Origin of the sequence: Komagataeibacter xylinus (genome assembly GCF_004302915.1) — a bacterium.
In the GTDB taxonomy this organism is placed as follows: domain Bacteria; phylum Pseudomonadota; class Alphaproteobacteria; order Acetobacterales; family Acetobacteraceae; genus Komagataeibacter; species Komagataeibacter xylinus_C.
Genome location: NZ_QQBI01000001.1, coordinates 273,938 through 331,608, shown reverse-complemented (window position 1 = coordinate 331,608; position 57,671 = coordinate 273,938). Strand labels below are relative to the sequence as shown.

The 57,671-nt window shown below is 65.4% G+C and carries 48 protein-coding genes and 1 tRNA gene (1 of these 49 cut by a window edge); 31 read left to right on the top strand and 18 right to left on the bottom strand.

The window, feature by feature from the left end; translation table 11 throughout:
• A protein-coding gene (locus DV027_RS01480; RefSeq protein WP_130730183.1) for a zinc-dependent alcohol dehydrogenase crosses the window boundary here: on the top strand, positions 1 to 1,168 show its 3' portion. It extends 23 nt beyond the left edge of the window; 1,168 of the gene's 1,191 nt are visible here — the last part of the coding sequence; the start codon falls outside the window, past its left edge; the stop codon is at positions 1,166 to 1,168.
• Positions 1,169 to 1,702: 534 nt separating this feature from the next.
• Here the strand turns inward: DV027_RS01480 and DV027_RS01475 are convergent.
• From DV027_RS01475 to DV027_RS01450, 6 genes are all read right to left on the bottom strand, one after another.
• Positions 1,703 to 3,007 (bottom strand): MFS transporter, encoded by a 1,305-nt coding sequence (locus DV027_RS01475; RefSeq protein ID WP_130730259.1) that lies wholly within the window; start codon positions 3,005 to 3,007, stop codon positions 1,703 to 1,705.
• Positions 3,008 to 3,120: 113 nt separating this feature from the next.
• A complete protein-coding gene (locus DV027_RS01470; RefSeq protein WP_242621681.1) occupies positions 3,121 to 4,557 on the bottom strand; it encodes a carbohydrate porin in 1,437 nt (478 codons plus the stop codon).
• 484 nt (positions 4,558 to 5,041) lie between these two features.
• Positions 5,042 to 6,040 (bottom strand): signal recognition particle-docking protein FtsY, encoded by a 999-nt coding sequence (gene ftsY, locus DV027_RS01465; protein ID WP_130730181.1) that lies wholly within the window; start codon positions 6,038 to 6,040, stop codon positions 5,042 to 5,044.
• A gap of 1 nt (position 6,041) precedes the next feature.
• Positions 6,042 to 7,289: a tRNA (N(6)-L-threonylcarbamoyladenosine(37)-C(2))-methylthiotransferase MtaB gene (gene mtaB / locus DV027_RS01460; protein WP_130730180.1), complete on the bottom strand. Its 1,248-nt coding sequence runs from the start codon at positions 7,287 to 7,289 to the stop codon at positions 6,042 to 6,044.
• Positions 7,286 to 8,110, bottom strand: a complete 825-nt coding sequence (dapF, locus tag DV027_RS01455) for a diaminopimelate epimerase (protein ID WP_130730179.1) — start codon at positions 8,108 to 8,110, stop codon at positions 7,286 to 7,288. Before dapF ends, mtaB begins: the two co-directional genes overlap by 4 nt.
• Before the next feature lie 73 nt (positions 8,111 to 8,183).
• A complete protein-coding gene (locus DV027_RS01450; RefSeq protein WP_130730178.1) occupies positions 8,184 to 8,585 on the bottom strand; it encodes a VOC family protein in 402 nt (133 codons plus the stop codon).
• A gap of 86 nt (positions 8,586 to 8,671) precedes the next feature.
• On the opposite strand from DV027_RS01450, the gene DV027_RS01445 reads away from it, so the two are divergent.
• The 3 genes from DV027_RS01445 to DV027_RS01435 all read left to right on the top strand — a co-directional run bounded on the left by DV027_RS01445 (position 8,672) and on the right by DV027_RS01435 (position 11,825).
• Complete coding sequence (locus DV027_RS01445; RefSeq protein ID WP_130730177.1) at positions 8,672 to 9,316, top strand: class I SAM-dependent methyltransferase; 645 nt, start codon at positions 8,672 to 8,674, stop codon at positions 9,314 to 9,316.
• Positions 9,317 to 9,478: 162 nt separating this feature from the next.
• Positions 9,479 to 11,365 carry a hypothetical protein gene (locus DV027_RS01440; protein WP_130730176.1) on the top strand — a complete coding sequence of 629 codons (1,887 nt, stop codon included), beginning with the start codon at positions 9,479 to 9,481 and terminating at the stop codon, positions 11,363 to 11,365.
• A gap of 157 nt (positions 11,366 to 11,522) precedes the next feature.
• Positions 11,523 to 11,825 (top strand): hypothetical protein, encoded by a 303-nt coding sequence (locus DV027_RS01435; protein ID WP_130730258.1) that lies wholly within the window; start codon positions 11,523 to 11,525, stop codon positions 11,823 to 11,825.
• Between the two features lie 136 nt (positions 11,826 to 11,961).
• Here DV027_RS01435 and DV027_RS01430 read toward each other — a convergent pair whose 3' ends face one another.
• The 3 genes from DV027_RS01430 to DV027_RS01420 are packed head-to-tail and all read right to left on the bottom strand — an operon-like array spanning position 11,962 to position 16,162.
• Positions 11,962 to 13,185 carry a phosphoglycerate kinase gene (locus DV027_RS01430; RefSeq protein ID WP_130730175.1) on the bottom strand — a complete coding sequence of 408 codons (1,224 nt, stop codon included), beginning with the start codon at positions 13,183 to 13,185 and terminating at the stop codon, positions 11,962 to 11,964.
• Entirely contained in the window at positions 13,185 to 14,207 is a 1,023-nt protein-coding gene (gene gap, locus DV027_RS01425) for a type I glyceraldehyde-3-phosphate dehydrogenase (protein ID WP_130730174.1), read from the bottom strand. The genes DV027_RS01430 and gap overlap by 1 nt, the downstream gene beginning before the upstream one ends.
• 32 nt (positions 14,208 to 14,239) lie before the next feature.
• On the bottom strand, positions 14,240 to 16,162 hold the full coding sequence (locus DV027_RS01420) for a transketolase-like TK C-terminal-containing protein (RefSeq protein WP_130730173.1): 1,923 nt from the start codon (positions 16,160 to 16,162) through the stop codon (positions 14,240 to 14,242).
• Between the two features lie 134 nt (positions 16,163 to 16,296).
• On the opposite strand from DV027_RS01420, the gene DV027_RS01415 reads away from it, so the two are divergent.
• A complete protein-coding gene (locus DV027_RS01415) occupies positions 16,297 to 16,761 on the top strand; it encodes a hypothetical protein (protein ID WP_130730172.1) in 465 nt (154 codons plus the stop codon).
• 166 nt (positions 16,762 to 16,927) lie between these two features.
• The gene (gene hemA / locus DV027_RS01410) at positions 16,928 to 18,229 is read left to right on the top strand and encodes a 5-aminolevulinate synthase (protein ID WP_130730171.1); all 1,302 of its coding nucleotides are present in this window, start codon (positions 16,928 to 16,930) and stop codon (positions 18,227 to 18,229) included.
• A 101-nt stretch (positions 18,230 to 18,330) separates the two neighbouring features.
• Here hemA and DV027_RS01405 read toward each other — a convergent pair whose 3' ends face one another.
• Complete coding sequence (locus tag DV027_RS01405; RefSeq protein WP_130730170.1) at positions 18,331 to 19,119, bottom strand: DsbA family protein; 789 nt, start codon at positions 19,117 to 19,119, stop codon at positions 18,331 to 18,333.
• A gap of 248 nt (positions 19,120 to 19,367) precedes the next feature.
• Here DV027_RS01405 and DV027_RS01400 point away from each other — a divergent pair, with 248 nt between their 5' ends.
• From DV027_RS01400 to DV027_RS01390, 3 genes are all read left to right on the top strand, one after another.
• Entirely contained in the window at positions 19,368 to 20,789 is a 1,422-nt protein-coding gene (locus DV027_RS01400; protein WP_130730257.1) for a gamma-glutamyltransferase, read from the top strand.
• Between the two features lie 177 nt (positions 20,790 to 20,966).
• The gene (gene recA, locus DV027_RS01395) at positions 20,967 to 22,010 is read left to right on the top strand and encodes a recombinase RecA (RefSeq protein ID WP_078526443.1); all 1,044 of its coding nucleotides are present in this window, start codon (positions 20,967 to 20,969) and stop codon (positions 22,008 to 22,010) included.
• A gap of 106 nt (positions 22,011 to 22,116) precedes the next feature.
• A complete protein-coding gene (locus DV027_RS01390; RefSeq protein WP_242621680.1) occupies positions 22,117 to 22,494 on the top strand; it encodes a hypothetical protein in 378 nt (125 codons plus the stop codon).
• Between the two features lie 11 nt (positions 22,495 to 22,505).
• Here the strand turns inward: DV027_RS01390 and DV027_RS01385 are convergent, their stop codons facing one another.
• Entirely contained in the window at positions 22,506 to 23,831 is a 1,326-nt protein-coding gene (locus tag DV027_RS01385; protein WP_130730169.1) for a glycerate kinase type-2 family protein, read from the bottom strand.
• A gap of 292 nt (positions 23,832 to 24,123) precedes the next feature.
• Between DV027_RS01385 and coaA the strand changes: the two genes are divergently transcribed.
• On the top strand, positions 24,124 to 25,101 hold the full coding sequence (gene coaA, locus DV027_RS01380; RefSeq protein ID WP_130730255.1) for a type I pantothenate kinase: 978 nt from the start codon (positions 24,124 to 24,126) through the stop codon (positions 25,099 to 25,101).
• A gap of 188 nt (positions 25,102 to 25,289) precedes the next feature.
• On the opposite strand, the gene aldA is transcribed toward coaA, so the two are convergent.
• Together aldA and DV027_RS01370 are read right to left on the bottom strand one after the other, a co-directional pair.
• A complete protein-coding gene (gene aldA, locus DV027_RS01375) occupies positions 25,290 to 26,750 on the bottom strand; it encodes an aldehyde dehydrogenase (protein WP_130730168.1) in 1,461 nt (486 codons plus the stop codon).
• A gap of 111 nt (positions 26,751 to 26,861) precedes the next feature.
• A complete protein-coding gene (locus DV027_RS01370; RefSeq protein WP_061276070.1) occupies positions 26,862 to 27,428 on the bottom strand; it encodes a ferritin-like domain-containing protein in 567 nt (188 codons plus the stop codon).
• Positions 27,429 to 27,675: 247 nt separating this feature from the next.
• On the opposite strand from DV027_RS01370, the gene DV027_RS01365 reads away from it, so the two are divergent.
• Complete coding sequence (locus DV027_RS01365) at positions 27,676 to 28,350, top strand: GntR family transcriptional regulator (protein WP_130730167.1); 675 nt, start codon at positions 27,676 to 27,678, stop codon at positions 28,348 to 28,350.
• A gap of 24 nt (positions 28,351 to 28,374) precedes the next feature.
• Here DV027_RS01365 and minE read toward each other — a convergent pair whose 3' ends face one another.
• From minE to minC, 3 genes are all read right to left on the bottom strand, one after another.
• The gene (minE, locus tag DV027_RS01360; RefSeq protein WP_130730166.1) at positions 28,375 to 28,650 is read right to left on the bottom strand and encodes a cell division topological specificity factor MinE; all 276 of its coding nucleotides are present in this window, start codon (positions 28,648 to 28,650) and stop codon (positions 28,375 to 28,377) included.
• Positions 28,650 to 29,462, bottom strand: coding sequence for a septum site-determining protein MinD (minD, locus tag DV027_RS01355; RefSeq protein WP_130730165.1), 813 nt, complete (start codon positions 29,460 to 29,462; stop codon positions 28,650 to 28,652). Before minD ends, minE begins: the two co-directional genes overlap by 1 nt.
• A 112-nt stretch (positions 29,463 to 29,574) precedes the next feature.
• On the bottom strand, positions 29,575 to 30,309 hold the full coding sequence (gene minC / locus DV027_RS01350; protein WP_130730164.1) for a septum site-determining protein MinC: 735 nt from the start codon (positions 30,307 to 30,309) through the stop codon (positions 29,575 to 29,577).
• Positions 30,310 to 30,488: 179 nt separating this feature from the next.
• On the opposite strand from minC, the gene fzlA reads away from it, so the two are divergent.
• From fzlA to DV027_RS01315, 7 genes are all read left to right on the top strand, one after another.
• The gene (gene fzlA / locus DV027_RS01345) at positions 30,489 to 31,157 is read left to right on the top strand and encodes an FtsZ-binding protein FzlA (RefSeq protein WP_130730163.1); all 669 of its coding nucleotides are present in this window, start codon (positions 30,489 to 30,491) and stop codon (positions 31,155 to 31,157) included.
• A gap of 3 nt (positions 31,158 to 31,160) precedes the next feature.
• Entirely contained in the window at positions 31,161 to 32,393 is a 1,233-nt protein-coding gene (locus tag DV027_RS01340; protein WP_130730162.1) for a BaiN/RdsA family NAD(P)/FAD-dependent oxidoreductase, read from the top strand.
• A complete protein-coding gene (locus DV027_RS01335) occupies positions 32,394 to 33,770 on the top strand; it encodes an MBOAT family O-acyltransferase (RefSeq protein ID WP_130730161.1) in 1,377 nt (458 codons plus the stop codon). It abuts the gene before it with no gap.
• Between the two features lie 312 nt (positions 33,771 to 34,082).
• A complete protein-coding gene (locus DV027_RS01330; RefSeq protein ID WP_130730160.1) occupies positions 34,083 to 35,471 on the top strand; it encodes a replication-associated recombination protein A in 1,389 nt (462 codons plus the stop codon).
• Positions 35,468 to 36,445 (top strand): RluA family pseudouridine synthase, encoded by a 978-nt coding sequence (locus tag DV027_RS01325; protein ID WP_130730159.1) that lies wholly within the window; start codon positions 35,468 to 35,470, stop codon positions 36,443 to 36,445. Before DV027_RS01330 ends, DV027_RS01325 begins: the two co-directional genes overlap by 4 nt.
• Before the next feature lie 31 nt (positions 36,446 to 36,476).
• Positions 36,477 to 38,963 carry an AsmA family protein gene (locus DV027_RS01320; RefSeq protein ID WP_130730158.1) on the top strand — a complete coding sequence of 829 codons (2,487 nt, stop codon included), beginning with the start codon at positions 36,477 to 36,479 and terminating at the stop codon, positions 38,961 to 38,963.
• Entirely contained in the window at positions 38,960 to 39,721 is a 762-nt protein-coding gene (locus DV027_RS01315) for an ATP12 family chaperone protein (protein WP_130730157.1), read from the top strand. Before DV027_RS01320 ends, DV027_RS01315 begins: the two co-directional genes overlap by 4 nt.
• A gap of 286 nt (positions 39,722 to 40,007) precedes the next feature.
• Here DV027_RS01315 and ispF read toward each other — a convergent pair whose 3' ends face one another.
• Complete coding sequence (ispF, locus tag DV027_RS01310; protein ID WP_130730253.1) at positions 40,008 to 41,177, bottom strand: 2-C-methyl-D-erythritol 2,4-cyclodiphosphate synthase; 1,170 nt, start codon at positions 41,175 to 41,177, stop codon at positions 40,008 to 40,010.
• Positions 41,178 to 41,434: 257 nt separating this feature from the next.
• Between ispF and dusB the strand changes: the two genes are divergently transcribed.
• The 8 genes from dusB to DV027_RS01270 all read left to right on the top strand — a co-directional run bounded on the left by dusB (position 41,435) and on the right by DV027_RS01270 (position 51,557).
• Complete coding sequence (gene dusB, locus DV027_RS01305) at positions 41,435 to 42,496, top strand: tRNA dihydrouridine synthase DusB (RefSeq protein ID WP_130730156.1); 1,062 nt, start codon at positions 41,435 to 41,437, stop codon at positions 42,494 to 42,496.
• Positions 42,493 to 43,638, top strand: a complete 1,146-nt coding sequence (locus DV027_RS01300) for a two-component system sensor histidine kinase NtrB (protein WP_130730155.1) — start codon at positions 42,493 to 42,495, stop codon at positions 43,636 to 43,638. Before dusB ends, DV027_RS01300 begins: the two co-directional genes overlap by 4 nt.
• A gap of 31 nt (positions 43,639 to 43,669) precedes the next feature.
• Complete coding sequence (gene ntrC / locus DV027_RS01295) at positions 43,670 to 45,124, top strand: nitrogen regulation protein NR(I) (protein WP_130730154.1); 1,455 nt, start codon at positions 43,670 to 43,672, stop codon at positions 45,122 to 45,124.
• A gap of 50 nt (positions 45,125 to 45,174) precedes the next feature.
• Entirely contained in the window at positions 45,175 to 47,388 is a 2,214-nt protein-coding gene (locus tag DV027_RS01290) for a sensor histidine kinase NtrY-like (protein WP_242621690.1), read from the top strand.
• Positions 47,378 to 48,769 (top strand): nitrogen assimilation response regulator NtrX, encoded by a 1,392-nt coding sequence (ntrX, locus tag DV027_RS01285; protein WP_110566806.1) that lies wholly within the window; start codon positions 47,378 to 47,380, stop codon positions 48,767 to 48,769. The genes DV027_RS01290 and ntrX overlap by 11 nt, the downstream gene beginning before the upstream one ends.
• A gap of 127 nt (positions 48,770 to 48,896) precedes the next feature.
• Positions 48,897 to 49,175 carry an RNA chaperone Hfq gene (gene hfq, locus DV027_RS01280; RefSeq protein WP_078526480.1) on the top strand — a complete coding sequence of 93 codons (279 nt, stop codon included), beginning with the start codon at positions 48,897 to 48,899 and terminating at the stop codon, positions 49,173 to 49,175.
• Positions 49,172 to 50,482, top strand: a complete 1,311-nt coding sequence (gene hflX / locus DV027_RS01275; protein WP_130730152.1) for a GTPase HflX — start codon at positions 49,172 to 49,174, stop codon at positions 50,480 to 50,482. The genes hfq and hflX overlap by 4 nt, the downstream gene beginning before the upstream one ends.
• A 238-nt stretch (positions 50,483 to 50,720) precedes the next feature.
• Positions 50,721 to 51,557 carry an inositol monophosphatase family protein gene (locus tag DV027_RS01270; protein WP_130730151.1) on the top strand — a complete coding sequence of 279 codons (837 nt, stop codon included), beginning with the start codon at positions 50,721 to 50,723 and terminating at the stop codon, positions 51,555 to 51,557.
• Positions 51,558 to 51,648: 91 nt separating this feature from the next.
• Here the strand turns inward: DV027_RS01270 and mazG are convergent, their stop codons facing one another.
• A complete protein-coding gene (gene mazG / locus DV027_RS01265; RefSeq protein ID WP_130730150.1) occupies positions 51,649 to 52,443 on the bottom strand; it encodes a nucleoside triphosphate pyrophosphohydrolase in 795 nt (264 codons plus the stop codon).
• Positions 52,444 to 52,538: 95 nt separating this feature from the next.
• Between mazG and argC the strand changes: the two genes are divergently transcribed.
• The 5 genes from argC (at position 52,539) to DV027_RS01240 (ending at position 57,505) form a co-directional block, all read left to right on the top strand.
• On the top strand, positions 52,539 to 53,474 hold the full coding sequence (gene argC / locus DV027_RS01260; protein WP_130730149.1) for an N-acetyl-gamma-glutamyl-phosphate reductase: 936 nt from the start codon (positions 52,539 to 52,541) through the stop codon (positions 53,472 to 53,474).
• Between the two features lie 76 nt (positions 53,475 to 53,550).
• Positions 53,551 to 53,634 (top strand) — tRNA-Leu (locus DV027_RS01255).
• Between the two features lie 66 nt (positions 53,635 to 53,700).
• The gene (locus DV027_RS01250) at positions 53,701 to 54,873 is read left to right on the top strand and encodes a phosphoserine transaminase (protein ID WP_130730148.1); all 1,173 of its coding nucleotides are present in this window, start codon (positions 53,701 to 53,703) and stop codon (positions 54,871 to 54,873) included.
• 84 nt (positions 54,874 to 54,957) lie between these two features.
• Positions 54,958 to 56,118, top strand: a complete 1,161-nt coding sequence (locus DV027_RS01245; protein ID WP_130730147.1) for an ATP phosphoribosyltransferase regulatory subunit — start codon at positions 54,958 to 54,960, stop codon at positions 56,116 to 56,118.
• Between the two features lie 97 nt (positions 56,119 to 56,215).
• Positions 56,216 to 57,505, top strand: a complete 1,290-nt coding sequence (locus DV027_RS01240) for an adenylosuccinate synthase (protein ID WP_130730146.1) — start codon at positions 56,216 to 56,218, stop codon at positions 57,503 to 57,505.
• Positions 57,506 to 57,671 lie beyond the last annotated feature (166 nt).

Genomic DNA, 57,671 nt, shown 5'->3' with positions numbered 1-57,671 from the left:
AAAAGGCAAGATCACCTGCGAAAGCGTGCCTGATCCTGTCATTATGGATGGGCATGACGCCATCATCAAAGTAACGGCCTGCGCCATCTGTGGCTCCGACCTGCATCTGATGGATGGCATGATGCCCACCATGCAGTGTGGCGACATCCTTGGCCACGAAACCATGGGCGAGGTGGTGGAGGTGGGGCGCGACAACACCCGCCTTACGGTAGGTGACCGGGTTGTGGTGCCCTTTACCATCTCGTGCGGGGCGTGCCGTCAATGCAAATGGGGCAACTGGAGCTGCTGTGAGCGCACCAACCCCAATGGCCGCCAGCAGGCCGAGACATTTGGCTACCCGCTGGCGGGACTGTTTGGCTATTCGCACATCACGGGTGGTTTTCCCGGCGGGCAGGCGGAATACCTGCGGGTGCCGCATGCCGATATTGGCCCGATCATTGTGCCCGAAGGGCTGAGCGATGATCAGGTGCTTTTCCTGTCCGATATCTTCCCCACCGGCTATCAGGCCGCAGAATACTGCGACATTACGCCCGAGGCCGAAAAGACCATCGCCATATGGGGCTGCGGCCCGGTGGGGCAGATGGCGATCCGCTCATGCTTCCTGCTCGGGGCCAAGCGGGTTATCGCCATAGATGAAGTGCCCGAGCGGCTGGCCATGGCACGCGCTGCGGGCGCCGAGACAATCGATTTTGGCACCGAGAACATTCAGGAGACCCTCGTTGCCATGACCCACGGGCTGGGGCCGGATGCGGTGATCGAGGCGGTGGGCATGGAAGCCCATGGCGCGGATACCATGATGCAGAAGGTCGGCTCGGCCCTGCTCTCGGCCACCACGCTCGAGCGGCCCTTTGCGCTCAACCAGGCCATTCTGGGCTGCAGACCCGGCGGCATCGTGTCGATGCCCGGCGTTTACGCAGGTGCGCTCGGGCCGGTCATGATCGGGCTATTGATGAACAAGGGCCTGACCCTGCGCACGGGCCAGACCAATGCCCAGAAATACCTCCAGCCCCTGCTTGAGCGCATCCAGAACGGCGAGATCGACCCCTCCTTCGTCATCAGCCATCGCTCCGCCAACCTTGAGGAGGGGCCTGCGCTTTACGAGAAATTCCGCGACAAGAAGGATGACTGCATCAAGGTGGTGTTTTACCCGCATGGGGGCAGTCATTGAGGATGCCAGGTGGAATGGCAGAGGGCTGCTATCCGCGGATCACCACCGTAGTGTGGTCGTGAAATACAGGACGAAGCACATCGCATCGCATGGATCACGCCCAGCTTCCCTTTCGGCATCAAGCCTGCGACGGAAGCCGGCCTGACCTTCGGCAAGGAAGTCGAAAGGCTCCGGAAGGGATTCAGATTGCTCAAGCGAAATGCGGGCTGAATGCTCAGCCTGGTCCTGCCACGATAGACCGGAGGGCATGAACCTGCAGGGGTTTGTTTCAATGTAATGGAGTTCACAGATGGCATCAGGAAAGCGGAACTGTCATTGTCCGCCGATATTTGCCACGCTCGCGCGCTGCCTCCTCGATTATGAAAGGGATACCGGAAAGCGGCCAGGCCCATTCATTTCCGGAAATGTGCCGCACTGCGGCAAGGAGACACACACGGGCATGCCGCCGAGGCTCGTGCCACCTGTCTGTTTGCGCGCGCACCTGACCGGGCAGGCCTGATCAGGCCTCCTTCAGTTACAGCGCTGACATGATGGTCACGCCCTGCCGCGCCATGCCAGAAGGCACAGCGCCTGCATGCAGACTGCGCCCAGTGGCAGCCACACAAATCCTGCCATGATCCATGCGCACAGTCCCGGTGGCTGCGCAGCCCCACCCTCGATGTAATGGCCCTGTGACAGGAACTGCGCCAGAACGAATCCGGTCAGCCCCATTGCCAGTTTCGTGACCCATGTGTTGATCGAATACGCTAGGCCAGCTGCTCCGGTCGAGGTGCGCGGATCACCATTATCCACGGCTTCCGCCAGTAAGGTGTAATACAGCGGAGACATCACGCCCTGCGCCAGCGCCAGAAGTGCTACGGACAGCAAGAAACCAGCCATGGATGCACCCGCCGCAGCCATCATCAGGTAGGCCGCCCCCTGCACGCTCAGGCATATGATGCCGCTGCGGACGCTGCCCACGCGCCGGGCAAGCGGAAGGCAGGCGGGCACGCCTGCAAACAGCAGGACGGTGATGAAGGTAATGATATTGGCGCCCAGCTGCTCCGTGCCACCCAGAATGGTGCGGGCGTAATACAGTACAAACCCGAACAGGGCCGCCTGCCCCACGAAATAAAAGAATGCGAGCAGGTTGCTCAGCACCCAGTGCCGGTTTCCACAAAGATGGCGCAGCGTGACCATAAGGTTCTGCCGGACGGGTGCTGGTGGATGCCGCACGGTGCAGCCACGCGCCACGCACAGCCACAAAAAGCTGCCCAGAACCGACAGCGCCAGCACATAAACCGCCATGCCATAGCGGTGTTGCGCCGCACTCTCGCCCCCACCCAGCCATGTGATGGCAGGAATGGTCAGCAGCGCCACAAGCAGCGATCCGGCCTGACAACCCATCATGCGGAAGGCATTAAGGCCAACGCGCCCTGTAGCAGAGCGGCTTATCATGACGGCCAGCGCACCATAGGGCGTATTGATGCAGGAATAGATGGCGCCAAACACGATATAGGTTGCTCCAGCCCACATGACTTTCCCCATGGGGGAAAGTGGCAGGGCCAGAAAACACAGGAAGCCCGTCAGGCCAAAGGGAATGGCAAGGAAGCGGATCAGGCGCGGCACGATCAGACCGCCGATGCGGTCAACACCATAGCCGATGGCCGGATCGCAGAAGGCATCGACAACACGCGCCACCAGCAGTATCCACGATACGGCAGGCAGCGGCAGGCCATATATATCCGTATAATAATACATCAGGTAAGATGATGTCATGCCCCACATCATGTTGGAGGCAGCATCCCCACAGCCGTAGGCCATCTTTTCCTTTACGGAAAGCGCCTGCCTGTTTTCCATCATCCTGCTTTCCATGAAATGCCAGTTCAGGCGCACGCTATCATGTGGCTGTGAAACGACAAGGCGACGGAATGCCGGACCGCGCCCGTTTCCACCGTCTGGCCCGCGCGTCCTTACAGGTTGGCCGTCAACTGGATGCCAAGCACGGCGGCATCATGGAAGGTTGTGGTGGCGCCGGGGTGTTGCAGGTACTGGAAGTCAAACTGCATGGTGGTGGAATTGCGCAGCACGTGCGTGCTGTAGAACGCTTCGTACACATTTTCCCAGTGCTGCACGCCCCATACCGGCCCCCACTGGTTGCTCAGGTAGGGCAGGCCCAGCGCGCGTGATGATTCCTGCTGCAATGACAGCGTGCTGCTCATGTCCATGTGCTGGAACATGGCCCCGATCTGGTCCTGCCTGCGGTGCCACGGCGAGCCTGATTCGACAAGGCCGAGCCATTCATGGTCACGCATGGCCACGAGGTTGCCCTGCGAATAGCCGGCACCCCCCACCGCCACCAGCCCCTCCGCCACGCCGGGGCCATTGCGCACCAGCATCTGGTCGAACATGAACCACGCCGTGCTCATGCCTGCCTCATAGCGGCGCGGCTGGCCCGTAAGCTGGAAGGAGTTGCCATGAATATCGGCATAGAGGTTGGGGTAGCGCGAATTGTCATACCACGCGCCAAGCTTGTAGTTGCCGCGCAGCGAATGCTTGCCAAACCACGGCATCCAGCCCAGTTCGACCTGTGATGTGACCTTGCTCATCCCGCTCTGGGCCAGCGCCCAGCCTGAAATGCCGCCGTTATAGGAATGGGGTGACACCATGAAGATGCCCCCCATGAGATAGACTTTCTTGGCCGGGAAGACGCGCAGCACCCCGCCCAGATTGCCCGAGGGCCAGTCACGCCCGCCCGGCACGTATTTGCCCGGCGCGAAATTGCTGCACACCGACACGTTCATGAAAGAACAGGCCACGTAGTCATAGGCAAAGAAGCTGCCGGTCGGAATGTCACCGCCGGAAACAACGATCCGTTTGTGCAGGAACGTCTTTTCGGCATACAGCGCCACCAGATGCGCCACCACATTGCCGCGCCCGCCATAGATCTGCTCGGGGTTGGTGACCGAATCACCCAGGTTGTAGCCAAAGTTGCGGCCGTGGCCGTTGATGACGAGCATGTGGGTCCATAACCCGCTTACATGCGCAAGCCGCTGCCAGTCGATATCGAGTTCACCGGCCACCTGGCCTGCCAGCACGTCGGAGCGCGTGCGCCCGCCGCGCACGTTGCCCATGAATTCTTCATTGACTGCAAAGTTGAGGTACAGGCCATGCCTGTTCAGCCACCGGCGCGCACCAAACCACTGGCCTAGCAGATGCGGCGCGCCGTGCAGGGTGGGCACCTGCGGGTCAACCACGGCGTTGCCCCATCCTTCAAGTGGAAAGGCATGGGCGGAATAGGGTTCAAGCTCGACGGGCAGGGATTTGGAGGTTTCACTCTGGGCAAACGCATCATCAATGCAGATCACGACTATGAAAATCAAAGCAATCGATGTCAGTATTTGCTTCACGAGGAATCCGTTCCAGAATTTCCCGATAATTGCATTATTTTCATAATTGACTTCAAATTATAAAATCTAATTAATTTGTAATATTTTGCACATATTTAATAAAGTGAGCGTGAATTGATGTAAAATCCGCGCTATTTAAAATAAAATTATTAACAAATGTTCATGAATATATATTTCTGGTAACTTTCCGCCCATCAAACATGCCTGAAGTCGCAATCAGCAGAAGCCTGTGCTGCAAAGCAGGCCATGAACACGTCAGGGATTGATAAAAGTATTTTTCAGAAGAAGAATAGCCAAAAAAGATACATTATCCTGCCAGCAGGCGGCCTTGAAAATATATATATGTATTTTTTACCTGGAAAGATATCGAAGCGTTTTAATGATAAAGAAATTTCTGGTGGGCTTTTTTCAAAACACCCCAAAAGAATGCCGCCTTTTTTAAAAAGGCGGCACCGGGAAACTTTTGTCTTTTATCCTCACAGGATTACTGTGCAGGCGGCTGACCGGCTTCGGGCGTCTCGTCCGCTTCGGTGGCGGGGGGCTCGTCCCGTTCAACCACCTTGATGGAATCACCCACCAGCCCCTTGGCGAATGCCTCGGCGGAGAAGGGGCGGAGATCCTCGGCCTGTTCGCCCACGCCCACCAGATGCACCGGCAGGCCGAACGCATCGGCGAGCGCCACCACAATGCCGCCACGCGCCGAGCCATCGAGCTTGGTCACCACAAGCCCGGTCACGTTGACCAGTTCCTTGAACACCCGCACCTGCTCCACCGCGTTCTGCCCGGTGGTGGCATCGAGCACCAGCAGCACGGAATGGGGCGCGCTTTCATCAAACTTGCGCATGACGCGGATGATCTTGGCCAGTTCCTCCATCAGTGCGCTCTTGTTGTGCAGGCGGCCCGCGGTATCGACCAGAAGCAGGTCAGCCTCTTCCGCCGTGGCGCGCTTGAGGGCCTCGAACGCAAGCCCCGCCGCATCGGCATTGGGCTTGCCCGCAATCACCGGCACGCCGGTGCGCTCGCCCCACACCTGCAACTGCTCGACGGCGGCAGCGCGGAAGGTATCGCCCGCCACCATCATCACCTTCTTGCCCTGCTCGCCATAATAGCGGGCCATCTTGCCAATGGTGGTGGTCTTGCCCGTGCCGTTCACGCCCACCACCAGCACCACATGCGGCTTGTGCTTCGGGTCTGGCTCGAACGGAATGGCGACGGGCTGGAGGATGGTGGCAATTTCCTCTGCCAGCGCAGAGCGCACTTCCTCGTCGGTCACTTCCTTGCCGAATTTGGAACGGCGGAAGGACTCGATCACCTTGCCCGCAACGCTGGGCCCAAGATCGGCGGAGATCAGCAGGTCTTCGAGGTCCTCGAGCGCCTGGTCATCAAGCTTGCGCCGGGTAAAGACGGCGGTCAGCCCGCCGCTGAGTTTCTGCGTGGAGCGTGAAAGCCCCGCCTTGAGACGTGAAAAGAAGCCAAGAGCCATATCAGGGAATTTCCGCCACCAGTCCGTTATCGTCAACCGCCACCGGGCGCACCGTCTCGATCCGCCCCGCACCCGACACGGCGCCTTCCACCAGCCGCACGGGCGCGAATTCTTCCGAATGGCCCGCCGTGTCGGTTTCCATCAGCACGCGCAGGGTGCGCCCGCGCAGGCGTTCATGAAACGCGCGTGCCGCCTGTGCGCCTGCCGCGCGCAGCCGTGCCGCGCGCGCCTTGCGCTCGGGCACCGCAATGGCGGGCATGCGCGCCGCCGGCGTGCCGGGGCGCTCACTATAGGGAAAGACGTGCAGGTAGGGCAGGGCGTTGGTCCGCACGAATTCGAGTGTCTGTTCAAACAGCGCGTCATCCTCGGTCGGGAAGCCTGCAATAATATCCGCCCCGATGCCGATATCGGGGCGTAACGCGCGCGCCCGCGCCACGACAGCGGCCGCATCGGCGGTCAGGTGCCGGCGCTTCATGCGCTTGAGGATGATGTCGCTGCCCGCCTGCAGTGACAGGTGCAGGTAGGGCATGAAGCGTGGCTCGCCTTCGAGCAGCGTCCAGATATCCTCGTCAATCTCAACCGGATCGACCGAGGAGAGGCGCAGCCGCTCGAGTTCGGGCACGAGGGCGAGCAGCCTGCGGCACAACTGCCCCAAAAGCGGCTTGCCCGGCAGGTCGTGCCCCCATGAGGTAATATCCACACCCGTCAGCACCACCTCGCGGTAGCCCGAGCGCACAAGGGCGCGCACCTGCTCCACCACGGCCCCCACCGGCACCGAGCGCGAGGGGCCGCGGCCAAAGGGAATGATGCAGAAGGTGCAGCGGTGGTCGCAGCCCTGCTGCACCTCCACAAACGCGCGGGTGCGGCCGGCGAATTCGGTCACCAGATGCGGCGCGGTTTCACGCGCCGCCATGATGTCGGACACGGCATGGCCTTCGCCCAGCGCCATCTCGCTCCAGCTTGCCGCCTCCAGCTTCTCGCGGTTGCCCAGCACGCGGGTCACGCCGGGCAGGGCGGCCCAGCGCGCGGGGTCGATCTGGGCGGCGCAGCCGGTCACCACGATGCGGGCATCGGGGCGCTCGCGGTGGGCGCGGCGCACGGCCTGCCGGGCCTGGCGCTCGGCCTCGCCCGTGACCGCGCAGGTGTTCACGATCACCACATTGTCCAGGCCTGCTGCGTGGTTGCGCATCACCTCGCTCTCATAAGTGTTGAGGCGGCAGCCGAAGGTGAGGATTTCGGGCTTTTTCATCGTGGGTAGTCTTCAGGGTTGAAGTGGCCCGTAAAGCTGGTCACGGCAGGGCCAGTCATGAGCACATGGCCGTCCGCCTCGCGCCACGTAATGCGCAGTTCGCCACCATCCATCGCCACCGTGCAACTACGCTCCACCAGCCCGCGCCGTATGGCGTTGACCACGGCGGCGCACGCGCCCGAGCCGCAGGCGCGCGTCAGCCCGCTGCCACGCTCCCACACGCGCAGGCGCATGGCGTCCGGCGCGGTGACATGGGCAAAGCCGATATTGGCGCGCTGGGGAAAGAGCGGGTGATGCTCGAGTTCCGGGCCTGCTGTACACGGGTCCATCGCATCGGGCGTAGGCAGGAAGAAGGTGGCATGCGGGTTGCCCATCGACACCGCCGCCGGGTCGCCCGCAATGGGCAGGTGCAGCGTGTCCGTGGCCTGGGCCAGTGGCACATCTTCCCAGCCCTGTGCGGGCACGCCCATATCCACCGTGACCATGCCGGGGCGCACGATGCTGGCGGGCAGCACGCCCGCGCGGGTCTGCAGGCCGATGCTGGTGCGCCCGCTTTCACGCGCCACAAGGTCGGCAACACAGCGCGAGGCATTGCCACAGGCACCGGATTCCGAGCCATCGGCGTTGAAAAAGCGCACGAACACATCAGCACCCTCGGCACAGGCCGGGCGCAGGATGACAAACTGGTCGCAGCCGATGCCGGTATGCCGGTCGGACAGGGCGGCAATGCGGGCAGGCGTGAGGTCATGGCGCTGCGTACGCTCATCGACCACCACAAAATCATTGCCCAGCCCGTGCATTTTCAAAAAACCGGTCATCATCCGTCCTGTATAGCGGTTCGCCACCCCTTTATGCGAGCGGGATGGCACCGCCCGCGCCTGCTTGCAAGCCCGATCAGATAAAACGCCCCGGCTTTCCGCGCTGCAGCACTTCAATCCTGTAGCCATCGGGGTCGGTTATGAAGAAGAACCTTCCCACGAAGCGCTCGCCACACGACATGTCCTTCACTGCCAGCGGCGCAAGGCCCGCCTTGGTCAGCCGGGCATGCTCGGCATCGACATCGGCCACCGATACGGCAAGGTGCCCGTAGCCATCGCCCAGGTCATAAGGCTTTGTGCGGCCGTGGTTTACGGTCAGTTCCAGCTCGAAGGTCTGTTCGTCATTCGACAGGTAGATGAGGCTGAAGCTATCAAAAACAAGCCGGTCGGCCACTTTCAGGCCGAAGGCGGTTTCATAGAAGGCAAGGCTCGCGGCTTCATCAAGTACGCGGATCATGGAATGGATCATGCGGGCCATTCGGCTTTTCTCCTGTTCTCCACGGCACGGGGCGTGATACGCCCACCCCGTATCGCATTGTTACACCTGCACTGTCTGGCACATTCATGAACGACCTGCACGGGTTTCACCCGCATTCCTTCACCGTCGCCTCTCCTGAGTCCGATACGCTGTTCTATTCGCGCAGGCCCACCGGCCCCCAGCTTGACCAGGGCGCGCAGACGGCCATCACCGCGCTCTATCGCACGCTCCTGCCCGAGGATGGCAACATCCTCGACCTGATGGCAGGCCCCGACAGCCACCTGCCGCCCGACATGGAATTCGACAGCGTGATCGGCATCGGCGTCAACGCGCAGGCGCTTGATGCCAACCCCCGCCTGACCGACCGCGTGGTGGAGGACATCAACGAAACCCCCGACCTGCCGCTTGCCGATGAAAGCATGGATGCCGCACTGCTGTGCGACGTGGTGCCCTACCTGCGCCAGCCGGTGCAGGTGCTGCGCGAGGTGGCCCGCGTGCTACAGCCCGGAGGCCTGATCATCATGACTTATGGCGAGCGCTTCATACCGCAGAAGGCCACGGCGCTGTGGCAGGCGCTCGAACCTGCTGATCGCGGGCGCATGCTCGGCGTGCTGTTGCAGCGCGCGGGTTTCGGCCCGGTAGATACCGGCAGCGTGACCCCCGCGCCAGAAGACATGTTCTGGAAGGATGCGGTCATGGCGCTGACGGCCCGCCGCCCTGACATTTTGTAACATTGGCTGCCAGGGCGGCCATATTCCGCCATGATGCGCGTGGCGCAAACAGCACGGTGCGGCGGATCGCGACTTATTAAAACAAATTATCATTTACCCGGCCTGCCGGACATGTTTTGTCACATCCTGTCTTAAACCTGTTATGGGGCCTCCTGGCGATACATGCAGATTCCGTTCCTCTCCGGCAAGCCCGCCGGCCGTCTGGCCAGCCTGCTCATGCTGTGTTCCGTTCTGGTGCCCATGGCTGCTGCATGGGGCGATGAGGATCCCGAATCGCTGGATATCATGGAGCGCCAGATGGCCCACCTGCAGCAGCAGCAGCAGGCCCTGCAGAACGAACTCGCCGCCATGCACCAGCAGATCGCCCAGCACCGCGCCCGCATCGGCGGCACGTCGGCGGCAGGTGGCGGCGGCGCGGGCCACCCGCTTGAGGTCACGGGCTCGGGCGGGCATGTGCGCGGCGGCTGGGTGCCGGTGGAAGGCCATGCAACGCAGCAGGCGGCGACAGGCGAGCCGGTGGGCCGCCCCCATATCGGTGGCTATTCCGACCCCACATCGGCCCTTGGTGACCAGCCCACGGTTGAATCCGTGGTGGCGCACCGCGAGGAAGACCTGATCTCGCACATGGCCAACAACAATGTCGGCCCCCACAACCGCGAGACGGTGGGCGCGCAGTCGGCGGGTGCGCTGGGCAGCAAGGTGTTCCACCTTGGCCCGGTGGCGATCATTCTGGGTGGCTTCTTCGATGCGGCGGCGCTGGTCGAGAACCGTCAGGTGTCATCGGGCATCTTCAACTACTGGAATGCCATTCCCTTCCGCGACAGCTCGAATTACCACACCACCAACTTCAATGGCGATGCGCGGTATTCGCGCTTCTCGCTCATGGCGCGCGGGCAGCTCAACCCGCACCTGACCGTGGCGGGCTTTGTGGAAACCGATTTTGGCGCGAGTGCCGAGACCACCAACCCGTATGAAAGCAATTCCTACGTGCCCCGGCTGCGGCAGGCTTACCTGACGCTGGATGATTCACGCGCGAACACGCATTTCCTCATCGGCCAGGCCTGGACCATGCTCACGCCCGACCGCGTGGGCATCGTGCCCCGCCAAGAAAGCCTGCCCGAAACGATTGAATCCTCCATCCTCGCGGGCCAGACCTGGTCGCGGCAGTGGCAGGTGCGGCTGGTCAAGGATTTCTTCAAGCACCGCCTGTGGGCGGGCCTGTCGATCGAGAACCCGGCCACCATCTATGACACCACCGGCTTCAGTGCCGCAGGCGACAACGGGGAATACAGCCTGGCCAATGGCGGCTACGCCAAGCTCGGCTCGAACGGCGTGGGGCTGAGCAGCGCCACCACCAACTATTCCAACGAGATCGCGCCCGACGTCATCGGCAAGCTGGCATGGGACCCCTCATGGGGCCATTACGAGGTCGAGGGCGTGGTCCACTTCCCGCATGACCGCTCGGTCATCAACGGGGTGGGCGAGAACCATACCGCCATCGCCTGGGGGGCGGGTGGCTCGATGATCCTGCCGGTCATACCCCACCGGCTGGAAGTGCGGCTGGCGGGCCTGGCGGGCAAGGGCATTGGCCGCTACGGCTCGGTGCTGCTGCCTGACGCCACGCTGCGCGCCAATGGCGCGCCCGCCCTGCTGTCAAGCGCCCAGACCACGGCAGGCGTGATCGCGCATCCCAACAAGGTGATCGACGTGTACGGCTATTTCGGCATGCAGCGCTCGGGCCGCAGCTATTTTGATGAAGATGGCGGCAGCTATGGCTATGGCAATCCCAACGCCGACAACACGGGCTGCATGACCGAAGGCTCCGACCTCAACTCCGCAGCCCTTGGCGGCTGCACCGCCAATATCCGCTCGGTGGAGGAGTTCACCATCGGGGCATGGTACCGCTTCATCCACGGCCAGTACGGCACGGTGCAGGCGGGCACGCAGCTGGCCTATTCGCGGGTGCATACATGGGGGGGCATGGGCGGCGCGCCCACGACCAGCCTGAGCGAGATCTTCTTCGATTTCCGCTACCTGCCTTTCCAGTAAGGCAGGCGTGCCACGGCGGATATTGCGTCAGGCCGGGAAAAGGGGGATGGTGGCCCCGCAATCGGGAAGAACGGAAAGGCCTGCGCTCATGTCTATCAGGTTACGGCATTTGGTCCTTGCTGCGTGGCTGGGCGCTGCTGTCGCGCCGGGTGTGGCCATGGCGGAAGGCGGCCATGCCGATGCAGGCAATGAAGACCCCGGCGAGGCCTCGCAGCGCCATGCCACCATGCATCAGCTTTCCAAAAAGCCGCCGCTGCCCACCCTGCACATGGATTACAGCCAGTACCGCTTCATCCCCAAGGGCGACAGGGTCAAGGAACAGCCGGACGTGAACCGCCTGCTGTTCTGGACGCCCACCGGCGAGCCGGATGGCTATGCCGAAAAACGCGGCACCGCCGTGCTGTATTACGACCGCACCGGCAAGGCCGTGCGGGTGGATACCAACCCCTACAACCGCTAGGGGCAAAAAGAGAAGTTTTCGGGTGCTGCCGTTTTTTTAAAAAGCTTCACCAAAACTTCTGTCATTTCAAAGTATTGTTCATGAAAAAAGGGACCACCTCACGATGGTCCCTTCCTTCACGTAACGGCGTGGCTGCTCAGATGGGCATGGCCCGTTCAAACACGGCCTCAAGCGCCATGATGCCGGGCAGCGTCTTGCCTTCCAGCCATTCAAGGAAGGCGCCCCCCGCACTCGAGATGTAGGAGATATGCTTCTCCACCCCCGCATGGCGCAGGGCGGAGACCGTATCGCCACCACCTGCAATGCTCTTGAGCGCGCCCGCATCGGTCAGGCGGCCCACCTCGCGCGCGACTTCATTGGTAGCCGTATCGAACGGCAAGACCTCGAACGCGCCAAGCGGGCCGTTCCAGACCAGCGTTTTCAGCGTGGTGAGCTTTTCATTGATCAGCCTGACCGTTTCCGGCCCCACGTCGAGCGCCATGGCATCAGCCGGAATGGCATTGACCGGCACCGTGCGCGTGGGCACGCCCGCCCTGAAGTCGGTCGCGGTCACGACATCAACCGGCAGGATGATCTCGCAGTTCTTTTCCTTCGCCTTGGCCATGATGGTACGCGCGGTGTCGTGCATCTCGGCCTCCTGCAGCGAGCGGCCCACATCCACGCCCTGTGCTGCAAGGAAGGTGTTGGCCATGGCGCCGCCAATGATCAGCATGTCCACCTTTTCAAGCAGGTTGCCGATCAGGTCGAGCTTGGTCGAGATCTTGGCCCCGCCCACGATGGCGCCCACCGGGCGGGCGGGGTTTTCAAGCGCTATGTTGAGCGCGTTGAGTTCCGTCTCCATGAGGCGGCCTGCAAAGGAGGGCAGCAGCCGGGCCACGCCCTCGGTCGAGGCATGGGCGCGGTGGGCGGCGGAGAACGCATCATTGACGTAATAGTCGGCCAATGCTGCGAATTCCTTGGCCAGCGCCGGGTCGTTCTGTTCCTCGCCGGGGTAGAAGCGGGTGTTTTCCAGCACCACCACGTCGCCATCCTGCATGGCGTCCACGGCCTGCTGCACCTTGGGGCCGGTGCAGTCATCGACAAAGGTGACCGGCCGGCCCAGCGCATCGCCCAGCGCATCGGCAATGGGGCCAAGCGACATTTCAGGCACCGGTTTGCCCTTGGGGCGGTCGAAGTGACTGACAACAATCACCTTCGCCCCCTTCTGGGCCAGTTCCTGAATGGTGGGCAGCAGGCGCAGGATGCGCGTGGCGTCCGTGATCTGGGCGTTGCGCACCGGCACGTTCAGATCAGCGCGCAGGAGAACCTTCTTGCCCGTGGCATCAAGGTCATCCAGCGTCTTGAAGCTTGCCGCGCCCATTACAGTGCCCCGAATACGGCAGCCGTGTCGGCCATGCGGTTGGAGAAGCCCCACTCATTGTCGTACCAGCTGCAGATGCGCACCAGCTTGCCGCCATCGATCACCGCCGTCTGGGTGGCATCGAAGGTGGAGGAGGCGGGCGAGTGGTTGAAGTCGGTGCTGACCAGCGGCGCGGTGTTGTAGGCAAGGATGCCCTTGAGCGGGCCCGACTCGGAGGCTTTCAGCAGCGCTGCATTCACTTCCTCGACGGAGGCCGGGGCCTTTTTGGGCACGAAGTCGAGCGAGACGAGCGACACGTTGGGGGTCGGCACGCGGATGGCGGTGCCATCGAGCCTGCCCTTGAGGTGCGGCAGCACCAGCCCCACGGCGCGCGCGGCCCCGGTCGAGGTCGGGATCATGTTCAGCGCGGCGCCACGTGCGCGGCGCAGGTCCTTGTGCAGCGTGTCCACCGTGCGCTGGTCGCCGGTATAGGAATGAATGGTGACCATGTAGCCACATTCGATGCCGAACGTGTCATCCAGCACCTTGGCCACCGGGGCGAGGCAGTTGGTGGTGCATGACGCGTTCGAGATGACGGTCATGTCAGGCGTCAGCACGTCCTGGTTCACGCCGTACACGATGGTGGCGTCCACGCCTGATGCCGGGGCGGACACGATCACCTTGCGCGCACCTGCCGTAATGAGCTGGGCGGCCTTTTCCTTGTCGGTAAAGCGGCCGGTGCATTCCAGCGCCACGTCCACGCCCTTGAAGGGCACCCTGGTGGGGTCGGCCTCGGCCGAGACGGTGATGGGGGCATAGGTGCGGCCATTGGCCGTGATGATGATCTGGTTGCCCTCGACCTTCACATCGGCGGGGAAGCGCCCGTGCACGCTGTCATAGGACAGCAGGTGCGCGTTGTCGGCCACGCTGCCAAGGTCATTGATCGCGACCGGCACCACGTCGGTGCGCCCGCTTTCAATGATGCCGCGCAGCACGAGGCGACCAATGCGGCCAAAACCGTTTATTGCGACTTTAACAGCCATGTTCTTATTATCTCCGTAAGGGTCAGACATGTTCACATGCTGGCATCAAGCGATGCCAGCCCGGGTGGTGGAGGCGCGCCGTTTCCTCCCACGGTTTCCATCGCGGTTCCGGCATGGGCGTGGAGCAGCCGCATGGCGTCGCGGCAGATCCGCTCCGGCGTGATGTCGGCCAGACTGTCGGGCGCATCGGGCATGGGGGTGGCCCCGAACCCGTCAATCCCCACGAACAGCCCGTCCGGCCCAAGCCAGCGATCCCATCCAAAACCCGATGCGGCCTCGATTCCGATCCGGGGCGCTGTTCCCAGCACGGCAGCACGATACGTCATTTTTTGGGCGGCGAACAGTTCCCAGCACGGAAGTGATACAACCGCCGCCCCGATGCCCGCCGCGCGCAGCAGCGCGCGCGCGCCCAGCGCCACGATGGCCTCATGCCCCGTGGCCACCAGCGTGACCTGCCGCGGGCCTTCGGCCTCGGCCAGCACGTAGCCGCCGCGCGCGCACAGGTTAGTCAGGCCGTGCTGTTCGCGCTCGGGCACGGTGGCGGCAATCGAGGGGGCGGATTCCAGCACCAGCAGGCTCGGCCCGGTCGTGCGCCGCAGCGCCAGTTCCATGCATTCCATGGTCTCGCGGTGGTCGGCGGGGCGGAACAGCGCCATGTTGGGCATGGCGCGCAGGCTGGCCAGCTGCTCGACGGGCCGCCAGCCGCCCGCGTTCGTGCCGCGCGGCAGGTCGTCATCGCTGAGCAGGTAGATCACCTGCTGGCCGGTCATGGCGGCGTAGCGCAGGGCGGGGCGCATGCGGTCCACCGCGATGATGGTGGTGGCGCCAAAGGCCAGCAGGCCGCCATGCAGCGCAATGCCGTTGAGCAGAGCGGCCATGCCATGCACCTGCGTGCCGCAGGAAAGATCGGGCTCGCCACTGCTGCGCCGCAGGGCGGAGAAATCGGGCATCATGCCCTGGCGCGAGCGCAGGCAGGTCAGTTCGGGCAGCAGTTCATGCAGGGTTTCGAGCCCGCGCTGCGCCGAGAAGGCGGGCGAGGCGCGGGCCAGCAGCGCGCTGTGCTCGCGCCATGAACGCTGCCAGTCAGGCTGCCAGAAGGCGGGGCGCTGGTTGCGCGCCATGCGTTCGAACTCGGCTTTCTGCCGGTCCTTGAACAGGCGGCGCAGCCATGAGCGCCGTGCGCTCGCCCCCCGGCGCGCGGCCCCGGCCCACAGGCCCGGATCATCGGCAAATGGCGGTGGCGGGTCGGTTTCGGGCGGGGCGATGCATGCAATCAGGCAGGGCTTATGCGTGCGCTGGGCGGAGGCGATGACGCTTGCGATCTGTTCGGTATTGCCTGCATCGACCTTGCGCACCGACCAGCCCGATGCGCTGTAGCGCGGCAGGATGGTGTCCACCTCCTCGCGCTCGGTGCTCCACAGGCCCACCACCAGGGTCACGCGGTCAAGGCCGAGCTGGCCGGCCAGGGCGGCGCTTTCCAGCGCCACGCCGGTGGAAAGCTCGCTCCAGCACCCCAGCGCCCATATGCGGTGGTTGACCACCGAGCGGCCAAAGCGGGCGGCCAGCTTCTGCTCGGCCAGCGCCATGCCGATCGCGGCCCCCAGTCCCTGCCCGTTGGGGCCGCAGGCCTGCCGGTCGGTCGCGGCGGGCAGGCCGGGGCGCGAGACCTGCCCCGACAGTTCGGCCATGATGCGCGGCAGCACCCGGTAGCGGGGCGAGGAGATGACCAGGCGGTCACGATCCGGCCAGTCGGGGCTGGCCGGGTCGAAGCGCAGGAAGCGACTCCACAGCACCGCGCACAGCCCGGCCATGACCCGGGCGTGCGGGGCATGCCGCCGGTCGGTTTCATGCACGCCGATGGCATGGCGGATCGCCGTCGCCAGCCGCTCGGGCATGGCAGGGGCTGCTGGTGGCGGGGCAGGCGAGAGTGCGAGGGCTTCCTGGTCTTCGGGCATGCGGCATCGTCCATGGGGCGGGGGATGATCGGTCGGAGCCGGTGGGGTACTGTTACTGCGCCCCGTGCGCTGCGGCAACATTGCTGCACGCGCCCCTATGCCCGGCGGGGCGGATACTGTATCGGTAGCGGGTCATGCCCCGTCCGTCTCCCCGCTTTGCCCGCCGTGCCATTATCGTGGCGGCCCTGTGCCTGCCAGCCATGGGCGGATGCCGGCTGGTCAGCCAGAAAACCTTCAACCGCCACGCAGGCGACCCGCCACAGCTGCCCGCCGTGCCGGTGCCCAGGGTGGCGGCCATCACCACGCCGCCGCTTGTCACCATCGTGGCGGGTACGCCGCCCGCGCAGTGGCAGCCCGCGGTCAGGGCCGCCGTGGCCGATGCGCTCTCGCGCAAGCCCAACGCGCTGTTCACCATCGTGGTCAACGTGCCGGTGGGGAGCGCCAGCGGCCTGCCGGACATGAAGGCGGCGGTGGACACGGATGGCCAGCCGGTGCTCCAGGCGGTGATGGACGCGGGCGCGGGCGTGGCCCAGACCGAGATGGACGCCCGGGGCGTGCCCGCCGGCAGCGCAACGCAGGTCTGCATTTACGTCGAGTAGTTCAATGCGGTTTTGCAATTTCCGCCCCCGTCATGCCATAAAGGCCCCGTTGCCGGTGGTTAACCGCCAGCCCTGGCGCCAGTAAGGGGCGGTTGCATCCCCCCGGCCCAGGGCCACCCCGCACGGTGGGCGTAATGAATGAAGGCCCCGTAAACACGATCGGGGTATGCCATGGAGAAAACCAGCAGTGTCCAGTAATCATGTGGATGGGCATCCGTTTTTCCGGTTCTGCCAGACGGCGCTGGCCGATATCCGCGCCCAGGGGCGATACCGGCAGTTTACGCCCCTGTCACGGCTGGCCGACCGTTACCCGTTATACGAGCAGCCCGAGACCGCGCCCACGCCGTCCACCCCCGCCTGCCCCGAAGACCGGGAGGTCGTGGTCTGGTCCTCCAATGATTATCTGGGCATGGGGGTCGAGCCCGTCGTGGTCGAGGCCGCGATCCGTGCCATTCATGAGCATGGCGCGGGCGCGGGCGGTACGCGCAACATCGCGGGCACGAGCCCGGTGCACACCGCGCTGGAGGCGGAGCTGGCCGACCTGCATGGCAAGGAAGCAGGGCTGCTGTTCGGCTCGGGCTATGTCTCGAACCAGGCATCGCTCCAGACCATCCTGACAAGCATGCCCGGCTGGATCTGCTTTTCCGACCGGCTGAACCATGCCTCCATGATTGCGGGCATCAAGGGCGCGCGCGGGTCGAGCACGGTCATTTTCGAGCATAACGACCTGGCCGACCTTGAGGCCAAGCTGGCCGCGGCGCCGAAGGATGCGCCCAAGCTGATCGCCTTCGAGAGCGTGTACTCGATGGATGGTGACATAGCCGACATCGCGGGCACGTGCGCGCTGGCGCGTAAATACGGCGCCATGACCTACCTTGATGAAGTGCATGCCGTGGGCCTGTATGGCGCGCAGGGCGGCGGCGTGTCGCAGCGCGATGCCGTGGCCGATCAGGTTGACATCATCGAGGGCACGCTGGCCAAGGGCTTTGGCGTGCATGGCGGCTACATCACCGCCTCGAGCAATATTGTCGAATATCTGCGCCTGAGCGCCTCTGGCTTCATCTTCACCACCGCGCTGCCGCCTGCGGTCGTGGCGGCGGCGCTGGCCAGCGTGAAGCAGGTGCGCAAGGATAACTGGCGGCGCGAGCGCATTTTCGAGCGTGTCGATACCTTCCGCGCCAAGCTCAGGGCGGCGGGCATTCCATTCAACATGACGCCGAGCCATATCGTGCCCATCCCCGTGGGCGATGCCCGGCGCTGCCGCGAACTGAGCGACCGGCTGCTCAATGATTACGGCATGTACACCACCCCCATCAACTACCCGACCGTGCCGCGGGGCACCGAGCGCCTGCGCCTCACGCCGGGGCCGCGCCATACGGATGCGATGATGGACGAGATGGTGGCGGCCCTTGGCCACCTGCTGCGGGTCAATGACCTGGCCGATGCCACTGCCGTGGCCATGGCCTGAGGCAACGCCCTGAAACAGGAAAAAGTTTCTGGCGAAGCTTTTTTTAAAAAAGAACGCCGCCTTGTTGAAAAAAGGCGGCGCCCCGAAACTTCTATTCTTCCTTAATGGTTCTGCGCGATGGCCTTTTTCAGGTCATCGTAGCTGACGGCGCCGGGAATGATCTGGCGGGCATTGAACACGAAGGTGGGCGTGCCATCGAGCCCGATCGCGCGCGCGAGTTCCATGTTGGCCTGCAGGATGGACGTGACCTTCGCGCCATTCATGTCACTGACCAGCCGGGTGGCATCCAGCCCCGCCTGGGTGGCCAGCGTGCGCATGCGCTCCACCGTGGGCTGCACGGAATCATTCATCACCACGCTTTGCATGCGGAAATAGGCCGCCTGGCCACCCTGCACGAAGGCCGCCACGAGCGCCTGCGATGCAATCAGGCTGGGCTGGCCGAGCACGGGAATGACCTTTTCGATAATCCGCAGGTCCCTGTTCTCGCGCGTCAGGCGGTCGAGATCGGGCAGCACCTTGCGGCAGTAGGGGCAGCGGGGATCATAGAATTCGACAACGGTGGTCTGGCCGGAGGCATTGCCGAGCACGCCATCGGTAGCAGTGGGCGTGGTCAGGTCGGCGCGGTGGCTTTCCAGCGCGGAGCGGGCCGCGTTCTGCTGGGCGGCGTTGGCGCTGGTGCGCAGGGCGGCAATGGCGTCTGACAGGATGGTGGGGTCGGTTTTCAGCGCGTTGCGCATGATCTCGACAATTTCCTGCCGCTGGGCGGGGGTGAAGCTGGCCTGTGCCTCCGCAGCCCTGCCCGCGCCCGCCGTGGCAGCCAGCATTGCCCCCGTGGCGAGCAGGGTGGGCAGCAGGCGTGGCCGGTTGTGGCGGGGCGAAAGAAAAGTCACGGGTTTGCTCCGTTGTCATGTCGCGATAGGGTGGTGTGTAAAGGATCGGGTAGCGGAAAGGAATGGGCCATGGGGTCGCACGGGCGCCATGCCTGTTGCCGATGGCCCGGAACGCCGCTAAGTCGTGAAGGCCCGGCCTACGATCGCGCGGTCGTTACGAGCCGTTCAACGGAATGAAGCCGACCTGCCCATTGGAGAAGCGTTGCGTGCCTGAGCATTCGTCGATCACCCCTGTCGCCCGTCGGTCCATGCGTACGGCGCTGTGTGCGGTTCTGGCCCTTTCGGTTACGGGCTGCGCGTTCAAGAACTATTCGCCGGTCAGGATCGTTTCCAGCATGTTTGGTCCCTCGCCGGGGCAGTTGATCGGCACCGTCTCCTCCGATGAGCCGCAGGCCACCCTTGTGGGGCGTGACATCCTGCAGCGCGGCGGCAACGCGGCGGATGCGGCCACGGCCATGGGGCTGGCCCTGGCCGTGACCCTGCCTTCGCGTGCCTCGCTCGGTGCGGGCGGGGCGTGCCTTGCCTACCGTCCGGGTGACCAGAACGGGGGCCGCGCCTTCATGTTCCTGCCCGTGGCGGGCGTGACCGACGGGGCGGGCATGCCGCATGCCGATCGCCCGGCGGCGGTGCCCATGCTGGCGCGCGGGCTTTACCTGATGCACCTGCAATATGGCTCGGCTGCGTTTTCCGAGATGGTGCCGGGCGCGATCGCACTTGCGGCCAATGGCATCAATGTGAGCCGCCAGCTTGCCACCGATCTTGCCGCAGTCCAGGTGCCGCTGCTGGCTGATGCGGGCGTGCGCGCGGTGTTCGCCCGCTCGGATGGCAAGGCGCTGGCCGAGGGCGATGCGCTGGTGCAGACCCATCTTTCAGGCGCGCTGGACCAGATCCGCAGCATGGGCGTGGGCGATCTTTATAATGGCGCGCTGGGCCAGTCCTTCGTGGCGGGCAGCCAGAAGGCGGGCGGTGGCCTGACCATGGCCGACATGCGCGGGGCCATTCCGTTTGAGCGGCTGCCGCTCTCCGTCAGCAGTGGCGAGACGCAGGTCAGCTTCCTGCCGCCGCCTGCCGATGGCGGGCTGGGGGCCGCGGTGGCGTTCCGCGCGGCCTCCTCGTCCGATGCGGCAACGCGCGCGCAGGCCAGTGTTGCGGGCTGGCGGGCACAGAATGGCAGCCATGCCAGTGGCACGGGGGATGACCTGACCGCCCGCGCGCAGGCCTTTGTCAATGCAGGCGGGGCAGGCGGCGGGGGCCTGCCTTCGCTCCCGGCGTCCACCTCGTTCACCGTGGTTGACCACGGGGGCATGGCGGTGGCGTGCAGCCTGAGCATGGACAACCTGTTTGGCACCGGGCGCATGGCGGGCAATACCGGCATCGTGCTGGGCGCCTCGCCCGCGCGCCTGCCGCAGCCGCTTTATGCCGCCGCCATTGCCAGCCAGGGCCGCGCCTTCCGCGCGGTGGTGGCAGGGTCGGGCCAGAACGACGCGGCGGCGGCCACCGGCATTGCCATGCGCCAGCTCCTTGCAGGCCAGACACCCGATGCCCATCCTGTAACCGCGCAGGGGCGCGTCAACGCCATATCCTGCCCGCGCGGCCTGCCGGGTGATGGCGCAACCTGCACCGCCGTGACCGACCCGCGTGGTGCGGGGCTGGCCATGGGGCCGCGCTAAACGGCGGTTATTGCGCGGCGGGCCATCATTATCGGGGCAGGAAAGGAACAGGGCCATTGTAAATGATCCTGTTTTGTTCCATATTGCAGGACATGACCCGCCCCTGTTCCGGGCTGGCGTGGCAGGGCAGGGTGCCCGTTATAAGGTTTCATTCCACAAGAAGCAGGTAGGCAGGCAATGGCACAGGCTCCGGGTATAGATAAAAGCAAGGCCCTGGAAGGGGCATTGAGCCAGATCGAGCGCGCGTTCGGCAAGGGCTCGATCATGCGCATGGGCGAGCGCCCGTCCGAGCAGGTGGATGTGATTTCCACCGGCTCGCTCGGCCTCGACATAGCACTTGGCATTGGCGGCCTGCCGCGCGGGCGCATTGTCGAGATTTATGGCCCCGAAAGCTCGGGCAAGACCACCATGGCGCTGCATGCCATTGCTGAGGCGCAGCGCAAGGGCGGCACCTGTGCCTTCATCGATGCCGAGCACGCGCTTGACCCCGGCTATGCCCGCAAGCTGGGCGTGGATGTGGACAACCTGCTGATCAGCCAGCCCGATGCAGGCGAGCAGGCGCTCGAGATTGCCGACACGCTGGTGCGCTCGGGCGCGATTGACGTGCTGGTGGTCGATAGCGTGGCGGCCCTTGTGCCGCGCGCCGAGCTTGAGGGCGACATGGGCGACAGCCATGTGGGCCTGCATGCCCGGCTGATGAGCCAGGCGCTGCGCAAGCTGACCGGCTCGGTCTCGCGCTCGAACACCATGCTGATCTTCCTCAACCAGATCCGCCTCAAGATTGGCGTGATGTTCGGCAGCCCCGAGACGACGACAGGTGGCAACGCGCTGAAGTTCTATGCCTCCGTGCGCATGGACATCCGCCGCATCGGCTCGATCAAGGACAAGGACGAGGTGACGGGCAACCAGACCCGCGTCAAGGTGGTCAAGAACAAGATGGCGCCCCCCTTCCGCCAGGTCGAGTTCGACATCATGTATGGCGAAGGCATCAGCAAGGTGGGTGAACTGATCGACCTTGGCGTCAAGGCGGGCATTGTTGAAAAGTCTGGCGCCTGGTTCTCATGCGACAGCCAGCGCATTGGCCAGGGGCGTGAAAACGCCAAGCAGTTCCTGCGCGACCACCCCGAAATGGCCGCCGATATCGAGCGCCGCGTGCGTGAGCAGGCCGGTGTGGTGGCCGAGGCCATGCTGGTCGGCCCCGATGAGGAGGGGGCTGACTGATTGCCCTTGGCCTGTTCCATTGTAACAGGCTATCGTCCCTGCGCCCTGGCGTGGCCTGTGCCACGACGGGGGCAGGGCCTGAAAAGCGGGGGTAAGGGCAGCCGGAATGAGACCACGTCTTGCAATGATCGGATTGCTGGCCTGCCTTGCCGCCTGTAGCGGCGGGCATGACGACAATAATGATCCGGCCGATGTGGATGAAGCCCCCCGCCCGCTCGGGCGCAGCGCGTGGGAGGGGCACCACGCCACGCATGCAGACAATGCCCTGCGCCCGCTCTCGCACCACCTGCCCAAGCTGCCCAGCCCCAATGAGGAGGGTGCTACCGAGGAATATCATACGCCGCCTGATGCGGCGGCGATGCAGATGATCTCATCGGGCTACGACCCCAACCAGGCTGGCGATGATAGTCCGTCTGACAGTGACGATGGCAAGCATTTCGTCGTGCCTGACACGCAGGTCAGCTACGGCAGGCAGGGCAAGTAGAAGCTATACCCCTACAGCACAAGCACTGCGCGGATGTCGTTCACATTGGTCAGCGTGGGGCCGGTCATGACCAGATCGCCCATCTGCCTGAACACGGTGTAGCTGTCATGCGCGCGCAGGGCGGCACGCGGGTCGCAGCCCACTTTTTCAGCGCGGGCCAGCGTATCGGGGGTGATGATGGCGCCTGCGGCATCCTCGGTGCCATCAATGCCATCGCTGTCCGCCGCAATGGCCCAGATGCCTTTCTGCCCCTGCAGGGCGCAGGCCATGGAGAGCAGGAACTCGGTATTGCGCCCGCCCCGCCCCGGCGCGGGACCGGCCGGGTTGATGCTCACCGTCGTCTCGCCGCCTGAAAGCAGCACGGCGGGCCCCGCCACGGGTAGGCCGTGCAGGCGGGCCGACAGGGCGATGCCGGCCATGAGCGTGCCGGCGTCGCGGCTTTCGCCCTCCAGCGCATCCCCCAGAATGAGTGGCGTCAGGCCGCATGCGCGTGCCGTGCTGGCGGCTGCCTGCAGCGCCATAAGCGGCGTTGCGATCAGCGTGACCTGGTTGGCGGGGGAAGGTGGCATCGGCCCGGCATCATGTTCGAGTACCTTCCGCGCTGCCTCGGGCAGGGCAATGCCGTAATGGGCAATGATGGCGCGGGCATCGGCGGGGGTGGTGGGGTCCGCCACCGTGGGGCCGCTGGCGATGGTCAGCAGGTCATCGCCCGGCACGTCGCTTATGGCCAGTGTCACGACCCGGGCGGGGCAGGCGGCTGCGGCCAGCCCCCCGCCCTTGATGGCCGAGAGATGGCGGCGCACCACATTCATGTCACGTATGCTGGCCCCGCTATGCAGCAGGGCGCGGTTGATCGTGCGCAGGTCATCCAGCGTCACGCCCGGTTTGGGCAGTTCCAGCAATGCTGATCCGCCGCCGGAAATCAGGGCGATGACCAGGTCATCATGCCCCAGGCCGGCGACTTCCGCCATCATGATGCGGCCTGCGGCCACGCTGCGGTCGTCGGGCACGGGGTGGGCGGCCTCAAGCACGCGGATGCGCCGTGTGGGGGCAGCGTGCCCGTCGCGCGTGACCACGCAGCCGCTCATCGCCACATCCGGCCAGGCGCGTTCAAGGGCAGCCGCCATGCTTGCCGCCGCCTTGCCCGCGCCCACCACCACGCACCGGCCCTTCGGCCTGGGGGGCAGGTAGCGCGCCAGCACCTGATCGGGCAGGGCGCTGTGGATGGCGGCATCAAGAATGCGGCGCAGGGTGGCGCGGGCATGCGTGTCCGTCCAGTCCGCGGGCGTGCTCTGCCGGGGGGCGGCTGAAAACGGGTGGATGGTCGGATCGTTCATGACGCTATCCCTGTCATTGGCGTGGCGTGGCGCGGGGGCCGCCACGGGGGTAGACGGCCCGCCCGCGGGCTGGGGTGCCCGGGCAGGACACCATGGGGTCCATACCATCGGGGCAGCATGGCGCGGTGTGTCACAATTGTCACGTCTGTGTCAGGATGGGCGGAATGCGGCGGGTTGGCGGGGGTGTACACGCTAAATTGGGCGCCCCGTATCTGGATCGGGGCAGGCGATGGTGATACGCGGCAGATGGCCTGCGCCCATGGGCAGGCGCCACAGCAGAAAGGACAAGGGCATGGAGGACTGCATGCTGGACGCGCGTCCCGTCATCTCCACGCATCCGGCTCCCGGCCCGGTGCAGCCTTACCTGATCTTTCCCCGCCCGGAATGGGCAGCACTCCGCGCCAATGTGCCGCAATCGCTGGGCGAGGCCGATATCGCAACACTGCGCGGGCATAACGAGCCGGTCTCGCTGGAAGACATAACCGAGATCTACCTGCCGCTGTCGCGCCTGCTCAACCTGCATGTCATGGCCACCCGCAGCCTGAACAGCATGGTCAAGAGCGCGTTCATGGGCAGGCCGGGCGTGACCATGCCGTTCGTGATCGGCATCGCGGGCAGTGTGGGAGTGGGCAAGAGCACGTTTGCCCGCCTGCTGCAGGCCGTGCTGTCGCGCTGGCCCGACCACCCGAATGTGGCGCTGGTCACGACCGATGGCTTCCTGCTGCCCACGCGCGAGCTGGAAAAGCGCAACCTCATGCACCGCAAGGGCTTCCCCGAAAGTTATGACCTGCGGCAGATGATCGGCTTCCTCTCGGCGCTGAAGGCTGGCGGGCGCAACCTCAGGGTGCCGGTCTATTCGCACGAGGCCTATGACATCGTGCCCGACCGCTATCAGGTGATCGACCAGCCCGATATCCTGATCTTCGAGGGGCTGAACGTGCTCCAGACCGTGTCCGAGCAGCCGTTCATGGCGTCTGATTTCTTTGATTTCTCGATCTATCTCGATGCCGATACGAAGGTGATCGAGGACTGGTACGTCAAACGCTTCCTGCTGTTGCAGAAAACCGCCTTCCGCAAGCCCGGCTCCTATTTCCACCATTACGCCGACCTGCCCGAACGTGAGGCCGGGCAGCTTGCGCGTGACATCTGGCGGCGCATCAACCTGCCCAACCTGCAGCAGAACATCCTGCCCACGCGCGAGCGCGCCCGCGTGGTCATGCACAAAAGCCCGAGCCATGCGATCGATACGGTGTGGATGCGCCAGATTTAAGGATCGGGTTTTAAAAGAGTAAAGGTTTTCGGGTGCCGTCTTTTTTTTAAAGGCGGCAATCTTGCAATGCTTTTTGCAAAACGTTTCACCAGAAACCTTTGCCGGTTGTGCGGCTGAACTTCTCTTTGGCATAAAAACGGCCCGGATTGCCCCGGGCCGCTCTGACTGCGCGAAGAGGTGCGAGCCGCTTATGCGTTGAGATAGACGGTCTTGGTATCGACATAGGCTTCAAGCCCGTACTGGCCGTCTTCGCCGCCAATGCCGCTATCGCCATAACCGTGGTGGAAGCCCTGCGCGGCCTCGCCACCTTCACGGTTGACGTAGATCTCGCCAAAGTTCAGCTCGTTGGTCATGCGCATGATGTTTTTAAGGTTCTGCGTGAACATGTAGGCCGACAGGCCATAGCGCGAGTTGTTGGCCTGGGCGATGGCATCATCAAAGTCTTTCACGCGGATCAGCGACAGCACGGGGCCGAACACCTCGTCCTGCGCAATATCCATCTCCGCCGTGACCCCGGTCAGCAGGGTGGGAGCGTAGAAATTGCCCTGGTCATACGCGCCGCCGGTCAGCCGCTTGCCGCCGTGCTCGACCTTCGCCCCCTGGCTGATGGCTTTCTGTACGATCGCATCGACCTTCTCGAGTTCGGCGGCGCTGATCTTGGGGCCCATGTCGGTGGTTTCATCAAGCGGGTTGCCGGTTTTCAGCGCGGCCACCTTCTTGCGCAGGCGTTTGAGGAATTCGTCATATACGGCGGTGTGCACATAGGTGCGCTCGTTGGCCGTGCAGACCTGCCCGCAATTCATGAAGCGCGCGGCAACAGCCGCATCCACCGCCTTTTCAATATCGGCATCCTCCATCACGATGAACGGGGCCTTGCCGCCGAGTTCAAGCCGCACTTCCTTCAGCCCTTCGGAGGCGGCGGCCATGATCTTGCGGCCCGCGGGCGTGCTGCCGGTCATGGTGATGAGCTTGGTGATGGGATTGGTCACGAGCGCGTTGCCCACCGTGGCGCCGCCGCCGGTCACGACATTGAACACGCCCTTGGGGAAGCCCGCCTCGACCGAGAGTTCGGCCAGCGCGAAGGTGGAAAGCGGGGTGAGTTCATGCGGCTTGATGACGAAGGTGTTGCCTGCGGCCAGGGCCGGGCCGAGCTTGCGCGCGGTCAGCGCCAGCGGGAAGTTCCATGCCGAGATGCCCGCCACCACACCGTGGGGGATCTTCTCGATCAGGATTTTCTCGCCGGGGCGGCTGCCGGGAATGATGTTGCCCTCAAGGCGGCGCACATTCTCGGCGGCGAAGCGGATCAGTTCGATGGCGAACCCCACCTCGATGCGCGCTTCCTTCAGCGGCTTGCCGTTCTCCAGGGTGATGATGCGGGCCAGCTTTTCGCTATCGCGCCGGATCAGTTCAATCAGGCGGTAGAGGTAATCCGCCCGCTCGGTCGCAACCAGCCTGCTCCATGATCGAAAAGCCGCCTGTGCCGCCTCGAGTGCGGTGTTGACATCGTCTTCGCTCGCCACGGCCACCGTGGCCAGAACAGCACCCGTGGCGGGATTGTGGATGGTGTCGTGCGCGGAGTTGCCGGGCTTGTGCCAGTCTCCATTGATGAACAGGTCATAGGTTTTCGGTTTGGACGAGATATGGATCATGATCCGGACTTTCCTTGTGCGGGCAGGTCATGGCGCGCGGCAAGGCCACCCGCGCCCCGTTGAGGGGGCAGGGTGGATGCGCGCGGGCTGTCAGTAAGGCGGGGCGCAGGCTCAGGATTCCAGGAACGGACGCCCCTCATGGGCCACGAGCAGGTCGTGCATGTCGGTTGCGTGTTCTTCCTCTTCCGCCAGGATCTTTTCGAGCATGATGCGCGTTGTGGGGTCATGATCGGCAAAATAGCGGATCAGTTCACGGTAATGCTCGATCACCAGCCGTTCGGCCACCAGGTTCTGGCGCACCATTTCAACGAGGTTGCCGCCATTGCCATATTCGGAGGCGGAACGGGTGGCCAGCCCCTCGGGCGAGAGATTGGGCACGCCGCCAAGCTGGTCGATGCGCGCGGCCGCCCACATCATGTGGGCGCGTTCTTCCTTGGCGTGGGTGGCGAACTCGGCGGCCACGCTCTCGCTGGTAATGCCCTCGACGGAGATGGAATGCATCGTATAGCGCAGCACGCACACAAGCTCGGTTGCCACCACCGTCTGCAACAGGTCGATGGCGGTCTGCACATTGCCCTGATAGGCGGGGGTGAGCGCGCCTTTTTCAATTGCTTTCTTCGCGCGTTCGCGCAGGGTCTTCACGTCGGTCAGGAACGTATTTTCAGCAATATCGGCCATGATGGGTTTCCCTGTATGTGGCGGCCCGCACATGGTGCAGGCCAGTTGAAAGGGGTTGCTGGCGTAACGGGCCGAAAGAGTGCGTGGTTCCCCCAAAATGGGCTGCCTTTCATGACAAAACGCCCATAAACCCGAGAAAATGGGGGTTGAGGCAGGTTTTTCGCCTGCACAGGCGTTGCCATTCACGTCCAGATCATTATTGATCTGAATTAATAAGACCTATTTGCATTAAGGATTACTCAAGCGCATGGTAGCATTCACCGCAGGCCAGCCCGAAAAGCTTCCCCGCCGCGCCTTGAGCGAGGAAGCCTATGATCATGTGCGTCGTGGGCTGATCCGTAGCCGGTATCGCTCGGGCGAACGGCTGGTCCTGCGCCCGCTTGCCGCTGAGCTCGGGCTGAGCCCCACGCCGGTGCGCGAGGCGCTGCTGCGGCTTGTGTCCGAGCATGCGCTGGAACTCAACGACCGCAATACCGCCGTCGTGCCCGCCATGACCCAGCGCAGCTTTGCCGAGATCCATGATTTGCGGATGGATCTTGAAATGCGCCTTGCTGCCGCCGCCGCCCAGCGCGCCTCTTCCCACGGTATCGAGGCGCTGGTCATCCTGCAGCACCAGTTCATGGATGCCTCGCGCGCGCGTGATGACGGGGGCATGGCGGCTTTCAACGCCGATTTTCACACTACGGTGGCCACCCTGGCCGAACTGCCCCTTACGGCCAACATCCTGCGCAACCTGTGGATGCGGATCGGGCCGATCTATGCCCTGTCACGCCCGATGATCCAGGTCGAGCACGAAGGTCGCACCCACCCGCATGAAGAACTGATCATGGCCCTGCGCCAGCGCGACGTGACCGCCGCCCAGGCGGCGGTCACGCGTGATTTCGAGCATGCGCGGCGCTGGATCGAGCCCCGCCTGTCGTAACCGGCGGGGCTGGCTGGGGCCGCCTTAAGGCTGGCCCGAGGGGCGCATCTGCGGCACTTCGATGTCGATTTCCAGCATCGAGACGGAATTGCCGCGGTCCAGTTTCACCTGGACCTTGTCCTGATCAACGGCGATATGCCGCTTGATCACTTCAAGAATTTCGGCCTGGAGCTTGTTCAGCAGGTCGGATTCATTGCCATTGCCGGTGCGCTCATGGGCCAGCAGGATCTGCAGGCGGTCGCGCGCGACGGGGGCCGAGGTCTTGGAACCGCGGCCAAAGAAGGAACCGAACAGGCTCATCAGCTTTTCCCCTTGAACAGGCTTGCCAGCAGGCCCTTGCGTTCAACCGGTACGGTTACTTCCAGCTTCTCGCCTTCCAGCCTGCGCGCGGCTTCGGCATAGGCGCGGGCGGGCGGGCTGTCGGGGCTGCTCAGGGTGACCGGCGCGCCCAGGTTGGAGGCGCGCAGCACTTCCTCGCTTTCGGGGATGATGCCGAGCAGCGGGATGGACAGGATCTCGAGAACATCCTCGATGCGCAGCATCTCGCCACGGGCGGCGCGGGCGGGGTCATAGCGGGTGAGCAGCAGGTGCTTCTCGATCTTGCCGCCGCCCTTGGCCTTCTCGGTCGTGCTGTCGAGCATGCCGATGATGCGGTCGCTGTCACGCACCGAGGAGACCTCGGGGTTGGTGACCACGATGGCATGGTCGGCATGGTACATGGCCAGCTGCGCGCCGCGCTCGATGCCGGCGGGGCTGTCGCAGATCACCCAGTCGAACTTTTCACGCAGCTGCGCCATCACGCTGGCCACGCCCTCGGCGGTCAGCGCATCCTTGTCGCGTGTCTGCGAGGCGGGGAGGATGGAAAGCGTCTCGATCCGCTTGTCGCGGATCAGCGCCTGCGAGAGCTTGGCATCGCCCTGGATGACATTGATCAGGTCGAACACCACGCGCCGCTCGGCCCCCATGACCAGGTCGAGGTTGCGCAGCCCGACATCGAAATCGACCACCACCACATTCTGGCCGGTCTGTGCCAGCGCAGCCCCGAGTGCTGCCGTGGACGTTGTCTTTCCGACGCCGCCCTTGCCGGATGTGACAACCAGCACTTTTGCCATGGGGGTAGTTCCTTGAGCGCTTTTGGGGGGTGTTTTCTTGTTCATGACCTGATGGATACGGTTGTAATATGGATGGGCGCGCATGATGCGCAACGGGGGCGGGACTTAAGGCTCAGGGTTTGCGGCCCCTGATTGTGGGCGGAACAAGCGGCTGGACCACAAGTGTGTCATTATTGAGAATGATCTGCGCCGGTTTTTCAACATAGCGGGGGTCGATTTCCTCGGCGGTGATGTAATAACCGTCGATCGCCAGCAGTTCGGCCTGCATGGAATGGGCGAAGATGCGGGCATCGGGCTGGCCGTTCATGCCTGCTATGGCGCGCCCGCGCAGCGGACCATAGACATGGATCGACCCGCCTGCCGTCACCTCCGCCCCCGAGCCGACCGAGCCGAGGATGATGATGTCGCCATCAGGGTTCATGATCATCTGGCCGGAGCGGATCGGCTGTTCGATGAGCATCGAGCCCCCGCGGGGCGGCTCGATGGGGGCCGGGGTCGTGTCATCGGGTATGTCCACGGCCCCCGAGGCGCGCCCGCCCTGAAAGCCTGCGGGCCAGTCCCACCCCGCGCAGGCGGGCCAGGTGGCGTCGCCGCCTTCGATTCCGATGATGCGGATGCCGCGCGCGCGCAGCGCGGGGTACAGTTCGGCCAGCCCTTCGGTCCCGGCCTCGAGCAGCGAGAGGTCGAGAATGACCGGCTTGCCCGCGAAAAAGGCGCTCGATCGCGCGATCTGGGCATCAAGGCCTGCCAGCCAGTCGGCCAGCAGGGGTTCGGGTGAAAGGACCAGGGCCAGGAAGGACCGGCCACGGGCGCGGATCTTGGGTGTGGGACGCAGTTCGTCTGGCAACGTGTTCCTGTCCTGCTCTGGGTCAATGGGGCCTGTCTGTTTCAGCTACCGCGCCGGGCTGCGACTGTCGAGGAAATCCTGCCTGTTTAAGGGCATTTACGGCCAGTTCCGCATCGATATGGGCACGCGCGCGCACTCGGGGCTTGGCGAAGGGCGTGGCAATGCAATAAAGCGGGAACATGCGCATCCTCTACCACCTTCCCCTTTCGCCCTATTGCCGCAAGGTTCGCCTCGTGATGGGTGAAAAACGGCTGCCGTTTGAACTCAAGATCGAGCGTGTGTGGGAACAGCGCCCCGACTACCTTGATCGCAACCCCGCCGGCACCGTGCCCATGCTGCAGGAGGATACCGGGCTGTGCATTCCGGATTCGTGGGTGATCTGCGAATACCTTGAGGAAGCCTATCCCGACACCCCGCTGCTGGGCCGCACGCTGGCCGAGCGGGTGGAGGTGCGCAGGCTGGTGGTGTGGTTTGACGAGAAATTCGGCCGCGAGGTCTCGCGCAACCTGCTGACCGAGAAGGTGTACAAGCGCATATCCGGCAGCGGCAACCCCGATGGGGCAGCACTGCGGGCAGGGTATGCCAATATCCGCACCCATCTGTCCTATATCGACTGGCTGGCCGAAACGCGGCGGTGGCTGGCGGGCAACCAGCTCTCGCTGGCCGATTTCGCGGCGGCTTCCCATCTGTCATGCCTCGACTTCCTTGATGATGTGGACTGGTCGCGCGCGCCTGCCGCCAAGGACTGGTATGCCCGCGTCAAGAGCAGGCCGTGCTTCCGCTCCGTGCTGCAGGACCGGATTTCCGGCTTTACGCCGCCCGCCCATTACGCGGACCTGGATTTCTAGCGCATGGCAGTGCAGGGCCCCGGTCATGATGCCATCGTGCTGGGCGCGGGGGCCGCGGGCCTCATGGCCGCCGCCACGGCAGGGCAGGGTGGCGCGCGCGTTGTGGTGCTTGACCACGCGCAGCACGCGGGGCGCAAGATCCTCATATCCGGCGGCGGGCGGTGCAACTTCACCAACATGGATGCAGGCGCGGGGCAGTTCCTGTCCGCCAACCCGCACTTCGCCAAATCGGCGCTGGCGCGGTACACGCCCGCCGATTTCCTGGCCCTTGTGCAGCGCCACCGCATTCCCTGGCACGAGAAGGCGGCGGGCCAGCTCTTCTGTGACCGTTCGGCGCGTGACATCGTGGACATGCTCATGCGCGAATGTGCTGCAGGCCATGTGGAGATGCGCCTGTCGCACCGCATCATCGATGTTGCGCGTGATGGGGCCGGGCAGTACCGCGTCGAGACCGACCACGGCGTGTTCCATGCGCCGAGCCTGATCGTGGCTACTGGCGGGCTGTCGATTCCCAAGCTTGGCGCCACGGGGCTGGCGCATGACCTGGCCCGCCGCTTCGGGCTGGGCATGGTGGCCCCGGCGCCCGCCCTCGTGCCGCTGACCTTTGGCGCGCGCGACATGGCGTGGATGGAACCGCTGGCCGGGCTTTCGGTCAATGTGGGCATTGCCTGCCATGAGGGCACGGGGCGGCAGGCGCGGCATGTCACCTTCCGCGATGGCATGGTGTTCACCCATCGGGGGCTGTCGGGGCCTGCCATCTTGCAGGCATCATCGTACTGGCAGCCGGGTGAAGCACTCGAGATCGACCTGCTGCCCGGCATCAATGCGGCGGCGCGGCTGCTCGAGATCAAGCGCGACCGCCCGCGTGCGGGCGGGGTGGCCATGCTGTCCATGCTGCTGCCGCAGCGCCTGGCGCAGCTTTTCGCGCAGTCCTGCCTGCCCGAAGGCCAGCTTGCGGGCCTGCCCGATTCGGTGCTGACCGATACGGCCGGCACGCTCGGGGCATGGCGGCTCAACCCGCATGGCACGGAAGGCTACGTGAAGGCGGAGGTCACGCGCGGCGGCGTGGATACGGCCTGTCTCTCCTCGCGTGATATGGAAGCGCGCGACGTGCCGGGGCTGTTCATGGTGGGCGAGGCGGTGGACGTGACCGGCTGGCTGGGGGGCTACAACTTCCAGTGGGCGTGGGCCAGCGGGCATGCGGCGGGGCAGGCCGTGGCCGAACGTCGCGGCTGAATGCTGTTTGCGGGCCAGCCTTTCCTGCTCGTCTTCCTGCCGCTGGTGCTGGGGCTGTATTATGCCGTAGCCGCCAGCAGGGCCGCGCGGCAGGGTGTGCTCATTGCCGCCTCCCTTGTCTTTTACGGGGTGTGGGACTGGCGGTTCGTGCCCTTCCTGCTGGGCATGACAGGCTTCAGCCAGGGTGTTGCCGTAATGTGGGGGCGCACCCGGTGGCGGGGCTGGCTGTGGCTGGGCATTGCGGGCAACCTCGCGGTGCTGTTCGGCTTCAAATACGCGGGCTGGCTGGCAGGCTGCGTGCTGGCCGCCATGGGCCATGCCCCTGCGCCATGGCCGGTGATCCTGCCGCTGGGGCTGTCGTTTTTCGTGTTCCAGAAAATATCCTACCTCGTTGACCTCAGGCGCGGGCAGGCGCGGGTTTACCGGCTGGCGGATTTTGTGGAGTTCGTGACTTTCTTCCCGCAACTCGTGGCAGGCCCCATCGTGCGGCATAACGAACTGATCCCGCAATTCGATGCCAGCCCGCGCGGACCTGCCATGTGGGAGAACCTCGGACGCGGCTTCCTGCTGCTGCTGGTGGGGCTGGGCAAGAAGGTGGGGCTGGCCGATACGCTGGGCAGCCTCTGCACGCCGGTGTTCGAGGCCGCCCATATGGGGCATGCTCCCGCACTGGGGGCGGCATGGCTGGCGGCCGTGAGCTTCATGCTCCAGATCTATTTCGATTTTTCCGGCTATTCTGACATGGCGATCGGCATGGCGCTGATGATGGGCATCCGCCTGCCATTCAATTTCAATGCGCCTTACCGCGCCGTATCGGTGCGTGACTTCTGGCGGCGGTGGCACATGACGCTGTCACGCTTTTTGCGGGATTACGTCTATATCCCGCTGGGTGGCAACCGCTGCGCGCCCGCGCGGCAGGCGGTGAACGTGATGGCCACCATGGGGCTGGCGGGGCTGTGGCACGGGGCGGGCTGGAATTTCGTGGCCTGGGGCCTGCTGCATGGCGGAGCCCTCGCCACAGCCCATGCGTGGGACCGCACCGGGCGTGCCCTGCCACGGGCCGTGGGCTACGCGCTGACCATGCTGTTCGTGCTGCTGACATGGGTGGTGTTCCGCGCCGCCGACCTACCCGCAGCAGGGCGCATGCTGGCGGGGATGATGGGCGTGCATGGCGGCGGCAGCGTAACGGTAGCCCACCCCGTGGTGCTGGGCCTTGCGCTGGCCATTGCGGTGATCGGCCCCGCATCGCAGCAGGTGGTGCTTGAGCGCGTGCGGCCCGCGCCGTGGCTTGCGGTGGCGGCCGGGATCGCCTTCGTGCTGCTGGTGTTTCTGGTGGGTGGCAGGCCGCCGGAGGCTTTCATCTATTTCCAGTTCTGAAAAACCCGTGCAGCCAACGTCGCTTTTTTGAAAAAAGGCAGCGCCCGGAAACTTTCATTCTGTGGATATATTGCGATATTCACGCTGCCTGTTGCGCAATCCATGGAATTTAAAAACCAGCCTGTAAACCTGCCAAAAACCGGAAGGAAGTTTCTGGTGAAGCTTTTTTCAAAAAGCTTCAAAAGCCCCCGTTTTTCAAGATAACATCGCCAGTATCATGCAGCCGGGACTGGTATTGGCCATGATGCTTCCCAATTTATGCAGATACAGCCCATAATGGGGCACGATTGCACCACCTACAGGCAGGAGCACATGGCAGGCAGGCGAGACAGCATGGATGACGGCCCGGCAGACCTGTTTGGCAATGCGGCTCCGCAGCCCTCCGCGCGTGGCCCGGTCGCATTTCCGCAGGCGCCTTCCGCCCAGCCCGCCCGCAACCAGCCCCTGGCCGACCGCCTGCGCCCCACCACGCTTGATGAGGTGGTAGGTCAGGACCACCTGCTCGGCCCCGATGGCAGCCTGCGCCAGATGCTGGCCCGTGGCTCGCTTGCCAGCCTGATTTTGTGGGGCGGGCCGGGCGTGGGCAAGACCACCATCGCCCGCCTGCTGGCCGCCGCCGCGGGCCTGCGCTTCGTGCAGCTTTCGGCCGTGTTCTCAGGTGTTGCCGACCTCAAGCGCGCGTTCGAGGAAGCCCGGCGCACGGCAGCCTCGGGCGGTGGCACGCTTTTATTCGTTGATGAGATCCACCGCTTCAACCGCGCCCAGCAGGATGGCTTCCTGCCGGTGGTGGAGGATGGCACCGTGGTGCTGGTGGGGGCCACGACCGAGAACCCCTCTTTTGCGCTCAACAGCGCATTGCTCTCACGCTGCCAGGTGCTGGTGCTGCACCGGCTGGATGATGCGGCGATGGAGCAGCTGCTCGACCGCGCCGAGGCCACCACCGGCAGGCCCCTGCCGCTCACGCCCGAGGCCCGCGCCACCCTGCGCGCCATGGCCGATGGGGATGGGCGCTACCTGCTCAACATGGTCGAGCAGCTTCTTGCCCTGCCGCCGCAGCGCGAGGCGCTTGACCCCGCCGCCCTGTCACGCCTGCTCGCCCGCCGCGCGGCGCTGTACGACAAGGACCGCGAGGAGCATTACAACCTCATCTCGGCGCTGCACAAATCCCTGCGCGGTTCCGACCCCGATGCCGCACTCTACTGGTTTGCCCGCATGCTCGAAGGCGGCGAGGACCCGCGCTACATCGCCCGCAGGCTCACCCGCTTCGCCGCCGAGGACGTGGGCATGGCCGACCCCCACGCCCTGCCGCTGGCGGTTGCGGCATGGGAGACCTTCGAGCGCCTTGGCTCGCCGGAGGGGGAACTGGCACTCGCGCAGCTCGTGGTGCATCTGGCCACGGCGCCCAAGTCGAATGCGGTATACAAGGGCTACAACATGGCCCGCCGGGCCGCACGTGCTACCGGCAGCCTCATGCCGCCAGCCCATATCCTCAACGCGCCCACCACGCTGATGAAGGATATCGGCTACGGCAAGGGCTACGAATACGACCATGATTCGGAGGGCGGCATATCGGGGCAGAACTACTTCCCCGATGGCATGCGCAGGCTGAAACTGTACCAGCCGACCGACCGGGGATATGAACGCGAAGTCGCGCGACGGCTGGACAGTTGGAACAGAGTGCGCGAAAGCCGTGGGTCATGAGTGTCGTTACCCTTACCGTCAGCGATGACGAAGCCGATATCCGCCTCGACCGCTGGTTCCGCAGGCATTACCCGCACCTGACGCAGGGCGCGTTGCAAAAGCTGTGCCGCACGGGGCAGGTGCGCGTGGATGGCAGGCGCGCCACCGCCGCCACCCGGCTCGCACCCGGGCAGGCCGTGCGCGTGCCGCCCATACCCAATGCCAACCGGCCGCCGCCGCTCGCGGTCAGGCCGCTCGATGAGCGGCAGGTGCGCGAGATCAACGAGATGGTCATCTACCGCGATGACCACCTGATCGTGCTCAACAAGCCCGCAGGCATTGCCGTGCAGGGTGGCCCCGGCATCACCCACCATATCGACGCGCTGCTCGAGGGCCTGCGTGAAAACCCCGATGACCCGCGCCCCCGCCTTGTCCACCGCATTGACCGTGATACGTCGGGCCTGCTGCTGGTCGCCCGCACGCCGGGTGTGGCCGCCAAGCTGGCCGCCGCCTTTCGCGGGCGTGACGTGCACAAGGTTTACTGGGCCGTGGTGGTGGGGCGGCCGTCGCCTGCCACCGGCATCATCGACCAGCCTTTGACCAAGCTGGGCGCGGGGGCAGGGGCCATCAGCGTGGTGGCCGAGCGGGGTGATGCGGATGCGGTGCATGCCCTGTCGGAATACGAGGTGCTTGATGCGGCGGCGCGCAAGATGTCGTGGCTCGCACTCTCGCCGCTGACAGGCCGCACCCACCAGCTGCGCGTGCATTGCGAGGCGCTGGGCAACCCCATACTGGGCGACCCGAAATATGGTGGTGACAAGGCGCATGTCACCGGATTTGCCGACAGGCTGCACCTGCATGCCCGCAGGCTGGAACTGCCGCACCCCGCAGGCGGCACGCTGGTGGTCGAGGCGGAGCTTTCGCCCCACATGCGCGAGACATTCAGGCAGATCGGGTTTGTCGCCCCGGCCGCCGCACCGGCCCGGCGCAAATAACGCCGCCCGGCACCACAGGACAGGAAGTAAAATGGCACAGAACGGAAATGCAAAACGGATCCTGATCGGGGGCGCGGTCGCCCTTGTGGTGATAGCGGGCGGCGGGGGGCTGGTGCTCAAATCCATGCTCGACCCCGATGCCGTGCGCGCCAAGGCCATTGCCGCGATTGAAAAACAGACCGGCCGGCAGGTGCGCATGGGCGCGCTGGAGTTCAGCGTTTTCCCCACCCTTTCGCTTTCCGTGAAGGATGTGGGCCTGTCTGACATGGCGGGCGGGGCCTATACCGACATGGTCACGGCGGACAGCCTGCAGGCCAGCGTGGGCCTGATGGCGCTGCTGCACCACGAGATCCAGCTTGATGGCCTGAAGCTCGACCATCCGGTCATCCACCTCGAGCGCACCGAACAGGGCATGGCCAACTGGCGCCTCACCCCCACCGGCGCGCAGGCCACCGCAAAGCCGGATGCCACGACCCAGCAGGCGGCATCGGACTGGAAGGTGCAGATCGGCAGCATCCGCATCAGCAATGCCGATGTGGACTGGGATGACCGCCTTTCAGGCAGCAAGGGCAAGGTCGTGCTCGACCACATCAACCTGACCGATGTGGATGGCAGCAAGCCCGAGATCGACGTGGCGGGCCATAATGATACCGGCAGCTTCACGCTGGCGGGGCATACGGGGTCGATCAACCTCACCTCCACCGCGCGCTCCGGCTGGCCGGTGGCGCTCAAGGCGGCCTTCAAGGCAGGCGGCGAGCAGGTGGGCCAGCTTGCGCTCGATGGCACCGTGGCCGATCCCGACCACATGAAGGGCTACAACGTCACGGTTGATGGCAACATCGCCAGCCTCAAGGCGATCGACGCCTTCGTGCCGGGGCTGAGCCTGCCTGATGTCCGCCGCCTCACCCTCAAGGCCAATGTGGTTGACGGGAGTGCCGCCGACAAGGAAGGCAGCGTGCCGCTGCTCAACTCCCTGCACCTCGACACGGGTGCGGTCGATGCGGGGCAGTACCTGTCGGGCCTGACCCTGCAGGGCCTGTCGATCGATGCGCCGGGGCCCAAGGATGCGGTCACCATCAACAGCCAGGGCCAGTGGCAGGGTAAGGGGCTGAAGCTGACCGGAACCCTCGGCTCGCTCCAGCAGCTTGACGCGGCGGTGATGTCGCACCTTGCCGAGGCGCTGCCGCTGTCGCTCGACCTGTCGGGCGATCCGGGTTCGCTGCGGGTGGCGGGCACGCTGGGCGGCTCGCGCGCGGTGGTCAATGTCACGGCCACGGCAGGCCAGCTGCCGCTGCCCAATGGCGCGGTGCTCGATCATCTTGATGCCTCGACCCATCTGGTGAGCGAGGATAACGGCGCGCATTTCCAGCTTTCCGATCTGGTGGTCAAGAGCACGCAGCTTGCGCTCAAGGGCGGGCTTGACCTGTCCGTGCATGGTGGCGCGGGCGGGGTGCCGCTGGTCAGTGGCACGATCGATGCAAGCTGGCTCAATGCCGATGCCCTGATGGGCCCACCCGCGCAGGCGGATGCGAAAAAGGTGACGGCAGCGCCCGCGCAGGCCAAGGCGAATGATGACGCCCTGCCGTTTGATGAATTGCGCAAGCTGGACATGGACCTGCGCCTGACGGTTGCGCAGATGGAATTCGAGGGCGATACGTACCGCAATGCCCTGACCCATATCAACCTGCGCAGCGGCGTGCTGAAGGTTGACCCCCTGCAGGCCGAAGGCACGGGCCGCCGCCTGTCGGGGCAGTTCGAGGTGGATGCCACTGCGGGCAAGACCCCCACGGTTTCGGGCACCATCGGCACGCTGGTGCTGCCCGCCGCCTGGCTGGAGAGCAAGGCCGGGCTTTCGAACATGGTGCAGGGTGCGTTGCAGGTGGTCGGTTCGGTCAGGACGCAGGGCAACACCCGCACCGAACTGCGTAACGGCATGAACGGGCACCTGGGCGTGTCGATGGTCAATGGCACGGTCAGCGGCAGCGCGCTGGGCGAGATGCTTGGTGATGCCGCGCGGGGCGCGCTGGGCTCCGGCCCGATCGCGCTGCGCTGCTTCGGCCTGCACATGGCCATGGCCGATGGCACGGCCAATGTCGATACCATCGGCGTGCAGACCAATGCGTTGACCGTAACAGGCAAGGGCACGGTGGGCATGGTGTCGCAGGCGCTTGACCTGCACCTGGTGCCGCAGCTCATGATCAGCGGCACCGGGGCCTCCGTGCCGCTGCGCGTGGGCGGCACGCTTGCCGCGCCGCGCCCCAAGATGGATGCGGGCTCCGACGGGCGTTATGCCATCGGCCTGCTGCTTGGTGGCTCAAGCAGCAATGCCGTGGCCGATCCCTGCCCGGCCACCCTCAAGGCCGCGCGTGAGGGCGCAACCGGCCCCGAACCCACCACGGCAGCGCCCAAGGCGGAAGGCGGCGCCAATGGCGCGGCTGGCCTGATTGGCAACTCCAAGGCCTCGCCCGACGTGAAAAAGGTGGGCGGCCTGCTCAAGGGGCTGGGCATCCTGAAATGATGAAGGATGGCGTACGCCCCCCCACGCCCCAGACCGCGGGCCTGCGCCGGCGGTTCTGGGTCACGGCTGCGATCAGCCCGGTTGCCGGGGGCGGCTTTACGGTGGAGCTCGACGGGCGGGGCATCCGCCTGCCCGGCGGCACGGCGCTGTGCGTGCCATCGCGCGCGCTGGCACAGGCCATTGCCGATGAATGGATGAAGGCAGGCGGGGAAAAGGGCGGCCATTTCACGCCCGATGACCTGCCCATGACCCGCATCGCGGGCACCATGATCGAGCGCGTGGCCCCCGACCCGGCAGCGCAGGTCGCGGCCCTGCTGCATTATGTGGATGGCGAGTTGCTGTGCTACCGCGCCGATTATCCGGCCCCACTGTGCCGGCAGCAGCAGGCACAGTGGGACCCGCCGCTTGCATGGCTGCGCGCGCGCCATGGCATCGACATGGCGGTCACGACGGGCATCATGCCGCTCGTGCAGTCACCCGCCGTGCATGACGCGTGGCGGACGCTACTGACGCCGATGGATAATGCTACCCTGGCGGCATTGGGCGTGATGGTGCCCGCGATGAAAAGCATCGTGCTGGGGCTTATGGTCGTGACCGGTGCGCTGCCTGCGTCAAAGGCCGCCGGGATTGCCAGTGTGGACGAGCGCAGCCAGATGGAAACATGGGGCGAGGACGCGAAACTGCTCGAAGCCCTGCGCGGGCAGGCGGTGGAGGTGGAGGATGCGGCGCGCTTCCTCCAGCTCTGCCGGGGCGTGTGAAAACGCCTACTGTTATAGGACTGCCCGCCGACCCACATGGTTGGGTAGTGAGACAACACCCATCTCCTCCCCCGAAAGTCTCGGCAATCAGGTGGATGGCGGCAGGGCCAGGGGGCGCTTCTTCATATGCAAGGGCCAGGACCTGTTTGCCAGCGACGGTGACGATTCTGACATTGACCGTGACGGATCACTCAAGCCATCGAGAAAATCAAAAGCTTCAAAAAAAATGCTGCCTTCCTGAATAAAGGCAGCATCCAAAAACTTTTATTTCTGTTTTATCCCCGCCTCAGGGCACCAGCACCGTGGCGCTGGCCAGGCAGGCAATGCCTTCCTCGCGGCCGGTAAAGCCGAGGCGCTCGGAGGTGGTGGCCTTGACCGAGATGCGGTCGACATCAACCTTGAGCAGCTCGGCAAGGCGGGCCCGCATTGCTTCGGAATGCGGGCCGATCTTGGGGCGCTCGCAGATCAGTGTGACATCGGCGTTGACCAGCATGCCCCCGCGCTGGCGGATGCGCTCGCCTGCATGCACCAGAAAGCGCGCGCTGTCGGCATCCTTCCATTCATTCTGGCTGGGCGGGAAGTGGCGGCCAATGTCACCCTCGGCCAGGGCGCCGTAAATGGCGTCGCACAGCGCATGGATGCCCACATCCGCATCGGAGTGGCCTGCAAGGCCGCGCGTGTGCGGCACGTTGATGCCACACATGATGAGCGGGCGGTTCTCGGCAAAGGCATGCACATCGTAGCCCGTGCCGGTGCGCGGCAGCAGGGTCGGGCCGATCAGGCGTTCCAGTCGCACCAGATCCTCCTTGTAGGTCAGTTTGATGTTGTCTTCCGCACCCGGCACGATGGCTACGGGGTGGCCTGCGTTTTCCAGTAGGGCGGCGTCATCGGTGGCATCGGCGGCTTCGGCTGCGCGGTGCAGGTCGCGCAGCAGCCCGAAGCGGAAGCCCTGCGGCGTCTGGGCGCGGAACAGGTCGGTGCGCGGCACGGTATCGGTAATGATGCCATCCTTCGCGCGCTTGATGGTGTCGGCCACAGGTACTGCGGGGATCACGCCCGCATGCTCGGCCAGCGCCGCGATCACGCCCTCGGTCACGCTGGCGGGCACGTAGGGCCGCGCGCCGTCATGGATCAGTACCAGGTCGGGGCGCTCGCCCCCGGGCAGGCGGTCAAGCGCCTCAAGGCCTGCGCGCACGCTGGCCTGGCGCGTCTCGCCACCGGGCACCACGGGCAGGACCGCGCAGCCCTCGGGCGCAAAGCCTTCAAGCGCACGGGCCAGCAGGGCTGGATCGCCCACCGGCTGGATGAGGCCGACATGAGGGGCAAGGGCATCCGCCGCGTGGCGGATGACGGGCCAGCCGCCGAGCGTGACATACTGCTTGGCGACGGGGGTCGCGGTCTGGGCGCTGTACCGGCTGCCCTGGCCCGCGGCGAGAAGAATGGCTGCAACACGCATGATGCGGAGCAATGCGGCCATGTGGGCCGCGCGTCAAGCATTGTGCGCGGACAGGGGCAATGTCGGGGCTGTTCCGGCCGCCCTTTCTGGGTGTCACAATCGGGCAAAAATGTTCGTTGCGTGCCGCGAAGCTGATTGCACGGGGCGGCGGGAGCAGGTATTCTGCCTAAATCATAAGCATTCTTGATGGATAATGTAGCTGGCCCGTTTCCACATTGCCGCATGCGGCTGGAAAGCCGGCGGGGAAGTAGGGTTTCATGTCGTCTCAACTGCTCTCGCCCATTGATCTGGGTGGCGGGGTCATTCTCAGGGCGCCGGTCATTCTCGCACCCATGGCGGGGGTGACCGACCTGCCGTTCCGCAGGCTGGCGCGCAGCCTCGGCGCGGGGCTGGTCGTGTCGGAGATGATCGCGTCATGGGCCATGATCCGCGAGAACGAGACCACGCTGCGCATGGCCGAAGTGGCCGATGATGGCCCCAATTCGGTCCAGCTTGCCGGGTGCGACCCCGAGGCGATGGGTCAGGCGGCACGGATCGCGGTTGATCGCGGGGCGGACATCATCGACATCAATTTCGGCTGCCCGGTCAAGAAGGTGGCCGTGGGCCAGCTTGCAGGCTCCGCCCTGATGCGTGACGAGGCCCATGCCGGCCGCCTGCTTGAGGGCGTGGTGCGCGCGGTCAATGTGCCCGTAACACTCAAGATGCGCATGGGCTGGGACCATAACAGTCTCAACGCCCCCACACTGGCCCGGATTGCACAGGAATCGGGCATTCGCATGGTAACCGTGCATGGCCGCACCCGCCAGCAGTTCTATAACGGCACGGCGGACTGGCATTTCGTGCGCAACGTGGTCGATGCGGTTGACCTGCCGGTCATCGTCAATGGCGATATCCTAAGCGTGGAGGATGCCCGCGTGGCGCTGGAGCGCTCGGGCGCGCAGGGCGTCATGATCGGGCGCGGCTGCTATGGCCGCCCGTGGTTCCTGGCCCAGGTGGCGCGCGCGCTCATGCATGGCGAGGATATTCCCGAGCCGGACCTGGTGGCGGAAAAGGCCATCGTGCTCAGGCATTACGGCATGATGATCGACCATTTTGGCGCCCATCCCGGCCTGCGGCTGGCGCGCAAGCATGTGTCATGGTACTCGGCGGGCCTGCCGGGCTCGGCTGGGTTCCGCGCTGCCGTGAACAAGATGGACACGGTCGATGGCGTGGTCGGCATGATCCATGAATTCTATGACGGGCAGATTGCGGCAGGCCATGTGCGCGGGCCGCGCCCCTCCACCGTGGAGGCGGAAAGGGCCGCAGCGCGCGCGGCATGAACCAGACCCCGCCCGCACCTTCCGGCCATGTACCCTGCGCGCCCGATAACGTAACGGGCAACGGGCGGGTCATACTCGATTCGCTGGCCCTGCCGGTGGTGGTGGTGCGCGCCGATAACGCCATCGGCTACGTCAACAGCGCCGCCGAGCCGTTTTTTGGCATGTCGCGCGCGCATCTGGTGCAGATGCGCCTGACCGATATCCTGCCCGGTGACAGCCCGCTCTTTTTGCTGATGGAACAGGTGCGCGCCCAGGACCATACCGTGGTCGAGCACGAGGTCACGCTCGAAAGCCCGCGCCTGCGCCACGAGGGCGTGACCGTGCAGGGCGCGCCCGTGATGGAGGAGCCCGGCTCGGTCGCGCTGACATTCCATGATTTCTCGGCCGTGAAGGTGCTGGACCGCCAGCTCACCTTCCGCTCGGCCGCGCGCAGCGTTGCGGGCATGGCGGCCATTCTGGCGCATGAGGTCAAGAACCCGCTCTCGGGCATAAGGGGGGCGGCGCAGCTGCTTGAAACCTCGGTGGGCGAGTCAGACCGCGAGCTGGCCGTGCTGATCCAGGACGAGGTCAACCGCATCCGCGACCTTGTGGACCGGATGGACATGTTCAGCGACCGGCCGCTCGAGCGCAGGCCGGTCAACATCCATCGCGTGCTCGAGCATGTGCGCAGGCTGGCCCAGCAGGGCTTTGCCGCCGATATCCGCTTCGAGGAAGTCTATGACCCCTCGCTGCCGCCGGTATGGGGCAACCGCGACCAGCTGGTGCAGGTGCTGCTCAACCTGGTGAAAAACGCCGCCGAGGCCCTGCACGACCACCCCGAGGGCGACGCCCCGCCACAGATCACGCTCACCACCAGCTACCGCCCCGGCATCTGGGTTTCCACCGGGGCGGGCAGCCAGCGCGTGCAGCTGCCGCTGCTGGTTTCGGTGCGCGATAACGGGCCGGGCATTCCCGAGAACATCCGCCCGCACCTGTTCGAGCCGTTCCTCACCACCAAGACCACGGGTAGCGGGCTGGGGCTGGCGCTGGCGGGCAAGATCGTGGGCGACCATGGCGGCGTGATCGAGGTGGAAAGCCGCCCCGGCCGCACCGAGGTCCTGCTGCACCTGCCTGTCGTGACCGAAGACCGTGGCACGCCCTGAAGCCCTGCCAGAGTTGAGAGATTTATAGCGTATGTCGCTGCCGACCATTCTTGTTGCCGATGATGACCGCTCCATCCGCACGGTGCTGAGCCAGGCGCTTGGCCGCGCGGGCTATCAGGTCCGCGCCACGGCCCAGGCCTCTACCCTGTGGCAGTGGGTGGAGGAAGGCGAGGGCGACCTCGTGATTACCGACGTGGTCATGCCCGACGAGAACGGGCTCGACCTCATTCCGCGCATCCGCCGCATCCGCCCCGACCTGCGCGTGGTGGTGATGAGTGCCCAGTCCACGCTCATGACGGCGGTCAAGGCCACCCAGCGCGGCGCGTTCGAATACCTGCCCAAGCCCTTTGACCTCAAGGAAGTGCTGGCCGTTGTCGCCCGCGCGCTGGCCACCCCCGCCATGCCGGTGCAGCCCGCGGTGGTGGCCCCCCGGCCTGAGGAGCAGATGTCGCTCATCGGGCGCTCGGTGGTGATGCAGGACATCTACCGCATCATCGCCCGGCTCACGACATCGGACCTGACCGTGATGATTACGGGCGAGAGCGGCACCGGCAAGGAACTCGTCGCCCGTGCCCTGCATGATTACGGGCCGCGCCGGGCGGGGCCGTTCGTGGCCATCAACATGGCCGCCATTCCGCGCAACCTGATCGAGAGCGAGCTGTTCGGCCATGAGCGCGGGGCCTTTACGGGGGCGACGAGCCGGGTGGCGGGCCGCTTCGAGCAGGCGGCGGGCGGCACGCTGTTCCTCGATGAGATTGGCGACATGCCGCCCGAGGCCCAGACAAGGCTGTTGCGCGTGCTGCAGGATGGCGCGTTCACCACCGTGGGCGGCACCGTGCCCATCCGCGCCAACGTGCGCATCATCGCCGCCACCCACCGCGACCTGCGCCAGGCGATCCGTGAAGGCAACTTCCGCGAGGACCTGTATTACCGCCTGAACGTGGTGCCCATGCGCCTGCCGCCCCTGCGCGAGCGGGTGGAGGACATTCCGCTGCTCGCGCGCCACTTCCTCAACGAGAACGCCGATGGCGCGGGCAACGTGCGCGTGCTCGATGAGGCGGCGATGGCCCGCCTGCAGGCCTATCGCTGGCCGGGCAACGTGCGCGAGCTTGAAAACCTGATGCGCCGCATCACCGCACTCCACCCGCAGGAAAGCATCGGGGCCGACATCATCGATGCCGAACTGGCTGAAGTCAGCAGCAGCGGCGCGCCGGGCGAGGGGGGCGGCAGCACCGAAACCCTGGCCGAGGCGGTCGAGCGCCACCTCAAGCGCTTCCTCGCCGCGGGCGCGGGGCAGGATGACATGCCCATGAGCGATATCTATGACAAGGTGATTGCCGAGGTGGAGCGCCCGCTCATTGCCATGATGCTCTCGGCCACGCGCGGCAACCAGATCCGCGCCGCCGCCATGCTGGGGCTGAACCGCAATACGCTGCGCAAGAAGATCCGCGATCTCGACATTCCCGTGGTGCGCGGGGGGGCATGACCACGCCCGCCCCGTCGCGCCCCGGCGTTGCCTACCGCCTGGCGCGGCGCATGCTCGACATGCTCGTGCGCCGCAACGTGGCGCTGGTACTGGTGCTGCTCGCCCTCGTGCTGGGGGTGGCGACCTTCGTGGTGCTGTCGGGCGGCAATTCGCTGGCCCATCACCCGCAGATACAGGCGCTGGTGTTCATCCTCAACTTTCTGGTGCTGCTGCTGCTGGCCACCTCCCTGACCGAAAAGGTGGGCCGCGTGCTGGCCGAGCGGCGCAACGGGCTGGCGGGCGCGCGGCTGCATGTGCGGCTGGTCACGCTGTTCGGCATCGTGGCGGTGGCGCCCACCATCGTGGTGGGCACATTTGCCGCCGTGTTCTTCCATTACGGCATCCAGATCTGGTTCAGCGACCGGGTGAACACCGCGCTGAACGAGGCGCTTGAAACCTCGCGCGGCTACCTGCAGGAGCATAACGCCAATATCCGCACGGAGGCCTTCTCGCTGGCCAACTACCTGGTCAGCGCCCAGAACGCGCTGGCCGGCTCGGGTGATGACCTGCTGCACAACCCCGACGCGCTCTCGCAGGTGCTGGATTCGCAGGCCACCCTGCGCGGGCTGGACGTGGCGGTGGTGTACGATCCGTTCACCAACACGGTCGTGGCCTCGGGCGGGCTGATGGGGCGCACGGCCAACATGAAGGACCTGCCGCCGCCCGCCGCCACCCTCATGGCCCGCACCAACGAGATCGCGATCCTGGATTCGGCGGATGAAAAGACCGTCCGCGCGGTGGTGACGCTGGGCGATACGCCGCCGCTCATGCTCATGATCGCCCGCCCCGTCGACCCCGACATCCTCGAGCACATGCACCGCACCGAGCAGGTGGTGGCCGACTACCAGCGCCTCAATGGCAATCGCGGCAAGATCCAGTTCACCTTCGTGCTCATCTTCGCGCTCGTGGCGGTGCTGGTGCTGGGTGCCGCCATCCTGATCGGGCTGATGCTGGCCAACCAGATCGTGCGCCCGCTCGGCCTGCTCATCCTGGCGTCCGAGCGGGTGAGCAAGGGCGATCTCGACAGCAACGTGCCCGAGGGCGACCGCGATGACGAGGTGGCCAGCCTGTCACGCGCCTTCAACCGCATGACCACGCAGCTTGCCACCCAGCGCGCCGAGCTGATCCAGGCCAACAACCAGATCAATGAACGCCGCCGCTTTACCGAGGCCGTGCTGTCCGGTGTTTCGGCAGGCGTGATCGGGCTGGATTCGCAGCGCATGATCGAGCTGCCCAACCGGGCGGCCAGCGTGCTGCTGCACCGCGACATGGCCGAGTGCGTGGGCCATCCGCTGATCGAGGTGGTGCCCGAACTGGCCGACATGCTCGACCGCATCGCGCATGATGGCGCGCGCGAACTGACGGGCGAGGTGCAGGTGCTGGCAGGTGGCCGGGCCTGCACGCTGCTGGTGCGAATCGGTGCGGAAATGCAGGGCAGCGTGGCCGGTGTCTCGGCCGAGGGCTATGTGGTTACGTTTGATGACATAACAGCCCTGCAGGTGGCGCAGCGCAAGGCGGCCTGGGCGGACGTGGCGCGCCGCATCGCCCATGAGATCAAGAACCCGCTCACCCCCATCCAGCTTGCCGCCGAGCGGCTCAAGCGCCGCTTCCTGCGCGAGATTTCATCCGACCCCGATACGTTCGTGCAATGCGTGGACACCATCATCCGTCATGTGGGCGATATCGGGCGCATGGTGGATGAATTTTCCGCCTTCGCCCGCATGCCCCAGCCGGTGATGCGCAACGAGGACCTCTCGCGCATCGTGCGCGAGGCGCTGATCCTGCAACGCAACGCCCACCCCGAGCTGGTCTATGATGTCGACCTGCCCGACCGGGGGCCGATCGTGCGCTGCGACCGCAGGCTGGTGGGCCAGGCGCTGACCAACCTGTTGCAGAACGCGGCCGACGCCATCGCCATGCGCGTGCCCGATGCGGTGCCGGGCGGGGATGGCGTCATTGGCCACATCCGTATTACATTGGAAAATGACGGCGCGCATGTTCGCCTGCGCGTCGAGGATGACGGGATCGGGCTGCCGGTCGAGGATCGCGCCCGGCTGACCGAGCCCTATGTGACGCACAAGCCCAAGGGAACCGGCCTGGGCCTTGCGATCGTCAAGAAGATTCTTGAAGATCATGGCGGCAGCATCGGGCTTGAGGACAATGCCGGGGGCAGGGGAGCTGTGTCGACGTTGATTTTGCCGATAAAGGACGACCATGGGGCATGAAATCCTGATCGTCGATGATGAGCCGGATATACGGCTCCTTATCGAAGGCATTCTGGCCGATGAAGGATACGAAACGCGGCTGGCGGGCGATTCCGATTCCGCCATCGCCGCCTTCAGGGAGCGCCGGCCCGCGCTGGTGGTGCTTGATGTCTGGCTGCAGGGTTCACGGCTCGATGGGCTGGGCATCCTCAATGTGCTGCACAAGGAGGAGCCGTCCGTCCCGGTCATCATGATCTCGGGGCACGGCACCATCGAGACCGCCGTTGCCGCCCTGCAGCATGGCGCGTACGACTTTATTGAAAAGCCCTTCCAGGCCGACCGGCTGCTCGTGGTGGTGCGCCGCGCGCTCGAGGCCTCGCGCCTTGCGCGCGAGAATGCCGAGCTGCGCCTGCGCGCGGGCTCGGGCACCGTGCTCGAGGGGCGCAGCGCCGCTATTGCCGCCGTGCGCAACCAGATCGACCGCGTGGCGCCGACGGGCTCGCGCGTGCTGATCTCGGGGGCGGCGGGCACCGGCAAGGAAGTGGCGGCAAGGATGATCCATGCCAGCTCCCGCCGCGCGGAGGGTCCGTTCATTGCGCTGAACTGCGCCACGCTCGCCCCCGGCCGGTTTGAGGAAGAACTGTTCGGCATCGAAGGCAGCGACGATGGCACGGGGCGGCGCACCGGCGTGCTCGAGCGCGCCCATGGCGGCACGCTGCTGCTTGATGAAGTGTCCGACATGCCGCTGGAGACGCAGGGCAAGATCGTGCGCGCGCTGCAGGACCAGACCTTCGAGCGGCTGGGCGGCTCGCGGCGGGTCAAGGTGGATGTGCGCGTACTTGCCACCACCAACCGCGACCTGCAGGCCGAGATCGGGCTCGGGCGCTTCCGCGAGGATCTGTACTACCGCCTCGCCGTCGTGCCGCTGCGCATTCCCAGCCTGCGCGAGCGGCGCGAGGACATTCCCGAGCTTGCCCGCATGTTCCTCGACCGTGCGGCCGAAAACGCGGGCCTGCCGCTGCGCGAGCTTTCAGGCGATGCCATTGCGGCCCTTCAGAGCTACGAATGGCCGGGCAACGTGCGCGAGCTGCGCAACCTGATGGAGCGCCTGCTCATCATGATGCCGGGCAACAGCACCGACCCCATCCGGGCCGACATGCTGCCTTCCTCGGTGGGGGACGGGGCGCCCGCGCTGCTCAAGTTCGATTCTGACGAGGATGTGATGAGCCTGCCGCTGCGCGAGGCGCGTGACCTGTTCGAGACCCAGTACCTTCAGGCGCAGCTTTTGCGTTTTGGCGGGAACATCAGCCGTACCGCAGGCTTTGTGGGCATGGAGCGCAGCGCGCTGCACCGCAAGCTCAAGCAGCTTGGCGTAACATCGGAGGACCGCAACGCAGGATGAGCTTTTGCCCACCTGACGCATGCCTGCTAGACAACGAACCGTGATACGGATGGTGGCAACGCCGTAGCATGACACGTGACTGTGCCGTGTTGATTTTCGCCCAACAAACAACAAGTAAGGCCCTGCCGTGGCAAAAGAACCTTCACAGAATGTACAGGACGTGTTTCTCAACCACGTCCGCCGGTCGAAAACGCCGGTCACCATTTTCCTCGTCAATGGCGTCAAGCTTCAGGGCATCATCACCTGGTTTGACAATTTCTCCGTCCTGCTGCGGCGCGACGGGCATACGCAGCTTGTCTACAAGCACGCGATCAGCACCGTCATGCCCGCCACCCCCGTCAGCCTGTTCGATCCCCCGGCTGAGGACACGGAAGAACCGGCAGCCACGGATGGCAGCCCGTCGTGACGGTGGCGGCGCCTTCATCCGCCACGCGCGCCGCTGTCATCCTGCCATGGGAGCGGCCCGACCGGCACGATGATGCCCGCGCGGCCGAAGCCCGGCTGGAGGAAGCGGTAGGCCTTGCCGCCTCCATCGGGCTGGTGGTGGTGTGCCAGGCGGTGCTGCTGCTGCGTGCCCGCAGGCCCGCCACCCTGCTTGGCGGGGGCCAGGTCGATTCGCTCAAGGAGACGGTCAAGGCCGACAACATCACCGTTGTCATTATCGATTCCCGCCTGACCCCCGTGCAGCAGCGCAACCTTGAGCGGGCGCTGGGCTGCAAGGTGATCGACCGCACCGCCCTGATCCTTGATATCTTTGGCGAGCGCGCGGCCACGCGTGAAGGCACGCTGCAGGTCGAACTCGCCCATCTGGAATACCAGCGCAGCCGCCTGGTGCGCACCTGGACCCATCTTGAACGCCAGCGCGGTGGCTTCGGCTTCCTCGGCGGCCCTGGCGAGACGCAGATCGAGGCCGACCGCCGCATGATCGGCGACCGGATCGTGCGCCTCAAGCGCGAGCTCGAGCAGGTGCGCCGCACGCGCGGCCTGCACCGGCAGGCGCGCAGGCGGGTGCCGTTCCCCATCGTGGCGCTGGTGGGCTACACCAATGCGGGCAAGTCCACCCTGTTCAATGCCCTGACCGGGGCCAGCGTGTATGCGCAGGACCAGCTTTTCGCGACCCTCGACCCCACCATGCGCGGCATCCAGCTGCCATCGGGGCGGCGGGTGATCCTGTCGGATACGGTGGGCTTCATCAGCGACCTGCCCACCGAACTCATCGCCGCCTTCCGCGCCACGCTTGAAGAGGTGGCCGAGGCCGACATCATCCTGCATGTGCGCGATGTCTCGCACCCCGATAGCGCATCGCAGCGCAATGACGTGATCGAGGTGCTCGAGGGCATGGCGCGCAACGGCACGATCGAGGCCGACTGGCAGGGCCGCGTGATCGAGGTGCTGAACAAGGCCGACCTCGTGGGCGGGCGCGAGGCCGTGGGCGCGCGACCGGGCAATGTGGTCATTTCCGCCATTACAGGCGATGGCCTGCCCGACCTGCTTGCCGCGATTGACGAGCGCATGACCCGCGCGATGGAAGTGGCGCGGTACCGTATCCCCCTGGCCGAGGGGGCAGCGATGGCTTGGCTGCATGAGCATGGCGAGGTGACCGAGCGCAGTGATGGGGAGGACGGGGCCGAAATGACCGTGCGCCTTTCCCCCGCCAACCGCGCGCGTTTCGAGATGCAGTTCGGTCGCGTCGTGACCTGCCTGGTCGATTAGGGCCTGCGCGGTCAATAAGAGTTCCGGGTGCCGCCTTCTTTTCAAAAAGGCGGCATTTTCTGAAGCTTCGTGAGAAAAGCTTTATCAGGAACGGCCTTGTGGTTGCAGGATTCTTTCCAGGCAGGCCTCCCATGCAGGCTGTTTGCGCAGTCTGGCCATGACGGTGCGCGGGGTGGAAAAATGGCGCCCGGCAGCGCAGGAATGACGGGTTGAACAACGGACAGGGGCGGAGGCAGCAATGACGCAACGGATCACACTGGCGGATATGCGCAAGGTGGTGGCGATGATGCGTGAAGCGGCCCGGCGCCATGTCATGCCGTCCTTCCGTTGCCTCGACCGTGCCGATATCCGCAGCAAGAGCGGGCCGATGGATATCGTGACCGTGGCGGATGAAGCCACCGAGCGCGACCTGACTGCAGCCCTGCAGGCTGCATGGCCCAAAGCCCTCGTGGTGGGTGAGGAGGCGGTGGCCGCCAGCCCCGACCTGCTCGATGGCCTGGCCACGGCTGAACTGGCCTTTGTGATCGACCCGATTGATGGCACCGCCAATTACGCGGCGGGTGTGCCGCTGTTTGGCGTGATGGTCTCTGCCGTATCGGGTGGCGAAGTGGTGGGCGGGGCGATTGTGGACCCCATCTGCAATGTCGCGGCCGTGGCCGCGCGCGGCCACGGCGCATGGCTCGATGATGGCAAGGGGGGCGAGCGCCGCCTGCAGGTCGCCCCCGCCGTGCCCGCGCGCGAAATGGCGGGCAATGCCTCATGGCGCTACCTGCCTGCCCCGGTGCGGGATGTCGTGACCCATAACCTGCCCAAGGTGGCGGGATCGTGGGATTTCCGCTGTGCGGCGCATGAATACCTGATGCTGGTCGATGGGCGCTGCCATTTCCTGCTGTTCAACCGCACCCTGCCGTGGGACCATCTGGCGGGCTGGCTGATCCATCAGGAAGCAGGCGGCTACAGCGCCCATTTTGATGGCACGCCCTACCGCGTGACGGATCGCAGCGGCGGGCTGCTTTATGCGCCTGACCGGGCAAGCTGGCAGGCGCTGCATGACCTGCTGCTGACGGTGGCATAAAAGATAAAAGTTTTTGGGTGCCGCCTTTTTTCAAAAAGGCGGCGTTCTTTCGAAGCTTTTTGAAAAAAGCTTCACCAAAAACTTTTGATTTTTAAGTCTTTTTTGTTGCTGCACGCTCGCGGCGTTTCACCGCCTGCCAGCCTTCCTCCATGGTTTTTACATCCACATCGGCCAGTGCCAGCCCCCGGTCAGCCAGATCGTGCTCGACGGCGGTAAAGCGGCGGGTGAACTTGGCATTGGCCTGGCGCAGGCAGGCCTCGGGGTCCATGTCGAGCTTGCGGGCCAGGGTTGCCAGCGTGAACAGCACGTCGCCGAGTTCATCGAAGATCTTGTCGCGGTCACCGCTTTCAAGCTCGACCTTCAGTTCATCGAGTTCCTCATCCACCTTGGCGGCGACCTCGCCCACCGTATCCCAGTCAAACCCCACGCGGGCGGCGCGGGCCGAGAGCTTGCGCGCGCGCATGAGGGCCGGCAGGCCCACGGGCACGTCATCGAGCGTGCCGCGCCGGTTGCGGGCGAGGCGTTCGAGCGCCTTGCCGCTTTCCCACTGGCCGGGTGCGGCTTCGGCCTCGCCAAAGACATGGGGGTGGCGGCGGACCATCTTGTCGCCGATCAGGGTGGCCACGGTGGCGAAGTCGAACAGGCCTTTCTCATCGGCCATCTGCGCGTGATAGACGACCTGGAGCAGCAGGTCGCCCAGTTCATCGGGCAGGCCCTCCCAGTCCTCGCGCGCAATGGTGTCGGCCACTTCATAGGCTTCTTCAATGCTGTAGGGCGCGATCGAGGCAAAATCCTGCGCCCTGTCCCACGGGCAGCCGCTCTCGGGGTCACGCAGGCGGGCCATGATGCCCAGCAGGCGTTGGAGGGGGGCTGTGGCGTCTTGCATGGGGTGGTTCCTGCCTGTTTGTGTTGCGGTCGGGCGCAGGTTTTGTATAGATCGCGCACCGCAGGGCGGGAAGTTCTTATCAGGATGGATGGCACATGAGCAGCGACGGACAGGCAACGGTCTTTATCGATGGCGAGGCAGGCACCACGGGGCTGGGCATCCGCGAGCGGCTGCGGCACCTGCCGGTCACGCTGCGCTCCATCGACCCCGCCCGCCGCAAGGACGCCGATGCAAGGCGCGAGATGATGGCCGCCGCCGATGTGGTGGTGCTGTGCCTGCCCGATGCGGCCGCGAAGGAAGCCGTGGCCATGGCCGATGCCATGGGCGCGGAGGCCCCCCGCATTCTCGACGCCAGCACCGCGTTCCGCACCGACCCGGCCTGGGTTTACGGTTTCCCCGAAATGGATGCGGCCCAGCCGGAGCGCATCCGCAGGGCGGCGCGCGTGTCCAACCCCGGCTGCTACCCCACCGGGCTGGTGGGCCTGCTGCGCCCGCTGGTCAAGGCCGGGCTGGTGCCTGATGACTATCCCGTCACGGTCAATGCCGTCAGCGGCTACAGCGGCGGTGGCCGCAGCATGATCGAGGCGCATGAACGCGATGGCGGCCCCGCCTTCGAGCTGTACGGGCTGGGGCTTGGCCACAAGCACATACCGGAAATGAAGCTGTATGCGGGCCTTGCGCAACTGCCTTTGTTCGTGCCTTCGGTCGGGCATTTTCCGCAGGGCATGATCGTGTCCGTGCCGCTGCATCTCGACCTGCTGCCCGGCACTGTCGGCCTGGCCGATCTGCACGGGGTGCTGGCCGCGCATTACGCAGGCTCCGACCGCATTACGGTGGCCGAGCCCTGCACCAAGCTGGTGGCCGATACGCTGGCGGGCACCGACCGGATGGAGCTGCGCGTGCATGGCAATGAAGAGCTGGGCCACGCCGTGCTGACCGCGCGGCTGGACAATCTGGGCAAGGGGGCCTCGGGGGCCGCGATCCAGAATCTGGCGTTGATGCTGGGACTGGAGCCGCCGCCGCCGGTGTGATATAGCGGGTCCGCAAGACGTCCATGGACTGATTGCCGTGGTATCATCCGTCCCGCTCCGGGCGGGGTGCCTGTATGCGAGAGTGACGGAACGGTAGACGTAGTCGACTCAAAATCGACCGCCGCAAGGCATGGGGGTTCGAATCCCCCCTCTCGCACCAGTCTGGCGCACCGGTTGGCGGTGTTGCCGTGCCAATGCCCGTGTCGCGAACAGGACGTTATCTCCCTTGCCTGAAGCCCTTACTGCAAAGCCGTCCGTGCGGCCTGCCAATCCGCGTTTTTCCTCCGGTCCGTGTGCCAAGCGCCCGGGCTGGTCGCTCGATGCCCTGTCGGGTGCGCTGGTGGGGCGCTCGCACCGCTCGGCCGAGGGGCGCGCCCGGCTCAACGAGGTCATTACCCGCTCCAGGGCCATGCTGGGCATGCCGGAGGACTGGGTGCTGGGCATCGTGCCCGCATCTGACACAGGCGCGGTCGAAATGGTGCTGTGGTCCATCCTCGGCACGCGCCCGGTGGACGTGCTGGCGTTCGAGAGCTTCTCCGCCACATGGGCCAATGACATCATTGCCCAGCTCAGGCTGCCCGAGGCCCGCGTGCTCAAGGCCGAGTATGGCGAGATCCCGGACCTGGCCCAGGTGGACTGGTCGCGCGACGTGGTTCTGACCTGGAACGGCACCACATCGGGCGCGCGCCTGCCCTATGATGCCGCCATTCCCACCACGCGTGACGGGCTGGTGATCTGTGATGCCACATCCGCCGCCTTCGCCATGGACCTGCCGTGGGAGAAGCTCGATGTGGTGACATGGTCGTGGCAGAAGGTGCTCGGCGGTGAGGCGGCCCACGGCATGCTGGCCCTTTCCCCGCGCGCGGTGGAGCGGCTGGTCTCCACGCCAGCCCCCCGTGCGCTGCCCAAGATATTCCGCCTGACCAACGCCAAGGGCCTGATAGACGGCATCTTCAGGGGCGACACCATCAACACGCCCTCCATGCTGTGCGTGGAAGATGCGCTCGATGGCCTGAAATGGGCTGAGGGCATTGGCGGGCTGAAGGGGCTGATCGCGCGCAGCGAAGCCAATCTGGCCGCGATTGCGGCATGGGAGGCTAAATCCGACTGGGCGCAGTTCCTTGCCCCCAACCCGGCGCACCGCTCAAGCACGGCCATCTGCCTGCGTATTGTCGCCCCCTGGTTTGCAGCACGCGATCATGCGGCCCAGACGGCGGTGGCCAAGAAGATTGTCTCCCTGCTGGGCAGCGAAGGCGTTGCCATGGATGTGGGCAGCTACCGCGATGCCCCGCCGGGCCTGCGGCTGTGGGGTGGCGCCACGGTCGAGACGGCGGACCTCGTGGCCGTGCTGCCGTGGCTTGACTGGGCTTATGAGCAGGTGCGGCGCGAACACGCCTGATCCCTCCCATTCTCCTTCCATGTCCGATCCATCATGCCCTGAGCCACGTGCGCTGGGCCATGATGCAGCACGATAGGCCCTGCCATGACTGATGACCCGCCGTTCAACCCAGCCCTTCTGCCCGCAGGGTTCGTGGACCGGCTCCCCCCCGAGGCCGAGGCCGAGGCTGTGGGCGTCGAGACCCTGATGCGCGTGTTCGCGGCCCATGGTTATGACCGCGTGACCCCGCCGCTGCTGGAATTCGAGACCACCCTGCTGTCGGGCGCAGGCGCGGCAGTGGCGGCGCAGACCTTCCGCCTGATGGACCCCGATACGCGGCGCATGATGGCCCTGCGGCCCGACATGACACCTCAGATCGCCCGCATTGCCGCAACGCGCCTGCCTGACGTGCCGCGCCCGCTGCGCCTGTCCTATGCCGGGCCGTGCATTCTCATGGCCAGCAACCGGGGCGAAGGGGATCGGCAGATCTCGCAGGCGGGCGTGGAGCTGATCGGCCCCGACGGCCCGCACGCGGATGCGGAAATCGTGGCCCTTGCCGCCGAGTGCCTGGCTACCCTGCAGGTGCGCGGCGTCTCCTTTGACCTGACCATGCCAGCACTCACCACCGCCCTGCTTGATGCAGGCGGGTTCGAGAGCACCGTGCGTGGCATGCTCATGCGCGCGCTTGACCGCAAGGATGCGGCCGCCGTGGCGCGGCATGGCGGCGACCTAGCCGATGTGCTGATCCGCCTCCTGCACGCGGCGGGCCCGGCGCAGGGCGCGCTGGCGGAGCTTGCGGCGGTTGACCTGCCGCCTGCCGTGCGCGCCTTGAGCGAGCGGCTGGCGGCCACCGTTGCGGCCATCGAGGCCCGCGTGCCCGGCATCCGCCTGACGGTGGACCCGGTGGAGTTCCGGGGCTGGCAGTATCATACCGGCGTGTGCGTGAGCATTTATGCCGCGGGCCAGCGCGAGGAGCTGGGCCGCGGCGGGCGCTACCTGTCCAATAATGATGAACCGGCCTGCGGCATCACCCTGCGGCCCGACATCATCCTGCGCGCGGCACCGCCCCTGCCCAGCCGCACGCGCATCTTCGTGCCGTGGGGCACGCCGGCGGAAAAGGCGGCCGCCCTGCGGGCGGCGGGCTATGCCACGGTCAGCGCCCTCGGGCCGGATGAAGACCCGCTGGCGCAGGCGGCCCTGCTGGCCTGCACGCTGGTGGTGGTGGATGGCCAGCTTGTGCCCGTGCCAGCCCGTGACGGTGAATGACGCCTGAAGTTTCGACTGATTTCTTTTTTTCTGAACCGACCCCGTTTTTCCGGCTGGCCGCATAGTGGCCGCCGGGCAGCATATCAAGGAGCATGAAATGTCCAACGTCACCGTGATCGGCACCCAGTGGGGTGACGAGGGCAAGGGAAAGATCGTGGACTGGCTGGCCAGCCGCGCCGATGTGGTCGTGCGCTTTCAGGGTGGCCACAATGCGGGCCATACGCTGGTTGTGGGCGAGCAGACCTACAAGCTCTCCCTGCTGCCCTCGGGGCTGGTGCGCGGCAAGATGGGCGTGATCGGCAATGGCGTGGTGGTTGACCCCGAGGCGCTGCTCAAGGAAATCGACCGCGTGACCGCCCAGGGCCTGAAGGTTACGCCCGAGACGCTGAAGATTGCGGAAAACGCCCCCCTGATCCTGCCCGTGCATGGCGCGCTTGACCGTGCGCGCGAGGCCGCGCGCGGCGAGCGCAAGATCGGCACGACCGGGCGCGGCATCGGTCCCGCCTATGAGGACAAGGTCGCCCGCCGCGCCATCCGCCTGTGTGACCTGGCCGAGCCCGAAACGCTGGACTGGAAGCTCGACGAGCTGCTGCTGCACCACAATACCCTACTCAAGGGGCTGGGTGCCGAGACCTTCACCAAGCAGGAACTGCTCGATTTCCTCAACACCGTGGCCCCGCGCGTGCTGCCCTTCATGGCGCCGGTGTGGGATCTGCTCGATGACAGCCGCCGCAGCGGATCGCGCATCCTGTTTGAAGGCGCGCAGGCGGTTATGCTCGATGTGGACCATGGCACCTACCCGTATGTGACCTCATCGAACACCGTTGCCGCCAATGCGGGCACGGGTGCGGGCGTGGGGCCGACGAGCATCGGATTCGTGCTGGGCATTGCCAAGGCCTACACCACCCGTGTGGGCGAAGGGCCTTTCCCCAGCGAACTGCATGATGAGATGGGCCGCACGCTGGGCGAGCGCGGGCATGAATTCGGCACGGTGACGGGCCGCCCCCGCCGCTGTGGCTGGTTTGATGCCGTGCTGGTGCGCCGCGCGGTGCGCGTGGGTGGCGTGAACGGCCTGGCCCTGACCAAGCTGGACGTGCTGGACGGGCTGGACGAGATCAGCATCTGCGTGGGCTATGAACTCGACGGCAAGATCACGAAGCACTTTCCCTCGGCGCCCGGTGCGCAGCAGCGCATCCGCCCCGTGTTCGAGACGATGGAAGGCTGGAAGGACAGCACGAAGGGCGCGCGCTCCTGGGCCGAACTGCCTGCACAGGCCATCAAGTATGTCCGCCGCATCGAGGAACTGGTGGAAGCGCCGGTGACCCTGCTCTCCACCAGCCCCGAGCGTGATGACACCATCCTGATGCGTGACCCGTTCGAGGACTGATCGGGGCCGGATGGACGTTTCTGGAGGTCGCCTTTTTTCTGGAAAGGCGGCATTTCCTTGGAGATTTTGGGAAAAGCTTCGCCAAAAACGTCTTGTTGTTTAAAAACTGATGGTATCTCAAAGAAAAAGCCCCGCAGCCATTGGCTTGCGGGGCTTTTTTTAAAGT

Excerpts from the sequence above, each read along its gene's own strand:
- DV027_RS01475 (WP_130730259.1), bottom strand. The coding sequence starts at position 3,007 with ATGGAAAACAGGCAGGCGCTTTCCGTAAAGGAAAAGATGGCCTACGGC.
- ftsY (WP_130730181.1), bottom strand. The coding sequence starts at position 6,040 with ATGGCTCTTGGCTTCTTTTCACGTCTCAAGGCGGGGCTTTCACGCTCC.
- mtaB (WP_130730180.1), bottom strand. The coding sequence starts at position 7,289 with ATGAAAAAGCCCGAAATCCTCACCTTCGGCTGCCGCCTCAACACTTAT.
- dapF (WP_130730179.1), bottom strand. The coding sequence starts at position 8,110 with ATGATGACCGGTTTTTTGAAAATGCACGGGCTGGGCAATGATTTTGTG.
- DV027_RS01450 (WP_130730178.1), bottom strand. The coding sequence starts at position 8,585 with ATGGCCCGCATGATCCATTCCATGATCCGCGTACTTGATGAAGCCGCG.
- DV027_RS01445 (WP_130730177.1), top strand. The coding sequence starts at position 8,672 with ATGAACGACCTGCACGGGTTTCACCCGCATTCCTTCACCGTCGCCTCT.
- DV027_RS01440 (WP_130730176.1), top strand. The coding sequence starts at position 9,479 with ATGCAGATTCCGTTCCTCTCCGGCAAGCCCGCCGGCCGTCTGGCCAGC.
- DV027_RS01435 (WP_130730258.1), top strand. The coding sequence starts at position 11,523 with ATGGCGGAAGGCGGCCATGCCGATGCAGGCAATGAAGACCCCGGCGAG.
- DV027_RS01430 (WP_130730175.1), bottom strand. The coding sequence starts at position 13,185 with ATGGGCGCGGCAAGCTTCAAGACGCTGGATGACCTTGATGCCACGGGC.
- gap (WP_130730174.1), bottom strand. The coding sequence starts at position 14,207 with ATGGCTGTTAAAGTCGCAATAAACGGTTTTGGCCGCATTGGTCGCCTC.
- DV027_RS01420 (WP_130730173.1), bottom strand. The coding sequence starts at position 16,162 with ATGCCCGAAGACCAGGAAGCCCTCGCACTCTCGCCTGCCCCGCCACCA.
- DV027_RS01415 (WP_130730172.1), top strand. The coding sequence starts at position 16,297 with ATGCCCCGTCCGTCTCCCCGCTTTGCCCGCCGTGCCATTATCGTGGCG.
- hemA (WP_130730171.1), top strand. The coding sequence starts at position 16,928 with ATGCCATGGAGAAAACCAGCAGTGTCCAGTAATCATGTGGATGGGCAT.
- DV027_RS01400 (WP_130730257.1), top strand. The coding sequence starts at position 19,368 with ATGCGTACGGCGCTGTGTGCGGTTCTGGCCCTTTCGGTTACGGGCTGC.
- recA (WP_078526443.1), top strand. The coding sequence starts at position 20,967 with ATGGCACAGGCTCCGGGTATAGATAAAAGCAAGGCCCTGGAAGGGGCA.
- DV027_RS01390 (WP_242621680.1), top strand. The coding sequence starts at position 22,117 with ATGAGACCACGTCTTGCAATGATCGGATTGCTGGCCTGCCTTGCCGCC.
- DV027_RS01385 (WP_130730169.1), bottom strand. The coding sequence starts at position 23,831 with ATGAACGATCCGACCATCCACCCGTTTTCAGCCGCCCCCCGGCAGAGC.
- coaA (WP_130730255.1), top strand. The coding sequence starts at position 24,124 with ATGGAGGACTGCATGCTGGACGCGCGTCCCGTCATCTCCACGCATCCG.
- aldA (WP_130730168.1), bottom strand. The coding sequence starts at position 26,750 with ATGATCCATATCTCGTCCAAACCGAAAACCTATGACCTGTTCATCAAT.
- DV027_RS01370 (WP_061276070.1), bottom strand. The coding sequence starts at position 27,428 with ATGGCCGATATTGCTGAAAATACGTTCCTGACCGACGTGAAGACCCTG.
- DV027_RS01365 (WP_130730167.1), top strand. The coding sequence starts at position 27,676 with ATGGTAGCATTCACCGCAGGCCAGCCCGAAAAGCTTCCCCGCCGCGCC.
- minE (WP_130730166.1), bottom strand. The coding sequence starts at position 28,650 with ATGAGCCTGTTCGGTTCCTTCTTTGGCCGCGGTTCCAAGACCTCGGCC.
- minD (WP_130730165.1), bottom strand. The coding sequence starts at position 29,462 with ATGGCAAAAGTGCTGGTTGTCACATCCGGCAAGGGCGGCGTCGGAAAG.
- fzlA (WP_130730163.1), top strand. The coding sequence starts at position 30,489 with ATGCGCATCCTCTACCACCTTCCCCTTTCGCCCTATTGCCGCAAGGTT.
- DV027_RS01340 (WP_130730162.1), top strand. The coding sequence starts at position 31,161 with ATGGCAGTGCAGGGCCCCGGTCATGATGCCATCGTGCTGGGCGCGGGG.
- DV027_RS01335 (WP_130730161.1), top strand. The coding sequence starts at position 32,394 with ATGCTGTTTGCGGGCCAGCCTTTCCTGCTCGTCTTCCTGCCGCTGGTG.
- DV027_RS01330 (WP_130730160.1), top strand. The coding sequence starts at position 34,083 with ATGGCAGGCAGGCGAGACAGCATGGATGACGGCCCGGCAGACCTGTTT.
- DV027_RS01325 (WP_130730159.1), top strand. The coding sequence starts at position 35,468 with ATGAGTGTCGTTACCCTTACCGTCAGCGATGACGAAGCCGATATCCGC.
- DV027_RS01320 (WP_130730158.1), top strand. The coding sequence starts at position 36,477 with ATGGCACAGAACGGAAATGCAAAACGGATCCTGATCGGGGGCGCGGTC.
- DV027_RS01315 (WP_130730157.1), top strand. The coding sequence starts at position 38,960 with ATGATGAAGGATGGCGTACGCCCCCCCACGCCCCAGACCGCGGGCCTG.
- ispF (WP_130730253.1), bottom strand. The coding sequence starts at position 41,177 with ATGCGTGTTGCAGCCATTCTTCTCGCCGCGGGCCAGGGCAGCCGGTAC.
- dusB (WP_130730156.1), top strand. The coding sequence starts at position 41,435 with ATGTCGTCTCAACTGCTCTCGCCCATTGATCTGGGTGGCGGGGTCATT.
- DV027_RS01300 (WP_130730155.1), top strand. The coding sequence starts at position 42,493 with ATGAACCAGACCCCGCCCGCACCTTCCGGCCATGTACCCTGCGCGCCC.
- ntrC (WP_130730154.1), top strand. The coding sequence starts at position 43,670 with ATGTCGCTGCCGACCATTCTTGTTGCCGATGATGACCGCTCCATCCGC.
- DV027_RS01290 (WP_242621690.1), top strand. The coding sequence starts at position 45,175 with ATGCTCGACATGCTCGTGCGCCGCAACGTGGCGCTGGTACTGGTGCTG.
- ntrX (WP_110566806.1), top strand. The coding sequence starts at position 47,378 with ATGGGGCATGAAATCCTGATCGTCGATGATGAGCCGGATATACGGCTC.
- DV027_RS01270 (WP_130730151.1), top strand. The coding sequence starts at position 50,721 with ATGACGCAACGGATCACACTGGCGGATATGCGCAAGGTGGTGGCGATG.
- mazG (WP_130730150.1), bottom strand. The coding sequence starts at position 52,443 with ATGCAAGACGCCACAGCCCCCCTCCAACGCCTGCTGGGCATCATGGCC.
- argC (WP_130730149.1), top strand. The coding sequence starts at position 52,539 with ATGAGCAGCGACGGACAGGCAACGGTCTTTATCGATGGCGAGGCAGGC.
- DV027_RS01245 (WP_130730147.1), top strand. The coding sequence starts at position 54,958 with ATGACTGATGACCCGCCGTTCAACCCAGCCCTTCTGCCCGCAGGGTTC.
- DV027_RS01240 (WP_130730146.1), top strand. The coding sequence starts at position 56,216 with ATGTCCAACGTCACCGTGATCGGCACCCAGTGGGGTGACGAGGGCAAG.